Genomic DNA, 54811 nt, shown 5'->3' with positions numbered 1-54811 from the left:
TGGCGTCGCGGAACGCCGGGAAGGCTTCGCACAGATGGGTGACGCCGCCATGGACGAACCGCAGCGACGGATCGGGATCAAGAATGCGGACATGCTCGAAAGGACTAACCTCATCACTCTTCCAGCTGCGGGCCATTTTCACCTCGCGAACGAACTGACCGCCGATGCGAAGCGTCAGTTCGTTCCAGCTCTTGATGAGCGTCGGCGCATAGTCGCAGAACAATCGAAAACTGTCCGGCGTAATCGGGGCGACGTTCGCGTTGCGCTGGGCGACAGTGAACCCTCCATCCAGACGGCGGCGGAAAGCGAAGTTGCCTGCACCAACGGCAAAATCCGGAACGCCCTCGATCGAAGAAACGCGGGCGACGCTGCCGAGGATCTTCAGGACCGGAAGATCGATGCCCATGTTGCCGGCGAAGAGGCGCGACCAAGCCCCTCCCGCCAGCACGACGGACGAACAGCGGATCTCGCCGCGCTCGGTGACACAGCCGCTCACCCTGCCCGCCGATCGCTCGATGGAACGGACCGCGCAGTTGGTGAGGATATGCACCCCTTTCGCGGCCGCGCCGCGCGCGATTGCAGGGACGGCGATAAACGGCTCCGCCTTGCCGTCGCTCGGCGTATGCAGCGCGGCACGGAACGGTTTCGCCATACCCGGCATGAGCGTCTTCAGCGCCTCGCCCCTTACGAAGCGAGAGTCGAGATCGAAGGACGTGGCGTGTTTCAACCACTCGTCATACATCGCAACGTCGGCATCCGTGTCGCAGAGATAGGCGATGCCGGCCTGCCGAAAGCCGGTTTCGCCGCCGATACGCTCGTTCATGCCACGCCAGAGCCGAAGACTCTCGATCGCGAGCGGCAACTCGGCCGGATCGCGCCCCATTTGGCGTACCCAGCCCCAGTTTCGCGACGACTGCTCTGCTCCGATCAATCCCTTTTCGCACAGGGCAACGGAGACGCCACGCTCAACCAGCGAAAGCGCGGTCGACACGCCGATGATGCCGCCGCCGATCACGACGACGTCCACATGCGCAGGCAGCTCCTGCGGCGCGACGACAAGATCAGGAATAATCCTGGACACGTGGTCCTCCTTGAAACGGGTACGCGGAAGGCGAGCCGGGCCGGATGTGCCGCCCGGGCTCAGCGTCCCGGACGGTCGAGGAAATCGCGCAGGCGATACCAGCCGGCAAAGAGCGGCACGAACCAGGGCTTGCCCGAATAGAAGGGCACGGCCGTGAATGTCTCGCGATCGAAGGCCGATGGCATGTTCTGCTCGCCGAGAATCTTGCGTGCTGTCTGGTAGCCGAGAAAGGTCATCAGCGCGACACCGTTGCCATTGCAACCAGCCGCGAAATCCGCGCCGTCGCGAGCCCCGAGATGGGCTATCTTGTCGACGGTCATGGCCACGCGCCCGCTCCAGGCATGAGTGATCTTCACGCCCGCAAGCTGCGGCCAGATGGCCAACATGCGCGCATAAAGCCGCTTCGCGGCCAGCTTGTCGGGCATGTCGAAGATGCCCGGGCGTGAACCGAACAGAAGCCGTGTCCCGTCAGGCGACGGCCTGGCGTAGATCAAATCACGGCGTGTGTCGGACACCATGCGGGCCTGCGGAACGAGCTCGGCCAAGAGATCGGCCGGCAGCGGCGCGGTGGCAATCTGATAGCTCTTGACCGGCACGATACGGCTGGCGAGGCCAGGCGTCGCATCGGCGGCGGTGTAACCGTTTGTGGTTGCGACCACGTGGGCAGCCCGGATGGCACCTCGAGCGGTCGGCACGATCTTCTCTCCTTTCGTACCATCCTGCACCATACCCGCGCGCGCATGCGAGCGCAGCATGACGCCGGCGGCGCGCGCCCGGTCGCGCAGCGCCTTGTGATACTTGCCCGGATGCAGACCGCCATATTCGTCGATCACCATGCCGCCGTGATAATAGTCCGAACCGATCGCCGATCGCTGATGCGCGCGATCGAGGAAATGTGCGGTCACGCCGGTCTTTTCCGCCAGAAGCATGCCATGCCGCTTCAGAGTTTCGTAATCGCCCACGGCGTGGGCGCCGAAAAAGCGGCCGCTGAGCGCAAGCCCCGCATCCAGCTTCTCCGTCTCGACCAGCATCTTCAGATAATCGAAGCTCTCGTTGCTCTCGCCGATCAGGCGCGAGAAGAGCACGGGATCGATTCCCTTGATCGCACCACTAACCACCAGCTTCTGGCCACTCGACACCATCCCGCCCGAACGCGTCGAGGCTCCCTCCCCGATCCGGTCACCGTCGATGACGACGACGGAGCGCCCGGCGCGCGCCAGATGAGTCGCTGCATTCAACCCGGCATAGCCCGAGCCGATGACCACGACGTCGGCTCGCTCCGGCAGCGGATCGAGATCAGTCTCCGGTTCCGCGGCCTCCCACCAGTAAGGCGTCTCCTTGAAGTCCTTGGCGTAGATGTCATCAAAACGAGGCATGATGTATTGGGCCTTCCGGCTCACCTTTCATTTTCATTGCACGTGGGATGGCCGCACCACGCAGCGCGTCCGCCCCGGTGGTGCGATCAGAGAACCTGACCGAGGAATTCGCGCGTGCGCGGGTCTCGCGGATTGTCGAAGAGTTCCGCAGGAGGCGCACTTTCCACGATCAGACCACGATCGGTGAAACAAACGCGTTGCGAGACCTCCCGGGCGAACTTCATCTCGTGCGTCACGAGAATGCAGGTGAGGCCCTCCTCCACCAGTTCGCGGATCGCGAACAGCACGTCCTTTACCGTTTCGGGATCGAGCGCAGCCGTCACCTCGTCGAACAGGATCGCTTCCGGCTGCATCGCGAGTGCGCGGGCGATTGCCACGCGCTGCTGCTGGCCGCCGGACAGCTGCCCCGGATAGCTGTCCGCCTTCTCCGAGAGCCGCACCTTCTTCAGGAGCTTGCGGGCCCGCTCCTCGACTTCGGCGCGATCGTGTCCGAGAACCTGGATCGGCGCCATCATGATGTTTTCCAGTGCCGTACGATGCGGGAAAAGATTGTACTGCTGGAACACCATCGCGACCTGATGGCGCAGCACCCGCATCTGCTTTTCCGACCTCATTTCATGCACCCGGTGTGCGCCGACGCGGACAAAGCCTTCGTCCACGGGAATCAGGCCGTTGATGCAGCGCAGAATGGTGGACTTTCCCGACCCGGAAGGACCGATAATGCAGACTGCCTCGCCCTTTTGCACGAACATCGAAATGCCCTTGAGAACAGGGACGTCACCGAAGGACTTGCGGACGTTGTCGAGCTCGATCAGCGCGTCGATGCGGCTCACAGGCTTTCTCCCTTCACGGCGCGTTCCAACCGGCGCGCGACGACCGCGATCGGATAGCAATAGGCGATGAACAGGAAGAGGATGGTCAAATAGAAGTAGACGATCACGCGCTCGTTCTCCATGGCGAGCAAAGTATTCAGAATTGTCAGCACGTCCTGGATACCGGTCACCGTGGCGAGCGCTGTCGCGATCATCAGCAACGCGTAGGAATTCATCCAGCCCGGGATCATGCGCCGCAGCGCCTGTGGCATGATCACGTGGCGATAGATCTGGCCGGTGCCATAGCCGAGCGAACGTGCCGCTTCCCACTGACCGCTGTGAATGGACTGAACGGCGCCCCGGATCACCTCGGAGAAATTCGCCGCCGTCGGCAGCGCAAGGCCAATCACGGCCTTCACGAACGGCGGGAACGCAATGGTCGTGCCGAAGACATGCATCTCAAACGGCAGGAAATAGAGCGTTGCAAAAAGCAGAACGAGCCAGGGTGAATTGCGCAGGAAATTCATCAGCAGAAGAGACGGGACCCGGATCGGTCCGAACCTGGCGAGCGTCGCAAGACCCATGATCGTACCGAGCACCGTCGCCAGTGCCATGGAGGCGATCGAGAGAATGATATTGAGGGCAAAGCCGCCCGTGATCGGCCAGCCGGACGCCGAGCCGGTGAGAAGCAGAGGAAGCCGCGCCAGCACGCGGCTCCAGTGCGCCGCGCCGCCCGCCGCCGCATCGACCGCGATCCAGACCGCGACGCCAAGGGCGATCAGCAGCAGAACGGCGCGCTTCTTTCCCTCATAGGAGAGCATGGAGCCCGCGATCAATGCCCCCTCCCGTAACCCGGGAAGGCCATGAAGGCTTCGAGCCTCGCCATCGCAAATGTGAGGATGGACACCAGCACCACGTATATGAGGAGGACCAGAATCATGACCTCCAGCGTGCGAAACGTGTCATTGTAGATCTGTCCCGCGTAGTACATCAGTTCCGGCACGGTGATGACGGATGCCTGCGACGTCGTCTTGAAGAGGTTGGTCAGGATGTTCGTCAGTCCCGGCAGGCAGATGCGGGTGGCGATCGGCGCCTCGATGCGCCAGAAGCGGCCCCATCGGCCGTACCCCAGCGACCGTGCGGCATCGATGATCGACCGCGGCATGGTTTCGATGCCGGAGCGGAAGGCTTCGGTCGCCAGCGCCCCGCCGAAGAGACTGAGCGAAATCGCAGCACAGGCAAAGGCACTGAGAAGCGGAACTGATAATCCCGTCGACGGATCGGTCACCTTGAGGCCGAGGTTCGAGAAGGTGAAATAGGCAAACAACATCTGCAACAGCGGCGGCGTGTTGCGGAACACCTCTACGAACAGCTCGATCAGGGCATCGAGCCAGAAAATCCGCAGCGTGAGCCCGAGGGCCCCGAGCATCCCGATGAGGATGGCGGCCGCCGATGAGAGCGCCGCCAGCTTCAGCGTGTTGACAACACCGGTCAGCAGCCATTGCTGGTACGCAGGATCCGCGAGCCAGGAATAGTCGAGTCCGAACAAAGGCCGCTCCGTGTGCGTCAGTTCTTCTTCGCGACCGCAGCCTTCGCCCGCGCGGCGATGTAGTCGGAGTGCGGCATGCCGAACTCGGTCTCCCACGCAATCAGCTTGCCTTCGGCCTCGGCCTTCGCGATGGCCTTGTCGACGGCTTCGTGGAATTCCGTGTCTCCCTTGCGGAGGCCGCCGGCCATCGGCTGGAATTCATACGGCGCCACCGCGATCTTGTAGCTCGCCCAATCGGGCTCCTTGAGCTTCTGCTGAAGCGTCATGTCGTCAAAGACGAAGCCGATGCAACGATTGTCCTTCAGCGCACGATAGGCTTCCGGCTGGGTCTTGAAGGCCACGAGATTGATGCCGTACTCCTCGGTCATCTTCTTGTTGTAGTAGGAGCCCTGGATGCCGCAGACCGACTTGCCCTTCAGCTCTTCCCACTTGGAGACCGTCGCTTCCTTGGCCGCCAGCACGGACGGGCCGGCAGCGGAAACGTATTCCGTCGTGAAGTCGATGACCTTGGCGCGCTCGGCCGTGACGCCGAGCGTGGCGAAGATCGCATCGATGCGGCCGGCGGTCAGGAATTCGATGCGATTGGACGCGACGACAGGCACGAGCTCGATCTTATCCTCGGAGCCAAGGAGCTCCTTGGCAACGTACTTCGCAAGCGAGACCTCGAAGCCGACGATGTCGCCCTTGTCGTTCAGAAAGCCATAGGGCACGTAATCATTCTTCACGCCGACGACGAGCTTGCCGCGTGCCTTGACGTTCTCAAGCGTGCCCGCCACGGCGGCGCTACCAGCAAAAAAAGCAGCGAGCGCAACAGCGGAAACGCCCATCATCGTTTTGAAGCCTATCATCCTGTTCCTCTGGATAAATCACGGCCTTCCAGCGCTGTTGCCACAGCGCCGCGTCAGCCATCAGCTTTGCGAATGCAGAAATCAGGTCGCTCAAAAAATATGCATCAATCTCAAGCGACCTAATTTTCATCATTGGAGACGCATCTTTCTCAATGTACAAGTTGCCGAGGCCTCTTTTTTCATAATGTGAGATACTGTGCCGGTGATCGCCCAACCGCCCTCCGGTGGAGCCCAGCTGCTCGACCGGACCGTCATCCTGCTGGATCTCGTCGCCGATGGCGGCGTCGAGGGCCTATCGCTCAAGGACCTGGCGGCCCGCTCCGGGCTAAACACCGCCACCTGTCACCGCATCCTCAACACGCTGGTCGGTCACAAGCTGCTTGCCCGCGACGACAAAAAACGGCGCTACAGGTTGGGTGCACGCATGGCGATCTACGGCGTCCGCGCGGCTCGCGGCCCCGGCATCATCAGCCGCTGCGAGATCGCGCTGTCCCGGCTCAGGCGCCGCACCGGCGACACGACCCATCTGATGGCCCGCTTCAACCACGATTCCGTTTGTCTCGACCGGCGCGACGGCGAATGCATCGTGCCGACGCTGACGGGATCGATCGGCGGCTTCGTCCCCCTCGGCGTGGGCCCGGGCTCGATCGCAATGCTCGCATTCCTGGACGAGGACGAGCAGGACTACATCATCCGCGCCAACCTCGGGCGCTACGCGACCTATCGCAACCTCACCGAGAACAAGGTTCGACAGCTGATCGCCGACACCCGTCGCCGCGGTTACGCGGTGGATGTGGGCGAGCTCATTCCCGGCATTGCCGGAGTTGGATTGCCGATCATGACGCCGGGCGAAAAGCCGGGCGCGGCGCTCAGTTTCACGCTGCTCTGCGCCAAGCTGACGCCGGGCGTCCTCGAACATTACGGCGCCCTCCTGAAAGAGGAAATCGACGCCATCGTCGGTCAGTAGGAAGGATCAGGGTGGCGTGGCGACGGCCGGAAACAGGTTAGCGGATCTCGTTCACGTAGGGATGATGCGCAGTCGTGGCGCGGTACTCGCTCAGGATCACAAGCGCACGGGCTTGATCGTATCCCTAGCTTCCCAGCGCATTCTCGCCGGCTTCGCGACCGGGCACGCTGACATGCACCTCATGCCCCTGACGGATCGCCAGGGAGGCGGCAGCGACCGCGGACTCGAACGCGGCTTCCTTGGTCGCGTATTTGCTTTTGACGTCGCCGTCATGCAGCACGCCCCATTCGTCCTCGACCGGCACGATCGCGTATTGAGCAAGGCCCATGGTGCAACTCCTCGATATCCAGCGCTGCGTGACCTGCGGATGGGCCGCCGTCACCCGCCACACGGCGTTGCCGCTGTCGTCGGCGACCAGCAATGCGCCGGTCTTGTCGATGGCACCAGCATCGGATGAACCGCGATTTGCGCGGTGGAGCGCACGCGCACAGCTCCTTGCACGGTCGGCCTCGTGTGGCCTTTCGCCCTGCCCGACCGGCCAACTCTTGCTTGCGGTGAAGGTTCCTACTCTCGCGCCGCCACCGGCGCGCCGGCCCGATACCCCGCATAGGCGCACTTCAAGCCATCGTGAAGCGAGGTCGTGGCGCGCCGGCCGAGCTTGGCGAGACGGCTGACGTCGAGCAGTTTGCGCGGCCTTCCATCGGGACGCGAGCTATCGACACTGATATCGCCGACACGCATTTGTCGCGGTTTCGAGTTCGACGTCGGTATTGACGCAACACCTCACCACCGCAGTAGCCGCGGTCCGAGCGCGGCCCCCGCCAGAGTACACACCACGATCGTTCCACCGCGAAACAGTCGATCGCAAAGCGAGCATCAGGACGTGTCAAGCAGCCGATTTGTCAGACTGAAACCTGACCACTCTCGCAAAATCTTCGAAAAATTTGGAGCGGGTGAAGGGAATCGAACCCTCGTATTCAGCTTGGAAGGCTCGAAACACAGTAGCGTTTTCAAAAACCCTTTTGACATTTTCGGCTTTTTTAGCCCATTGAGATCGTTAGAGAATTTCCCGTTGTCAGAACAGCGACGAAGCGCCAGCCAATGCGAACGGATGACGGCCTCAGTACATTCTGTCGTTGTTCGCAGACTTCTTCGGACGAATCGACGGAGGTCGGCTCACGCTAAGGGAATCCTCCTCGGCTCCCATTCACGGGCGCCAGCCCATCGCGGATGCATCCGACCAACTATCCGAAATGCTCGATCAGCAGTTCCGTGAGGACTCGGACTTTTCGAGATGGGTGCTGCCCCGGCGGCCGGACAACAAACACTCCGGCTGTGGGGGGAGGATAGCGTGTCATCACCGGAGTAAGGGCGCCGGAAGCCAAATGATCCTCGACGAGGCAATGAGGAAGCCAGGCGATGCCGAGCCCTGCTACAGCGGCAACGACGAGAGCAGTGCCGTTGTCCGCCTTGAACCGCCCCTGCGGATGAATGGAGATTGTTTTGTCCCCGTCGATGAATTGCCAGGCTTCCGTACCCTGCATGAGCGCCTGATGCGTGAGTAGCTCGTCCGGCGTCTCGGGAGCTCCATGCTCCCTGATATAATCCGGGCTTGCGACGAGGGCACCATGGATTGGTCCGACGCGCCGCGCCATCAGGATTGAATCGCTGAGATAGCCAACGCGTACGGCACAGTCGAAGCCCTCGCCGACAAGGTCCACGAAGCGATCGCTGTAGCTCGCATGCACGTGGAGCAGCGGGTGGCGCCGCGCCAGCTCCGCAAAGACCGGCGCCAAAACCGTCGGGCCGAAGGTCAGCGGCGCTGCAACGCGTAGCCGGCCGCGCAGGTCCCCGGCGGGCAGGATCGTCTCCCGCGCGACATCGATTTCGGCGCAGACCCGAGCGGCGTGGTCACGGAACGTGACGCCGGCCTCCGTCAGCGCGGCGCCGCGAGTTGTCCGTGCAACAAGCTGGATGCCCAGTTCAGCCTCTAGCCGGAACAGCCGCCGGCTGACGACCGATTTCGAGACGCCGAGGCGGCGCGCGGCCGACGACACACCGCCGGCATCGGCCACTTCGACAAAAGTCCGCAGGTCTTCGATATCCATTCTCGGCGTTCCGCTTTCGGCGACACGGTTAGGCAGATCGCGAGGCTACCGCATCACGTTCAGGAACGACATCATAAAACCCGGTCAGAGCGGACCCCGGTCAGAGCGGACAACGCCGCGCGCATCCAAAGCACTCACCGCCTACTGAAACGGAGACCTCAAATGCCGAGCCCCTCTGAACACTCGCGTCGCTCCGCCGCAGTCACCGGCGCCGGCGGCGGCCTCGGCCGCGATATCGCGCTCGGACTGGCCGCCAAAAGCTACGTCGTTTTCGGCACGGCCATGTCCGCCGCGGAGGTCCAGGATATGAAGGACGCCTCCGGCGGGCGCGTCAGCCTGACCGTCTGCGACATGACCAGGGAGCAGGCTGTGAAAGCCTGGGCGGACGGCGTGTCCGACGCGCTCGGCGCTTCCGGCCTTGATCTCCTGATCAACAATGCGGGCATCCCGACCCCGGGCCCGATCGAGGTTCTGCCGCTCGACGCCATCCGGCGCGAGTTCGACGTCAACGTGTTCGGGGCTCTGTCGGTCATGAACGCTTTCCTGCCGGCGCTGAGGAAGGCGCGCGGCCGTATCGTCCAGGTCAGTACCTGGACGGCGAGCGTTCCGCTCCCCTTCAACGGACCATCAGGCGCGTCGAAGGCGGCCATGGAGGCATTTGCAGCCGTTTACCGCGCCGAGCTGAAGTCCTTTGGGGTCGACGTCGTCGTGGCGGCGGCGGCCAATATGAAAACCGGCGGTCCGGCGAAGACTGCGGCCGCCCTCAAGCGTGTTGCCGACGGGATGACGTCGGACCAACGCGCGTTATACGGACAGACCTTCGATTCATTCGCAGCCGCCCTCAACGGCATGCAGGACAGCGGGCTCGATTCCGTCCTGGCCGCGAAGCGGGTGATCGAGCTGGCAGAGCAAGTACCCGCCCCCAGCCGTGCGCCGGTCGGCGAAGACGCCGACAAGATGCTTCGGTTTGCTCGCGAGAAATCCGACGCCGAACTGGATGCACTCCGTCTCCAGATCGTCGGTCTGACCTGAATTCATCCAACAGCCACAAGCTTCACACCAAAGGAGTGAGCATGATCGTGCTCGTAGATCCCAACGACAGCCGCGCCGTTCGCAACAAGGACAACGTCCTCAGCTTCTATGATCTGGTGATTAACAAGAAGAAGTCGGAAGAGTTCGTGGAACGGTTCATGGCCCCCGGCTACGTCCAGCACAATCCGCTCATTGCCGATGGCGCGAAGGCGCTGGGGCAGTTCTTCGGCCAGATCAACAGGGAGCGCGCCAACGCGCGCGTCGTCGTCGACAAGATCATCGCCGTCGGCGACTATGTGTTTGCGCACGTGAATTTTCTGAATCTGTTCAACGACGATCCGAACGATACGGGGATCGCCGGCGTCGACATCTACAAGATGGACGCCGACGGAAAAGCCGTCGAGCATTGGGATACCTTGCAGCTCGTCGGCAATCCGAAAAACTCGGCTCCTTGGCTTGCGCCGGATGTCCCGCGTGCCAATCCACACGGCATGTTCTAAACAGGAGGGTCAGCCATGACCGACACCCTTGGTCCTCTGATGGAAAGAAACCTGCTCGAAGTATTCGGGCAGCCAGACTCCGCGCGCCGAGCGGTCGCGATCGCCGAAATCTACACTGCGAACTGCACGTTCTTTGAAGCGGGGGAACGGATCGTTGGCCACCAAGCTCTAAACGCGAGGATCGAGCGTATTCTCCTAGAAGCTCCCGGATTTGTATTTCGCGCGACAGGACCTGCCGAGGTGAACCACGATCTCGGCCGCTTGCAGTGGCACCTGGGACCGGCTGGGGCTCCTCCTGTCGTCACAGGCATGGACGTCGCGATCTTCGAGCACGGGAGAATTCGGGCGCTGTACACCTTTCTCGACAAGCCTGCGCGCGATTGAGCCGGGTTGCCGAAATGACTTCAACAGTTGTCGGAATGCGATCGAGCATTCGCCCCAAGCCACTGAAATGCTTGGAGCGGGTGAAGGGAATCGAACCCTCGTATTCAGCTTGGAAGGCTGCTGCTCTACCATTGAGCTACACCCGCATCACTGGCTCCCTAACACGACCGGGCGGCAGTCTCAACTGCTCCGGACCGGTCTTTCCCGTCTTGCGGACAGGCTAGTTCCCGCCCCCGGGCGCCCCTTAACGGCGGCGGGATTTCGTCCTATATTCAGAGTCCCGAAACCAAACGAAAGGAGGTGATCCAGTGTCTTATCTCAAGCGCTGTCACCTCGCTGGGATCGCCCGCTAGGCTTTGACGAAAGGCTTGGCATCGGGGCGCTCTCAGCCCTGGACCAGCGAGCAAGAAATCGGGCGCGACGGGGCCTCCCCGCCGCGCCTTTTTCATGGGTGGGCGCCTGCATGGATGGCTCCGCTCAGGCCGACGGCTCGCCTGCAAGCACCTCGCGGATCTTCTGCGAAAGCTCCGATTTCCGGTACGGCTTCCTGAGCAGCGCCAGGCCGGGATCGAGATGTCCTTCGTGGACGATGGTGTCGTCGGTGTAGCCGGAGGTGTAGAGCACATTCGCTCCCGGCCGGCGGAGCCGGACGGCTTCGGCCAATTCCCGTCCGTTCATGCCGCCGGGCATGATGATGTCCGTGAACAGGAGATCGAATTTGACGCCTTGGTCGACCAGCGCAAGCGCGGCTGCGCCGTCGCTGGCGGCGAGCGTGCGATAGCCGAGGGTGCCGAGCTGGGCGATGACATAGCCCTGCACCAGCGGATCGTCCTCGACCACGAGGATCGTCTCGTGCCCGCGTGCCGACGCGGGCGGCTGAACCGGCGCCGTCCTGGCCGGCGCCTCGCCCTTCGACCGCGGCAGGAACAGCCGCATCACCGTGCCGCGCCCCTCCTCGCTCTCGATGACGACGGTGCCGCCGGTCTGGCGGGCAAAGCCGTAGACCATGCTGAGCCCAAGCCCGGTGCCACGGCCGACGCCCTTGGTGGTGAAGAACGGCTCGAACACGCGCTCGCGGATGTCGGCCGGGATGCCGTGACCGGTGTCGGCCACCGCGATCATCACGAAGGCGCCGCGCATGACATCGCCGTCGCCGGCACCGCTGGTGCCGTCGAGGTCGCGGTTCGCGGTCTCCAGCGTGAGCCGGCCGCCGCCCGGCATCGCGTCACGCGCATTGACGGCGAGATTGACGATCGCGGACGAGAGCTGCGACGGATCTGCCATCGCGGACCAGGCGCCGTCCGCGAGCCGGGTCACGATCTCGATATGCTCGCCGAGGATCGGCTTGAGCAGCTTCGCCGTTTCGACCACGAGTGCGTTGACGTCGATGTCGCGGGGCTCCAGCGGCTGGCGGCGCGCGAAGGTCAGGAGCTGCGAGGTGATCTCGGCGCCGCGCGCCGCCGCATCGTCGATCAGCTGTGCGATCGCGGCGAACTCGGGCTTGTCGGCAAGCCCTTCCTGGATGATCTCGATGGTGCCGGTGATGACCGTGAGCACGTTGTTGAAGTCGTGAGCGACGCCGCCGGTGAGCTGACCGATCGCGTCCATCTTCTGGGATTGGCGCAGCCGCTCCTCGGCCTCGTGCTGCGCCGTGAGGTCGGTGGCCGACCCGCGATAACCTATGAAGCGTCCGTCCGCGGCGAAGATCGGCTGGCCGTTGACGTTGAAATGATGCATGCGGCCGGCCACGTCGCGCCCGCGATATTCGAACTTCCTGAACGGCTCGTGGCGGTCCAGCGTCGCCACGTGCGCGCGCCATTTCTCAGGCTCGGCGTCGCGGTCGGAGGCGGCATCTGTGCGGTGCTTGCCGACCAGCGCCTTGTTGTCCATGCCGAAGGCGCCGGCCCGGTCGGATACGTAGGTGAAGCGATGATCCGGTCCGGTCTCCCAGAACCAGTCGGACGCGGTCTCGGCATAGTCGCGGAAACGCTCTTCACTGGCACGCGCGTCCTCTTCGGCGCGCCGGCGGATATTCAGGTCGCGCTCGAGATTTGCGTTGGCCTCGCGCAGCTCGCCATAGGCGCGCCCGAGGTTCGCGCACATCGCGTTGAAGGCGTCGATCACCTTGTCCAGCTCGTCGGGATCGCGGGGCGGCCGGCGCTCGAGGTGCAAAGGCGGCGGTGGCCGCGACAGGCTGTATTGGCCGACGAACTCGGCGATGGCGACCAGATGCCGTGTCACCAGCAGATGGAACATGTAGATGATGAACAGCGAGACGACAAAGGTCTTCGCAGCCTGGCTTGCCAGGATGACCAGGGCCCGGTTCAGCAATTGCTGATAGACCTCGGCCAGCGTCGCCTCGACATGGAGCACGCCGATCGGGCGTGACGTCCCCTGGACGCTGTAGCTCAGCGGATAGTCGCGTGTCACGGCTGAGCGGGTGCTCGGCTCGCCGACCGCGACACGGATCGGATTGGGGCGATCGGCGACCTCGCGCACCTCGGCGGCGCGGATGTCGGGCAGCCGCATGATGCCGTCGAGCTGGAGCTTGAGCTGGTTCTGGTCGAGATTCCACAGGCTCTCGCCGAGGCTGCCGGTCGTGCTGCGGCCGATCTCGTCGAGCCGCGTCTCGATGACACCGACCTCGCGGTCGTAGTCGAGATAGAGCTGAAGCGCGGTCAGCATCAGCGTGACGATCGAGGAGAACAGCAGCACGGCGGCCAGCAGGCGCGGCCCGACGCCGCTGCGCGACCAGTTGAAGATCCGCGACAGCAGCGCTCCGATCATCCCTGGCGCAAATGCAGTGCCGATCCCGCTCAAATCCTGCTTCGCGGCCGCCGGGGGACCGGCGCGACTGCTGCGCTTGGAGTCCTCGTCGCCTGCGTTGCCCATGCACCACGTCCCCGGAATGGCGGCACCCTGCTCCGGACGGCGGGGCGCAGCCGCGAGCAATTCGACAGTTGAAATTCTCTCATCACGCGACCTGCGTGGCGATCCTGCCGGCCCATGGGCGGCTTGGCGGGGTCTTGTCTTGCGCCCAGCAGCAGGATTCTCGCGCAAACTATCACTTCGCGTACTAGAATGACATTGGCTAAAGTCCGCAGTCGCCTGCAAGACAAGCGAGCGGTGCGGCCGCCACACGGGTGCCACCCCAGGTGGATCGCGGCCATCCGAATCCAATGGTAGCTATGCAGGGCAAAGGAGACGCGTCATGTGGCGGATCATCGTCGCCTGCCTGTCATTGCTCGCCGCAGGTCCGTCGCACGCGCAGGAGCTGATCCGGCTGGCGCGGATCGCCGACATCCCGGATCAATATGTCGGCGGCGAGATGCTGCGGGCCGTCTACGCCAAGCTGAATATCAAGCTGGCGTTCGAGGACGTCCCCGGCAAGCGCGCGCTGGCGCTGTCGAGCGCCGGCGAGGTCGATGGCGAGATCCAGCGGATCGGAACGCTCTCCAGCGACTACCCGACGCTGATTCAGGTGACGCCGGCGATCAACTACATCGAGCCGACGGTCTTCGCGACGAAACTTCGTTTCGACGTGGCCGGCTGGAATTCGATCAGGGAGTACAGCATCGGAATCGTCCGCGGCGTCGGCTCCTCAGAGGCCGGGACACGCGGCATGGCCCGCGTCACCGCGACCACCAGCCTCGAGAACATGATCAGGATGCTCGACGCCGACCGTTTCGAGCTGATGGTCACCGACCTCTTCAGCGGGCTCGTGGCGGTGAGGAAACTCAATCTGCAGGCCAGGATTGTCCCGCTCTCGCCACCGCTGGAGCGCATCCACATCTACCATTATTTGCACGAACGCCATCGCGATCTGGTGCCGAAGGTCGGCAAGGTGATCGCGCAGATGGAAGCGAGCGGCGAGCTGGCAACGCTGCGCGAGGCGCTGGTCAAACAGGTCCTGAGTACGCCGTGACGGCGCCGGGTCAGCTCGCGCGAAGCCGCTCACGCAGGGCAACGGCGGCAATCGGCACGCCGACGCACCAGGCCATGACCGCCCGATAAGGCTCGGCGCCGAGCACCACGGTGATGATGCTCGTCAGCAGGCACGGCGCGATTGCCTTTCGCGTCCGGCTCATCAGCGCAAGCAGGAACGGCATCGCCGCGATCGATATTTGCAGGACGTCCATGTCGAAAGACGGTGTCGCCGAAGGCTTCAGAAGCCGCACACATTGAGCGCGCGCGGGCGTTTTCCGCGGCGGCTTTCGACGATCCGCTCGCCGCCGTTCTCGGCCGAGCTCCCGTAATAGCGGTGATGGCCGGACTGGTCGTGCAAATCCGCGGCTTCCGATTTTCCCGCCCGACGCGCGTCGCAGATGATCTTTATGGTCGACATGGCCGCCTCCGAAGTGTTCTTGGTGGCAATCAGTCGCCTCGGCTTTGGGCGGCGTTCACCTCCGAGGGCGGCAATCGGGTTTCAGGACGGTTTCGTCGCAACTTGCGCGACGCAATATGTTAGTCTCCGGGATTGTCGGTATCGACCGCGCTCATACATGCTTCGGACTGCGAGCTCAAAAACAAACGAGGTGACGATGCTTTACGCCATCCTGGCCTACCATGTGGAAGACGAGATCTTGTCCTGGGCGCCGGAGCAGGACGCCGCGGTCGTGGCCAAAGTGATCGAGGTTCAGGCGCCCTTGAGGGCAAGCGGACACCTTGGGCCGGCCGCCCGTCTGGATGACACCCGAAAGGCGCACACCTTGCGCGGCCCCGGCGCGGGCATGGTGCTGGACGGCCCGTTTGCCGAGACCAAGGAGCAGCTTCTCGGCTTCCATCTCGTCGACTACGATACCGATGAGGAAGCGATCGCGGCGGCGCGAAAGCTGCGCGAGGTCAACCCGTCGGCGGTCTACGAAATCCGCCCGGTCAAGCTTTACGTGCCGGCCGACGGGTTCGGCGCGACAAAAGGGTGAGCCGCCGCCTCACGCGCCTGGCCCGGTCGGCGCGGCATAGAAGCGCTGGATCAACAGCCCGCCAAAGGCGATGAACCACAGGAAGGGCGCGACGTGCGGCGCGAAGGCCGCAACGATCGTGCCCGGAATGAACACCAGCAGCGGAAACATCGAGGCCATGGTCTCGTGGCGCCAGCCGCCCAAAATCGTCCACCACAGCCAGGCATTGAGGCCGGCGATCGCGGTCAGATGCAGGCCGTAGAGCACGGCCACCGCGCTGCTCATGCTGTAATTGATGTAGAGGCCGTTGGTCACCGGCAGCAGCACGATCGACAGCAGGAAGAACAGGTTGAGGATCACCATGCCGCGGCTGCCCACGGGCTGGCGCGCGAGCCGGCGGTGGTGGCTGATCCAGAACACGCCGGCGATGATGAAGCTGAGCGCGAGACCGGCGAGCTTGCCGGAGTAGACATGGGCGAGATCGCTCCAGCTCGGGGCACTGGTGAACACCGCGGCCTTGGGCAGGTCGTAGGCGAGTAGCGTCATGGCGACACCAAAGATGGTGTTGCTGAGCGACTCCAGCCGCCGCATCTCGAACTGGTCGGGCTTGAGCTCGGTCATGCCGGGTTGCGCGCTTCTCGGGCTGGAACTTCGGGCCGTCTTGTCCCTAGGTCTTAACATTGGTTCCGTCCAGCCGCATTGCGATTCGCGCCGGGATCGCCGACTCTCACCCTTTCACCGGGGCGATTCGTGGCGACATATCTGGACACGCTCAATGCGGAGCAGCGCCGCGCCGTGGAGCATGGCGTCGCTGACGGCGCGACCGTGGGCGCGCCCCTGCTCGTCATCGCCGGCGCGGGCTCCGGCAAGACCAATACGCTCGCCCATCGCGTCGCGCACCTGATCGTCGCGGGCGCCGATCCACGACGCATCCTCCTGATGACGTTCTCCCGCCGCGCCGCGGCCGAGATGGCCGGCCGGGTCGAACGCATCGCACGAAAGGTGCTGGGCGAGAACAACGCCGCGATCATGCGCGACGCCCTCACCTGGGCCGGCACGTTCCACGGCATCGGCGCGCGCCTCCTGCGCGAATATGCCGAGCGGATCGGCGTCGATCCAGCCTTCACCATCCACGACCGCGAGGATTCCGCCGACCTGATGAATCTGGTCCGGCACGAGCGCGGCCTGTCGAAGACCGAGAGCCGCTTTCCCGCCAAGGGCACGTGCCTGTCGATCTACTCGCGCTGCGTCAATGCCGAGATGGAGATCGAAAAAGTGCTCGGCCAGCACTATCCCTGGTGCGCGGGCTGGGCCGCCGAGCTGAAGGGCCTGTTCGCGGCCTATGTCGAGGCCAAGCAGGCCCAGCACGTGCTCGATTACGACGACCTCCTGCTCTACTGGTCGCAGATGATGGGCGATACGCTGATCGCCGAAGAGATCGGCGGCCGCTTCGATCACGTGCTGGTCGACGAATATCAGGACACCAACCGCCTGCAATCCTCGATCCTGCTGGCGCTGAAGCCGGATGGACGCGGGCTAACCGTGGTCGGCGACGACGCGCAGTCGATCTATTCGTTCCGCGCCGCCACTGTCCGCAACATCCTGGATTTTCCGCAAAGCTTCTCCCCCCGCGCCGAGATGATCACGCTCGACCGTAACTATCGCTCGACCCAACCCGTGCTGGCGGCGGCTAACGGCGTCATCGGGCTTGCGCGCGAACGCTTCACCAAGAACCTGTGGACCGACCGCACCTCGTCGCAGAAGCCGCAGCTCGTCACCGTCCACGACGAGGCCGACCAGGCCCGCTACATCGTCGAGGAGGTGCTGGCCAACCGCGAGCAAGGCGCGCTGCTCAAGCACCAGGCGGTGCTGTTCCGGACGTCCTCGCATTCCGGTCCGCTGGAGATCGAGCTGACCCGCCGCAACATCCCCTTCGTCAAGTTCGGCGGACTGAAATTTCTCGATGCTGCGCACGTCAAGGACGTGCTGGCGCTGCTGCGCTTTGCCGAAAATCCGCGCGACCGCGTCGCCGGTTTCCGCATCCTGCACCTGTTGCCCGGCGTCGGCCCCGCCACCGCGCAGCGCGTGCTCGACCAGATGGCGGAGAGCATCGACCCGCTTGCCGCGCTCGGCCAGCTTGCGGTGCCGCCACGCACCGGCGCCGAGTGGACCGACTTCGTCCGCACGGTCGGAAATCTGCGTTACTCGGAATGGCCCGCCGATCTCGAGCGCGTACGGCTCTGGTATGAGCCGCATCTCGATCGCATCCACGAGGATTCCGAGACGCGCCGCGCCGATCTCATGCAGCTCGAGCAGATCGCGAGCGGCTATGCCTCGCGCGAAAAATTCCTAACCGAGCTCACGCTCGACCCGCCGGATGCGACCAGCGACAAATCAGGTCCTCCGCTTCGCGACGAGGACTATCTGATCCTCTCCACCATCCACTCCGCCAAGGGCCAGGAATGGAAGTCGGTGTTCGTGCTCAACGTCGTCGACGGCTGCATGCCGTCGGATCTCGGCGCCGGCACCTCGGCCGAGCTCGAGGAGGAGCGCCGCCTGCTCTATGTCGCGATGACGCGCGCCAAGGACGATCTCCACCTCGTCGTGCCGCAGCGCTTCTTCGTGCACGGACAGGCCGCCAAGGGCGACCGCCACGTCTACGCCTCGCGCACCCGCTTCATCCCGGAATCCCTCGTCTATCTGTTCGAGCGCACCGCCTGGCCGAAGGCGGCTTCGGCTGCGGCCCGCGCGGCGGCGCAGGGCCCGAAGATCGATATCGGGGCGCGGATGCGGGGGATGTGGCGGTAGCGCAGGCTTGTTTAGACGTGTTTTCCTAACGCGAACCGGTATCCTCTTCGCTCGAAAACGCTTTAGGCGTTCAGCCGGTCGAACTGGACCTTGCCTGCCTTCATCACCATCGGGATGTGCTCGCCCTGGCCGAGCAGGCAGGCCACATCGCGCAGCGGGTTGCCGTCGACCACGAGCAGGTCCGCAATAGCGTCGGGCGCGATCCGACCGAGCTTGCCCTCCATGCCGAGCACTTCGGCGCCGATCAAAGTCGCGCTGGCGATGACGGAGCGCGCTCCCAGAATTTCGGCGCGAATGCGGAATTCGTCGCTCTGGAGGCGTTGAGAAGCTCCAAGCAGATCACTGCCAAATCCCATCTTTACCCCGGCGTCGCGATAGATCGCGAGCGAACGCAGACCGGCGTCGCGGACATCGGCGATCTTGGCCACGCTCTCCGGCGGCAGGCCGTATTGGGCGCCCTCGTTGGCCAGCGCCTCGTAGGTGACGAGGGTCGGCACCACATAGGCACCCTTTTCGGCCATCAGGCGCGCGGTCGGAGCATCGACCAGATTGCCATGCTCGATGGTGCGCACGCCGCAGCGAACGGCGCGTTCGATGGCGGCAGCGGTGTAGGCGTGGGCGAGCACGTAGGTCTGGCGCCCGCGCGCCTCCTCGACGATGGCGCGGATCTCGTCCTCGGAGTAGCCGAAGGCGCCGACCGGATCGGTCGGTGAAGCGACGCCGCCGGACGCCATGATCTTGATCTGGTCGGCGCCCATCTGGAGCTCCTCGCGTGCCGCCCTGCGCACGCCATCGACGCCGTCGGCAACGCGCGCCAGCGCCCCGACACGCACGCAGCAGGGACACGGGGCGTCGCTCGCGAGGTAATCCGAGCGCGCCCGCATATCACCGTGGCCGCCGGTCTGGCTGAGCGCACGGCCGGAGACGAACAGCCGCGGCCCGTCGGTCAGGCCGGTCTCGATCGCCTGCTTCAGCGCATGGCCGGCGCCGCCGGCGTCGCGGACGGTGGTAAAGCCACGCCGCAGCATGCCGCGCAGCAGCAGCGTCGAGCGCAGCGTCACCAGCACGTTCGGCATGTGCACCTGCTGCGCCAGGTTGAGCTCAACGGCGATGGCGTGCACATGCAGGTCGATCAGGCCGGGCATCAGCGTCCTGCCCTTGAGATCGATGGTGCGATCGGCGGTGGCCTGGATCGGCCGGTCCGAGACCTCCTTGATCAGGCTGTCTTCGACCAGCACATCATGGCCTGCCAGCAATTCCGCCTGGAGCGGATCGAGTAGCGCGGCGTTCTTGAAGAGGATGCTGGACATCGCGGAATCCTGTCAGAAGTCGGCCGGCGCAAGCAGCGCCGGCAAGGTGAGCTGGGCAAAGGGAAGGCACGCGGCGATATCGTCCTCGCCATACCAGCCCGCCTCGTGAAGCAGATTGAGCGAGCCGAGCGTACGGCCGCGCCAGCGCACGGGCATGTTGAGCACGCTCGCGCAGCCGAGCGAGGCGATCAGCTCGTGGTCGGAGAACACCTTGCGCAGATCGTCCCGCGTTCGGCCGATATAGGCCTCGCCGCGGTCGAGCACGGCCTCGGTCCACGGGCCCGGCGCGAGGCGCTTGCGTCCGCCGGTCGGATACGGACCGGGAAGATTGGAATAGACCCGCGCGGCTTCGCCGCTGTCGCCGTCGTAGGTCAGGATCGTGAACAGCTTGTGCCCGATCGCCGACTTCACGGCTTCGTCGAGTGCCGCGAACAGTGCATCCGGCTGATCCGCCCTGCTCTGCGCCGCCGCGACGGCGCAGAGCCAGGGATCAGCGGTAACTTTCGTCCGCGTCATGCAACTTCACCCGCCGCGATCTCTTCCAGCGAGCGGCCGCGCGTCGGCACGCCCATCAGCACGACGGTGACTGCCCCGAGCAGCAGCACAGTGGTGGTGACCCCGAATACGCCGGCGAAGCCGAAATTCGGATAGAGATAGCCGACCAGGATCGGCGAGACGATCGCGCCGATGCGACCGATTGCGGAGGCGAGCCCGGCCCCCGTGGTCCTGACCGGCGTCGGGAATACTTCGGCGGTATAGGCATAGACGCCCGCATAGGTGCCGTTCATGAACAGGGACAGGAAGATCCCCGCCGCCATGATCTGCTGGTCGCTTTGCGCGAAGGCGAGCCCGAGCGCGCTGGCACCGCCGAGCACCATGTAGGTCGCGATCGTCGCCTGCCGCCCGATGCGCTCGTTGAAATACGCGGCGCTGAAATAACCGGGGATCTGCGCGCAATAGATCGCGATCGAATAGGCGAAGCTCTTGGTAATGCTCATCCCGTTCTGGACCAGCAGGCCGGGGATCCAGACGAAGAAGGAATAATAGCTGAAGGTGATCGCCAGCCACATGATCCAGGTCATGATGGTGATGCGCGCCTGGCGGCCGGCGAGCAGCGCCGCGAAATTGGCGAGCAGCGTTCCGGTAGCTCCGGCCGGCGCCGTCGCTTCGACGACCGGCTGCGGCAGGACATGGCCCGCGCGCGCAAAGCCTGCCTCGATCCCGTCGAGGACGGCTTCGGCTTCCTTCTCCCGTCCCCGGCTTTCGAGCCAGCGCGGCGATTCCGGCAGCGCCCGGCGCCACCACAGCAGCATGACGACCGGCACCGCTGTGATCACCAGCACGATGCGCCAGCCGTTCTCGTAGGCGGGAACGATGAAGTAGCCGAGCAAGGCTGCGGCGACGAAGCCGAAGGAGAAGAAGCCGGCGAGTGCGCCGGTAAAGCTGCCGCGATAACGCCGCGCGACGAACTCCGCGAGATAGGGCGCGATGATCGCGCTCTCCGCGCCGGTCCCCATGCCGGCGACAACGCGGGCAGCAAAGAAGGACGGCCAGGTATCGACCATCGCGCTCACGATCGATGCCGCGCAGTAAAGCGCCAGCGCCGACATCATCACCGCGCGGCGCCCGATCAGGTCACCGAGCGTACCGGCGAACAACGCGCCGAACAGGAAGCCGATATAGGTGCTGCTGCCGAGCACGCCGATCTGCACGCTCGACAGGTTCCAGGCAGTGCGCAGCACAGGCAGGATGAACGCCAGAACGGCTGCGTCCATCGCGTCGAATGCGTAGCCGAGCCCGCCCATCAACAGCAGATGCGTGTGGAAACGCGCGAATGGAAGGCGCTCGATGCGCGCCGAGATCATCGACATGAAAGTCCCCTCAGTCTTGGCGGCCCGGCGCTCCGCGTGTCCCTTGGGGAACCATAGACAAAGTGACATTATCGTCATAATTTATAATCATGATCTAATATATCACCATGGTGAATGTTTGTGTCGTTCCGCGCGCTCGACCTCAACCTCCTGAAAGTCTTCGAGGCGCTGATGACCGAAGGCAGCGTCACGCGCGCGGCGAGCGCGCTGACGATGACGCAGCCCGCGGTCAGCAACGCACTCGCACGCCTGCGCGACGCGCTCGGCGATCCCCTGTTCGTCCGATCAGGCACCGGGATTCGTCCGACCCAGCGCGCCGTGGTGCTGTGGGAACCGATCGGCGAGGCGCTGGAAAGCGTCCGTGGCGCGCTCGACGAGCAGGTGTTCGATCCCGCCCGCGCGCAGACCGAGTTCAGCCTGTCGATGTCGGACTACGTCGCCTCGCTAGTGATGCCGAACCTCCTCGGTCATCTCGGCAAGGTCGCGCCCAAGGCGCGCATCCACACCGTGCCCAACACCATTTTGGAGATCGCCGACCAGCTCGAGGACAACAGGGTCGATTGCGTGCTGAGCGTCTATGTCAATGAGGCGCAACAGCCGGCCGCCATTCGCTCGCGCTCGCTGTGGACCGTCGACTACGCCTGCTTCATGCGGCGCGGCCATCCGCTCGCGGCGATGAAGCGGCTGAGCACGCGCAGCTTCCTCAACGCGGGACACGTGGATGTGAGCCTCGCCGGCAAGACCTTGCCGTCCTACGATCTTTTCCTCGCCTCGCGCGGGCTGTCGCGCAATCTGGTCGCGACCGTCAATCATTACAGCGCCGCCTACGAGGTCGTGCGTCAGTCCGACCTGATCGCCGTGCTGCCGAGCGATCTGCGCTCGCAATCCCGGCACGCGCCGTTCCTGCACGCCATGCCGCTGCCACTCAAGGCACCGCCGCGCATCGTCAGCCTGTTCTGGCACCAGCGCAACGACACCGTACCGGCGCAGCGCTGGCTGCGCGAGACCCTGGTGGAGATGTTCGCCAGGTCCGATTGATCCCGCCGGCGCGGTGAAAAACTGGAAACCATGCCTTTCCCGGAGCAGCATTGTCGAAGCGGCCTCCACGCCCTAGCTGCACAGTAAACAATTTCCCACATGCGGGCGCCGCTCGCGCCCCCCTCAGAGACCTGATCGATGACCCCACCGCTTCAATTCGGACTGGATACCTTTGGCGACGTCACCAGGGACGCCACCGGCGCCATGCTTGCGCACGCGCAGGTGATCCGCAATGTCGTCGACGAAGCCGTGCTGGCCGACGAGCTCGGCCTCGACTTCATCGGCCTCGGCGAGCACCACCGTGCCGATTTCGCGATCTCCTCGCCCGAGACCGTGCTCGCCGCGATCGCGTCGCGCACCAGGCGCATCCATCTCGGCTCGGCCGTGACGGTGCTGAGCTCGGACGACCCCATTCGCGTGTTCCAGCGCTTTGCGACTCTGGATGCGCTCTCCAACGGACGTGCCGAGGTGATCCTCGGCCGCGGCTCCTTCACCGAGTCCTTTCCGCTGTTCGGCTTCGACCTGCGCGCTTACGAGGCGCTGTTCGAGGAGAAGCTCGACCTGTTCACGGCACTCTTGTCGCAGCAGCCGGTGACCTGGGAGGGCAAGCTGCGTCCGCCGCTGAAAGATCAACTGGTCTATCCGCCGGTCGAGAATGGCCGGCTTAAGACCTGGATCGGCGTCGGCGGCAGCCCGCAATCGGTGGTGCGCGCCGCGCATTACGACCTGCCCCTGATGCTCGCGATCATCGGCGGCGATCCCACGCGCTTTGCGCCTTACGTCGATCTCTATCACCGCGCCTTCAAGGAGTTCGGTCGCCCGGCACAGGCGATCGGCGTGCACTCGCCTGGCTACGTCGCCGAGACGGACGAACAGGCGCGCGAAGAGCTGTGGCCCGACTACAAGGCGATGCGCGACCGGATCGGCAAGGAGCGCGGCTGGCCGCCGATGGGCCGCGACGAGTTCGTCAATGAGGCCGAGCACGGCTCGCTCTATGTCGGCTCGCCGGAAACCGTCGCGCGCAAGATCGCCAAGACCGCAAAGGCGCTTGGCATTTCGCGCTTCCAGCTGAAATATTCGGCGGGGCCTTTGCCGCACGAGAAGCTGATGAAAAGCATCGAGCTTTACGGGCGGAAAGTGGTGCCGATCGTCAGGGAGATGATGGGGTGACTTACGCTCTGGGCCAGTCCGCCTGCGCCCTCCCGGCTACGGCGTGACAGCCTTCGCTAGCTTCGCGTGACGGTGATTTGGTCTGGCTTGCCCAGCCGTAGCTCGCGAAGCGAGCGAAGGCTGGTGGGGGAGGCAGGACTCGAACCTGCGAAGCCATGAGGCGGCTGATTTACAGTCAGCTCCCTTTGCCACTCGGGACACTCCCCCGCTCGACGGCAGCACAATCGGGCCGGACCTTGCCGGCGACCGAAGACGGCCATGGAACGTGAAGGCCGCGACAGCCCGGATGGGGGCGCGACCGGGCGCGTTTATGGGCGATGCGGTGGGGCAAAGTCAACCGAGGCGAACAGCTAAAATCGCCCCCGAAGCCACCCAAATTGCCATATTCCGGGACCCGTGACACAAGCGAGCCCATGAAGGATCGAAAATTCACCCCAAGGGGCCCCCGCGGCGGGGCTAAGCCCTTCAACAGGCCCGGAAAATCAGCCGGCCGGCCGGCCTGGCGCGACCGCGATTCGCAGTCCGACGGACCGGTCATCCTCTATGGCTGGCACACCGTGACCATGGCGCTGGCCAACCCTCAGCGGCAGATCCGCAAGCTGACGCTGACCGAGAACGCCGCAAAGCGGCTTGCGGACGAGAACATCGCGACCCGCGTCGCGCCCGAGATCGTCCGGCCCCAGGAGATCGACCGCCTGCTGTCGCCCGACGCCGTGCACCAGGGCCTGCTGGCCGAGGCCGACGCCCTGCCCTCGCCCGACATCGAGACCCTGGACCAGGAAGGCATGGTGCTGGTGCTCGACCAGATCACCGATCCGCACAATGTCGGCGCCATCCTGCGCTCCGCAGCGGCTTTCGCGGTGAAGGCGATCGTCACCACGGCACGGCACAGCCCCGAGGCAACCGGCGTGCTGGCCAAGGCCGCCTCCGGTGCTCTCGAGCTGGTGCCAATGGTGACCGTGCAGAACCTCGCCCGAGCGCTGACCGCGCTGAACGAGCGCGGCTTCCAGACCGTTGGGCTGGACAGCGAAGGCAGCGAGGACCTCTCGAACGTCACGCTGCGCGAGCCGCTCGCGCTGGTGCTTGGTGCCGAAGGCAAGGGCCTGCGGCAACTGACCCGCGAGACATGCAGCGTCGTGGCGCGGCTCGACATGCCCGGCGAGATCAAGAGCCTCAACGTCTCCAACGCCGCCGTGCTCTCGCTCTATGTCGGCGCGAGCCGTCTCGGGCTGATGAAGCGGTAGAGCGTTTTCGAGCGAATTGGATACCGCTTCGCGTCAAGAAAACGCGTCAAACTAAGAATCCAAACAACAAAACGCCCATCCGCATCGCGCGGACGGGCGCTTCGTCAACTCAACCAATCAAACGATCAGTAATAGCGGCGCAGCACGCGGTGGCCGCCGTAATACGGCGCGCGGTGGGCGTAGCCGTAGCGCGGACCGTAGCCGTAGTGCGTGCGCGGCAGATAGCCGTAGCGCGGGCCATAGCCGTAGCGATACGGACGGTAGTACGGGCGCTGATAGGGATAGGCGGCGGCGGCACGATAGCCATAGCCGTTGCCGTAGCCATAACCACGGCCGTAGCCGTAGTTGGCGGGCGCGACGACTGCGTCCTCACGATAGGTCGGGTACGGCGCGAATGCGCCCGGTCCGGTGTAGGTCGGCCCCTGGTTGACGTAGTAATACTGCGTGGCTGGCTCGGCGAGGTGCTCAAAGCCCCATCCGCCATAACCCGGGCCATAGCCCCAGCTACCGCAACCCGTGTTGCAGCCGCTATAGACCGGCGCAACCGGTGCGCACGTGCTGAAGCCGCAAGCCGCGGCGGGCGCGGTGGCGACGAACATCACGGCAGCCGCCGCAACCAGTCCCGAAATCATCTGACGCATTACTCTCTCCTGTTGATTTTCGTATCTTGGATTTTTTCTTGAATTTTTGACGTTTCTTAAGTTGGCGGCCTTCCGGGCGCCTGTGCATGCGGCCGCGGCCGAGGACGCCGCGGACGGTCGTTGATCTCAGGCGCAAAGATCACCGGCGGCGGATTGACGGGCACGTCCATCTGCGGCGGCAGCGGCGCCGATTGCACACCCCAGCTCTGGTGATAGCTCTCGGCGGGCCTGGGCAATTTGCGGTTGGCGGGCGGCTCGACCTCGAGCCGGCCGTAGCCCGGCCGCAAGCCCATGGTCGGATAATAATGGCCGACGTCCTCGGGCTGCCGCTCGGCGATGTAGCGCCCGCCATAGATGGTCGGCTGCACCTGGACGTTCTTGCCGAGGCCCCAGACCCCCTCGACCACGCTGTAGGACGCGTCGATGTTGTCGATGATGATGGGCACGCCCGGGCGGCCGGGAACGACGATATCGAAGCCGCCGCCGGCAAACGCCGTCGCGGGCAATCCGATCAGAAAGGCGGCGAGCGCGAGAGCGCGCATGGAAGGATCCCGGTTTATCCGACGCTCAACCTATCCGATCGCCACGCGGAGAAGGTTAAGGCCCGCTCACCAATTTCCGGTAAGCCTAACGTGCAAGGGTCGATAGCGGCTCAAATGCCGCAAGCTGCGCTAGCGAAGCGTTAACGGGACACAAACCCGCCGCACATGCTGGATCGCACGAGGTTGCGTGGCACAAACTGTACATCCTCGGCGGGCTCACGTCGATGTGACCCCACATGCGAGAAGCCGCGGAACGACTGCCGGATGGCGCGCTTAGCACAGGTCTCAACAACATGGAGCAAATGCCATGACGAGCCTGAAGCTTCTTGGCTTGGCCGCGATCGTCGCGTCCACGCTGGCAACACCGGCCTTCGCGCAAACGACAGTCGACAATTCGGGCCGCTGCACGGGGCTCTTCCAGGATCCCAATTGCCAGAATCTCACCCCCGGCAATCCCACCACCGATCGCGCCTATCGGCGCCGGCACATGGCCCGCGGCCAAGTGAATCCGGATGACGGAACTCGATCGGGCTTCTGGCCGGTCGACACCGCAGGCGCCGTTGCTGGCGCCGCCGTCGGCACCGCGGCAGCCGTTGCATCCGCGCCGTTCCGCGGCTGGGACAATTCCTACGCCTATGACAATTCCGGTGGATATGCCGGCGGCCGTAGCGAAATGGGCTGGTACGGCAATTGGGATACCTATGCGGCCCGCAACGGCATCGTTTGCCGGCCCGGGACCTGGTACAAGGGAGCGGACGGCCTCCAGCACATCTGCCAGTAACACCGCACAAGTCGGGTGAAGAGGATCAGGCGGCCCTACGGGCCGCCTGTTTCATGGCGGCGAAACGCACCTCTGGAAGCATGGAATGCCGAAAAGTTCACTTCGCGGATATGAGGTGACACATGAAACGACTACCCGGCACCGCCGGCATCGTCCTAGCCTCCGCAACACTGCTCGCCCTGACCGGCGCCGCGCACGCGGTCGATCACGGCAAGGCCGCCAGTGACTACGGTTTTGCGAACGCCTCCCTCGAACTCTATTGTAAGGGTATCCTGACCGTGGCCGATGCGAAGGAGAAAGCCAAGCTCGACCGGATGTACCGAAACAATTCACGCTGGAAAAAGGACTACGCCGAGGGTTACGACTACATCGCCAATCGTGAGCGGCGCGACATGTCCAGTCTCTGGTCGATCTGTGTCGATGCAGCCTCACGACAAAAGTGGTTAAGGATCGCCCCGGAGGTACGGGTCATCCTGCAAGACTACGCCGACGGAAAACTTAAAGAAAACGAAGCGCAGGAACAATTGAACCAGAAGAATGCGACCTTGTTGGCCGTTCCTGCGACCGAAGAAGCATCCGACGTGGAAAGCACCAAGATCAGTCTGGCAATCAGGATCGCGTTGTACGAATCGGTCTGCGAGATCAAGCTGTCCCCGGCTGTCGAGCAGGCCAAGGAGCTATTGCTGAAAAACGTCGGCAAGAAAATAGTGATGATAGGCAGCGCCGCTATCATCGGGTCGTGGAACGGCGACAAGGCTGCGATGGCCAAGTGGTGCGCTGGCGCTCCCAAGACGCTGCGCATGATCGAAGAGGGTATGAAGCCATGAAGTTTGCCCTCACCCTCCGTCACCATTCTCGCTCTGCCCTGCAATGCGCAGGCACAAAAAAGGTCGCTAGTGCTTTAGCGCGGCGCGTTCGCTATCATCTTAGCGACCCTTTCCCTTCATGATCTCGTCTATCATCATGAGCGTATCTTTATACGCTTGATCCATCACCGGGCGGCAAGTGCCCTCGAATTGATCACGCAACACTTTGATGTTGTCGCACTTGCGCGACATCTCGTTTGTCATCTTGTCGTTGGCGACCGTAGCCAAGGCTCCAACCGCTTCTTTGGAAACGCCAGCCTGCGCACCTATGCGAATGCTGCGACCGTGCAACACGCCTGCTGCAGTCTTGAGTTTGCCGAGCAAAGGGTCGCTTGGGTCTTTTTGCTCACGACAGACCGCATCAATAGTCGCGTAATTCGCGCAGTTGATTGCATCGTCAAGAGGCGCCGCGTGAGCGTCGGCGGCCGCGAGTGCAGCGGCGACGGCGAGAAAGCGTTTCATGTCTCGTCCTCACTCCAAAGGGACGTGTTTGGTTCCGAGACCGCGCAAGGCTTCGACAGCTTTGGAGCACCATTCGTTTTGTCAGCTTTAGTCTTCCAAGAATCGGTTGACGGTTGCGTCGACGATCATCCGTTCTTTTGGTCTGACATCCCTCGCCCGTACCTCCAACGGGGGCAGTCTGGTTTCCGGCTCTACACATTTTCTGCCAGGCGGCGGTGCGGAGAAGAGCGCAAGCCAGTCAGACTAGACCTACACCCCGACTGCGGCTATATCGACGCAAACGCTGCCCGACCGTGCACCCCAACGTGCCGACTGGACAAGTTTCTTCTCGTTAACTGCTTATAATTGTTTGGTTTTGCCGGCTTAGCTCAGCGGTAGAGCAGCGGTTTTGTAAACCGAAGGTCGGGGGTTCAATCCCCTCAGCCGGCACCACTGATTTAGCCGACAACGTGGCCTTGCCAATAGCGGTCAACTCGCCCCCCACAGATAAGGCCGCTTGAACGGCGTCAGGACGCCCAGCGGGCGCTCCTATCAATGCTGCGAGCCGTCCGCGCGTCTCCACCGTGTAGGGCTCACCGGCCTTCCTAGCCATGACAACGACGCTATCGACCAACTCTCGAAAGCTTGTGGCAACCTGAGGGTCTATTTGTCCTCTCGCCCCAGCTATGTGCTCCAGATTTTGTTTGAAGCGTTTGATTGCGGTCGGGTGAAGATCGACCGTCGCAACAAATTCGTCCGCCGACGCCAGCTCCTGTTGCAGCCGGCCCTTTTCTAAGCGCTGGGCCTGTAGCCGCGTGGCAACCTCCTCTGATCCAAGTGTGCCATTTTCGACGGCGGTAATCAGATTCTCAATTGCCCTCTGGCACGTCGCAATCTTGGCTGTGATTTTCACCTTGTCACGGCGGGCGTCGGCTGACAGTGCTCGCCGTTCAGCAAGATAAGCTTCGACGAACTGCCCCATGAGTGCCGGATTGTCGATTTGGACCTTGAGTCGATCGAGTACAAGCCGCTCAATCTTTTCGAGATAGTATCTCGCCGCGTTGTTGCACGAACCGCTTTCCCTGTTGCGGCTGCACCGCACCCGCGGCCCCAACCGATCTGAGCCAAGCACTGCCATTCCAGACCCGCAAGCACCACACCGAAGAAGACCAGACAGCAACCGGAAGGATTTTGGCTTTCGACGCGATGCAGGGGTACCAGCTTCCAACCGCCTAGCTCGCGCGGCCTCAAATAAGTTGTCATCCAGAATCCGCAGGCCGGGTACGTCTTGAGTGACCCACTCGCTTTCAGGATTTGTCCGAGTTATCCGCCTTCCCGTCTTGGGGTCTTTAACCGACCGTCGCTTGTTCCACACTACTCGCCCAACGAACCGTTCGTTCAGAAGTAGGCCCTGCCCTCGCGCGGTGTTGCCGTTAATCGTCGAGGCATTCCATTTGCCCCCTCGCGGCGCCGGAATGTTATCTGCGTTCAAGGCCGCAGCGATCACGCGCGGTGATGCACCGGCCACGTACTCTTCGAAGATGCGCTTTACGACCGCGGATGTCTCCGGATTGATATCAAGTAGGCCCGGCTCTCCCTTTCGCGGTGTGTATCCGTAAAGGTTCCCCCCGGGATTGCGGCCTTGGCGCACCACACCACCGAGCCCTCGCCTAACCTTTTGGGCCAACCCCTTCAGGAAAAGGGCAGCCATGGTGCCTTTAACACCAACGTGCATTTCATTGATTAAGCCATCGGCTAACGTATGAATCTCGACTTCCGCGAAATTCATATCCTCGTAAAGCTGCGCAATGTCCGATTGACTGCGCGAGAGTCTGTCCAAATCTTCCGACAGAATTATGTCAAAGGAGTTGGCATGCGCTTCGCTGACCATTCTGACAAACTGCGGCCGGCCGAAGATTGAGGCGCCAGAGGCGGCCCGATCGTGGAAATTGCCAGCGATCTTCCATCCTTGCCGGGCTGCGAATTTCTCACAAACGGCTATCTGATCTTCAATCGAGCGGTCGTTTTGGAGGTCAGATGAATAGCGCGAATAAATTGCAACTCGTTTAGTGCTTCGTGTTGTCATTTGCACCGATTGCCTCAAGGTGGTCGATACGCGCCTGATTGCGGGCCAAGGCAACGATGAAGCTATTTAATGCCGCGTCGGTGTCGACATCATCCGGAGCTAAGGCGACGTTCCTGGAAAACAGATTTCCTACTTCGAAGCGACTATTGGCAGATGCGGACAATGGACTTGCAGGCATAATTTCCCCATTATTGAATAGATGCATACCCGACATAATGTCGGATTTCAATATGCGACAAGAGAGATGATGACCGGCCGGGACTTATCGTTATTGGCTGCACAGATTAGAGCCGCCCGCGGTCTTTTGGGTTGGTCTCAAGCCTACCTTGCCGAAGGCTGCAATATTCACCGCGCTACGCTGGTAGACTTGGAATCCGGCAAGCGGGAGCCACAGGAAGCGACAGTTGCCGTTCTAATGAACGAACTCACCGCGGCAGGCATTGTCTTTACTGAGAAAGGCGTTGAATTTCGGAAGTGGCCGGCGAAGACGTACGTACTCACGCCCATCAAGCGAAAACGGTAAGTCGCCCCGAAAAACCGGGGTGGCTTATGATCAACCGGTTGGAGCTTACGCCTCTTCTGAGGAAGGAAGATTATCCAACACTCGGCACTGCATATCTGCGATCGTTGAAACGATAAACTCGATACCGTCTAGGAAAGCCTCGCGCTCATGGTTCGAAGCAGCGACGAGTCTTTCAGCTTCGGTAAGGGTGCCAATGAGTTCGATCCCTTGCAGAACTCTGAACGTCAATGCTTGGAGTTCACTGGCGTCCAATGGCGCTCCTGTATGCCTTGGGGCAACAAGACACAGCTTTTCGGCACCGGAAATGCCCGGTTCAACGTGCGTATTCATTTTGGTTTACCCCCAAGGACGACTGTAAGCGATGTTCTCAGGCCACGCGCCAGCGTTCTTGGGTAGCGAGATAGGCCCAGGGTAGCAGTTCGTCGATCTGGCTGTTCGGGTGGTCGTTGACGATGCGGGTGATGACGTCGGCGAGATAGGCGTGGGGTTCGACGCCGATGAGCTTGCAGGTTTCGATCAGTGAGGCGATGACGGCCCAGTGTTCGCCGCCGCCGTCCGAGCCAGCGAACAGGGCGTTCTTGCGGTTGAGCGCGATTGGGCGGATAGCGCGCTCGACGACGTTGGAATCGATCTCGACGCGGCCGTCGGCAATGAAGCGCGTCAGCCCGTCCCAACGCGACAGCGCATATCGGACGGCCTCCGCGAGTTTGGTCTTCTGGCTAATCAGACCAAGCTTGGCGCGCATCCAGGGTTCGAACTCGTCGGCGATCGGCCGGCTCTTCTCTTGGCGGACGGCGCGACGCTCGTCGGCGGTGCGGCCGCGGATCTCGGCTTCGATGACGTAGAGCCCGGCGATACGTTCGAGTGCCTCGCTGGCGATCGGTGCGGGACCGGCCGCGGCGAGTTCGTAGAAGCGCCGGCGCACATGGGACCAGCAGAACGCCAGTTCTACGTCACCGCGCTCGGCCATGACCCGATAGCCGGCATAGCCGTCGACCTGGAGGATGCCGGCAAAACCCGCGAGGTGGACGATCGGCCGTTCGGCCTTGCGATCGGGAGCGTAGACATAGGCGACGGCGGGCGGGTCCGTGCCGCCCCAGGGCCGGTCGTCGCGGGCATAGGCCCAGAGCTGGCCGGTCTTGGTGCGGCCGCGTCCGGGATCGAGCACCGGGGCGGTGGTCTCGTCGGCAAACAGTTTTGGCGACTGCTTCAGCCTCGCGAGCAGTCGCTCATGCACCGGCCGCAACAGGAAGGCTGCCCGCCCGACCCAATCGGCCAGGGTCGAGCGATCCAGCTCGAGGCCCTGGCGGGCGTAAATTTGAGCCTGCCGATACAGCGGCAGATGGTCGGCATATTTGGCGACGAGTACCTGCGCCACGGTGGCTTCGGTCGGTAGCCCGCCCTCGATCAGCCGCGCTGGCGCCGGTGCCTGTACCATGGTCTCGCAGGCCCGGCAGGCATACTTCGGCCGCCTTACGACTAGGACCCGGAACTGGGCCGGGACGATATCCAGTCGTTCGCTCACATCCTCGCCGATCCGGTGCAGCGCCTGCTGACAGCACGGGCAGGCGTGATCGTCGAGGTCGACCAGCATCTCGACCCGCGGCAGATGCGCCGGCAACGCTCCTCTGTTCCTGCGGCGCCGTGCGGCTCGGCTCGATCGCTCGGCAGCATTGGCTGCATCGGTCGCCGCATCACTGCTCGCCTCGACCTGCTCGACCTCCTCCAGGCCGAGCAGCAACTGGTCCTCCGGCAGCGTCTCGGCCCGGCGGCCGAAGCGATGACGCTGCAACTCCTTGATGATCTGCTCGAGCCGCGCGGCGCGCGCCCGTTCGGCCAGCAGCATCGCCTTGAGCGTGCCGGGATCGTCCGGAAGCGTGTCGGCCGTCGTCGCCATGATGCGATTACACCATGCGTCGCGGCATCCCGCGAGCGCGACATGCATACTGATTCACTGTGCCGCAGTTCAACTCGCTTGGATCGGCGACGGTGTCTCGCGCGCGGCGTGGACGCGCTTCCAGTCTAGTCCTTCGAGCAAGGCTGACAGCTGCGCCGCGGTCAGGCGAATGACGCCGTCCTGCACGTTGGGCCAGCAGAACGAACCGGTCTCAAGCCGCTTGGCGAACAGGCACACACCCGTGCCGTCCCAATAGATCAGCTTTACCCGGTCGGCGCGCTTGGCGCGGAACACATACACGGCGCCGGAGAACGGATCGGCCTGGATGCTCTCACGCACCAGGGCCGCGAGCCCTTCGGCACCCTTGCGGAAGTCGACCGGCCTGGTCGCCACCATCACCCGCACCGCGCCCGTCGGACCGATCACGTGCAGGTCTTCAGCGCATGGATCACGGCCGCAATCGTCGCGGCATCCGCGCCGCGGCCGACCCGGACCGCGACGCCGTTGATCTCGAGCTCGATGATGCTGCTGTTCTCGGCGCCCTCGAGCGCCTTCCGGAGGCGTCGGCGCTGCCGCGGTGAGCGCTCCGGCGGCGTGGACGATGGGGTAACGACAGCGGGCACGAACGTCTGCGGCTCGGGAGCCACAGGGATCGCAACCGGCTGTCGCATTTGCCGGCGCCACGTAAACAGCTGTTGCGGCGACAATCCGTGCCGCCGCGCGACCTCCGATACCACGGCTCCCGGGGCCAGCGTCTCCTCGACGAACCGCGCCTTGTCGTCGGCCGAGAACTGCCGGCGTCGGCCGCTCTCCGTGATGACCTCGACCAGACGAACCGAGGTCCTGGGCTCAAGCATATGTTCAAGCTTAGACACAAGCCGATCTCCAATCAGAGATCGATCATTCCTCGCTCGACGCCTTCAATGGAAGGTGGGACCGAAACAGCGCTTACGGACGACTCGCCGGAGCCGTCATTCAATAAGGGGACTGTAAGCACAAACGCGCGAGAATGCAAGGGCGTTACCACCATTTCTCAAGCGTTTTCAATTACTTAGGGCGCCTCGCCCTATAGGTCAATACTTCCTATTGAATCCATTGAAGAAAAGCCCGGCCGGCTGCATCGGAGCCGCCGCCAGCACTATGGCTTCGCGCTAACAGCCGCTTTGCACAGCGCGCCTATTCGAACTCCGGCTTGCCGGTAACGCTTCGCGCCGACAAACTCAGTTCTATGTCGCGGACCTGCTCCACTAGCCGCTCTGCGATCTGTTCGTAATCAGATGGTGCCAGCGTGTCGACGCCTCGCGCCGTCAACTCGTTCTGTAGAATCTCTGCCAAGAGTAGTTTAACACTCATTCGGAAATCCATTTGCGATGAAAATTGAAGCATCCGTTGAAACTACGACAAACCATAAATGCGGTCCGCATACGACCGGACATCCGCGGGCGTTCCGTCGACTAGGTCCTTCAAATACTGCAAAAACTCGTCGCCGGTCGCGAGAGAGAACATCTTGGCCTTCAGCCTCACTTCTGTTCGCAAGCGACCTTCCTTCAACAGCGCGGCACACTCCCTATCTACAAACATGGCGTCTACATAAGGTCCATAAGTCGAAATCGCATTGATGTCGTTTAGTATGCTTGAACGCAGTTCAGCACGTTGGCCCGAGGAAATTTTCCACGCGAGGGCCGCGAATAAATAGGCGGAGATTCGGTGTGTAGGTTGCTGATGATTTCCGGGCCAGTCCAAAAACCTCACAACCTCTGTTTTGGCAATGTCGGAAGGCACGCCGTGTTGCTCGAAGAGATACACCAACGCGTGGTAGCGGTCGATCCAGCCAGTCTTGAGATGCAACATCCCCTCGGGATCGTCTGACGCCAAAACTCGTTGAAACTCAGTGATTGCACTTGTGATAGCGCCACGAACCGACGCCCCGTAACTTTCCAGCTCGTACCTCAGTACAGAATCAAAACTAAGCTTCTCTCGCGCCCACCGTTTGGCAAGTCGATCCAGACTCAAATTCGCAGACTCTCTATCGCTCCGAATGCCTGACGCAAAGATTGACAGGTCCATCTTTACGTCGATATGAAATTTTGAAAGCCAAACATTCCGATCACCGTCAAGAATTTCATCGACGTCAAACACAATGCTTGGCGGCGGCTGGCCTGCCAAGAATGCTTCCGCAAAAATCTGCTCGTGTTCTGTAGCTACATCGTGGGTTGCTCTAAATGATACATCACCACTGAGCATTTCGTGGGCAAGTCGAAGCTCGCTTGGCGAATGAAATACGATCGTCTCGTCAGAATGAATATTTGAGGACGGAAACACTACCTGCTGCCGCAGATAGGCGCGGTTCGCAAGATCCCAACAATCCTTCCAAAACGCTTCCCGAGGCGCGCCGGCGCGCCGGGTTTTTGTTTTGGTTTTGAACAATTCGCTGATGGCAAACTGATCTAGGTACACAACCTTTTTGTTTAATGCTGGCAGCACTTCGGCTCGTGCGTATCTGCAATCCCTGCACCGTCGTTCAAGATTCTCCCCGCCGACACTGAGTATTCCGAGCCCATTGTTTTTACAGCGGGGGCATTGAATGAATGGCCCTGTCTCGAACAAACCAGCCTCCCTCAAACTTCCTATTTGCGGGCCGGTACGCGCTGGCTTAGCGCCTTGGCATCCTCGTAGTGACCAAAGATCGGCGCCATAACTCCCTCAACGACGTCAAGGGCCACAGCGAGTTCTCTTTCTTTCGGGACGAAGCCTCGATGCATTGCCGCATCCCCCACATCGAGTGTTGCTCTCATACTTTCGCGCTGGATCGACGAAATGAATCCAGCTTTTTCGAAAGCGTCAAGCTTCTGGTTGAAGGTTTGAAGATCACCGACCTTCAGAATCATCACTTGCTCCAAGGTGGCTCGAATTCCCATTGCGGCAAGTCGATATTGCTTCGCATCCACGGCCGCGTACACCTCGTGCATCAAATCACCAATACCCTCCTCTTCCGCGCTAGTGACCCCGAGGCGCATAAACGCCAACCAGGCCGGAATCTTACGAGAGACTGGCGACGGATAGTACGTCCTGGTCTCGTCGTCCCTACTCGGAGTCAACCAGTTTCGAACAACCATCATGGAGACGGTATCGCAGCCACCACAAGAGAGGGTCGAATAGTCGTATGAGAAGAACTCGTCTGATCGCCTCGCTTGGGAGAGGACGTTGTGCATTGTCCAACGGATGCACATCGAACATGGAGCTTTTATTCTCTCTCCCACCTCAGTCATTGGCATCCCTTCTTGAACTAATCCGGTAACAACCTACGATATAGTCAAGCCCATGAACACCGTCTGCGAGCCTTCTGCCAACGGAAAGTTGCAGCAAAAAGGGGCGCCCACATACCGGCCCGCCCCCCTCCTCGTTTCTACAGACGGCGCGTCTGCTTTGCTTTGGTAACGGTGTTGACGATGACGTTAGGCAAGCTCGCCCTCAGGTCCGCTAGCTGCGCCTGAACGCGCGCAAGGCCGGATTCATCGGCGCCGCGTGCGTCAATCGTCACGCTCACTGGCGCGCTTACAGAGCCGCCCGGAGCCACGCCGTTAGGCAGGATTTGCGCGCCCTTAGGCACGTTCATAAACTCCGGCCCGTTCTCACCGACGATCGACCAACCGCCCGGAGCATCGTCCGTGCCGTTGGCGTAACCGGGTGGAGCCGTTGGGCCGAACCCGCCTATGCCGTCCGTTGCGTTGCTTCCACCGCCAAGCCCTAACAACCCCATTAATCCGCCGCCGCCGCCCCCGCCTCCGGGGAATGCCTTCGACCAAAGATTGTCGACGGCCATAGACATGAGCTTGTCAGCGATCTTGTTCAGCGCGTTCGTTCCGGCCGCAGCGAACGAATCCCAAGACGATTTGCCTTGCGCTAGGGCGTGCTCGAAATCAAGCGCAAAGCCCCTCGCTGCGTCCTGCGACGTTGAAGAGAATTCCTTCACAGCGTTGTTCATCCGGATTTGCGCAGCCTCTGAACTGTTCAAGGCCGCAGTCACGTCCGGATAGATATTCTTAAGGGTCGACGCAATCTGTGCATCTTGAGGAGTCAGAAGGGCCGTTTGACGCGCAAAGCTAATTTGGTTTGCGACCTTCGCCTTCTCCAAGGCCAACGCCGCATCACCGGCCTGTTGTGCTAGCTCTTGAAATGCTTTCGCACGCTGGCCCGTAACAGAAACGCCTTCTTTTTCCGCGGCGGCTTCAAGCAAAGCCATAGCCTTGAGGCGCTCGATGTTGTCTGCCGTAGTACCGACCGATTCAGCAGCCGCAAGCGTGGTCTTGGAGTATTTGGTCAGGGACTCGGTGGCTCTATCGATGGCATTACTGCCGAGGTCCTTTGACGCCACCCTGGACGGTATCGGGGACTCATAATCCGACGCAGACAACCCCGGATATGGCTTGGCCCTAGAGCCGGGATCGGGTGGGTTTGCCTTGTCAAACGCCGCGTCCATTTCCGACGCTGTCGGATAACGCGGCTCGTTGACCAAGCCGGCCGCGACTCCACGAATCTTTTCGGACGCCTCTTGCTGGCTCATGTAGCCGAAGCCACTCCAAAGAGCCTTGCCGAACGTCGACCAAGTTTCCGTTGAAAAAATCGGAGAGTTATTGAATTCCTTACTAGCTCGCTCGAACGCTTCCGTATCGATAACGATTCCCTTTTGAGGATCGACGCCGGCAGCCTTGAGTGCTTCAGATGCGGCGCTTTCCACTACCGCGCGAGCTGGGTCGGACGCCCCCCCAAGCGCGATCTCTGGTTTCCTTAATGAAGGATGCCGCTTTATCAATGTACTTGTCGACCTCCGGCAGAAGCTCAGAAATCGCGGCCTTCATATATGTCGACCATTCAACGCTAGACTTGCGCCAACGTTCGTCGAAGTCCTTTGCCTTCTCAATCGTCTCGTCGCTGATGATGGCGCCCGCATCCGATGCGGCGTCCCGGATTCCATCAAAGCCATGTGAGGCTTGCTCAAGGAATGGAATCCATTCCTTGGTGTAGCCGAGCATTTGAGCAATAGCGATTTGATCTTGCGGAGTCTGCGCTCGCCGCACAAGGTCGCCCGCAGTCTGTAGTAGTTGCGTCTCGCTGATCAGTTGCCCGTTTGCACCCTTGATGCTCAGTCCGTTCGCTTCAAATTCCTTCGAAAGAGAGTTTGCGTTGCGCTGTGCGTCGTTCAGCAATTGCGCTGACTTCGACAGGCCCTCATTGACCTGATCCAGACTCAGGCCCTTTACCTGCCCGGCAAACGTGACAGACTGGAAATCACGTACTGACAACCCGGCCTGCTCTGCCGTTGTCGCCATATCGGCAAGTTCTTTGTTGGCTTGCTTGACGTAGTTTAGAAAACCAGCGGCGGCGCCAAATGCACCGAACCCAGCCAGTGCAGTCGTTAGCAAATCTGTTGATGAAGAAACGTTCCCGACAGCATCACCGAGCGACTCAACCGAACGTGTCGTGCTGTCTATGCCTTCGCCGGTCGCAGTGATTGTTACCCTGCGGACAATATCGCCGTCTGACATTCTATATCTTTCTAAGAATTAATTTCGAAATAGTTCGCCAATGCGTTGCTGGCCGCCCTGATGGTGCTAGAAGCACGGTGCAGAGCAAGGAGTTGCAATGGCCAAGAAAGTGAAAAAGATCGTCCGTCGCGAATACACGAGGGCGGACGTCAAAGAGCTTCGCGCACATTCAAAGGCCAAGACGCCCGTTGTTAAAATCGCGAAGCAGATGAAGCGCAGTGAAGGATCGTTGCGCCAAAAGGCCATCAAGCTCGGCATTCCGCTGGGGCACATGCGCTAACCGCTGCCGCGCGATGCGTGGCTCAGCTCGGGCGCGTGCTCATGATCCAACCAGCCGCGACGGAATACCATGCCCGCTCCTGCCCCTGGAGCGGACGGGGTCGGATCGCCATAGCGAGTCGGCTAAGGGCCGACAGGCGACAATGCGGGGCGCGCGAGAGCCGCGTTCGGAAATGCGTTCTCACCAGACAAGGACGTAGAGAACGTAAAGCGAATAGCCGATGACGAGAATGCCCATCATCACTGACAGCCATGTTAGGATTCTATCATGGTTCATTAGTCGTCTACTCGGGTTTCCATCAGTTGGTTTTTCGCTGTCGTTGGGCGTACTCGGCCCCCCATCCAAGTCCCAACGTAACCGAGATCAGCGAGCCGAACAGCACGCCGAGCTTCGCCGCATCAAGCAGCTTGTCGTCGCTAAAGGCGAGCATGGCAATGAAGATCGACATGGTGAAGCCTATGCCGGCGAGCAGCCCGACGAGACAAACGCCACTCCACGACACGTCCGGCGCGAGGCGGCACCAGCCCGTGTGCACCGCAAGCCACGTCGCCCCGATCACACCCAGCGGCTTTCCCGCACACAGCGCAAGTGCGACGCCGAGCGTCACGAACTGAGCGTCACCTGATAGCTCCATACCCTTGAAGCTGACACCCGCATTCGCCAACGCGAAGACCGGCATGATGGCGTAGGCGACCCAGGGATGCAGCGCCATCTCCACACGAATGACGGGCGGCACGATCCAGGGATGCCGCGACCGCGCCGGTGTGATCAGCCCAAGCACGACGCCTGCGAGCGTCGGATGAATGCCTGCCATGAGAAAGCCCGCCCAGACGATGAACGCCGGCACGACATAGGCATAGGCGGAGCCGATCCTGAGGCGCTGAAAGCCGAGCGCCATGACGACGCCGAGCGCCGCGACGGCGAAGCCGCTGGGATCGAGCCCGCTGGTGTAGAACAGCGCGATGATGAGAACCGCGATGATGTCGTCGATGATAGCGAGCGCCAGCAGAAAGACCCGAATGTTGCCTGGTATCGATTTGCCGAGCAGCGCGAGCACGCCGACGGCGAAAGCGATATCGGTGGCGGTCGGTATCGCCCAGCCATGGCCGCGCCCCGGAACGGCGTTGAAGCTCAGATAGATCAGCGCAGGAACGACGACCCCGCCGAATGCCGCCAGCACCGGCAAAATAGCTTGGTCGAACCTGCTCAGCGCGCCCTCGTGGATCTCGCGGCGAATCTCCATGCCGACGACGAGGAAGAACATCGTCATCAGCGCGTCGTTGATCCAGAAATGCAGCGGCCTTTCGAAAGCAAATGGGCCGAGGTGAAGTGGAATCGTCAGGTTCCAGACGTCATGATACGAATGGGCCAATGGCGAGTTGGCCCACAGCAATGCGGCCGCCGCGGCCGCGAGCAGCACAATCCCGCTGATCGCCTCGACATGCAGGAAGTGCTGGAGTGTCGCGAGCGCTCGCTCAGCGAGAGATTGGGACTTTGAAGGGTTCCTGTTGGGCAGATGATCGTTCATGGGCACACGCATCCTGCGTGGCGGCCCGACCATCGCTTAACCTGTCACTGCTTTACGCAGCGAGCACCCATGGTCCTTCTACACAACAGAGCCGAGAACGCAACTGTGATGTCTCCAACGGGTCAAAAGGCGAAATACCAGGAGTCGGCGCAAGTTTGCTTCCCCCATACTACCGGACATCTCATTCCGCATTCCCAATGCATCGTCTCTCTGTATTCACTCCAAAGCTTTTCCAGAGACGCTTGGGTTCCGACCCATGAAGAGCACGCTGCAGCTCTCGCGGGCGGGCGGAGCCATGCCGATTGGCAGCCTCACAGGAGATTCTAGGTCCCCTGCGCTACGCTGACAGTCGAACCCAGAGTGAACCAAGCGAAAACCGGATCGGTTGGCGCGTCGAGTTCGCCGTACCAGAGCGAACCTCCTTGGCCGCCTGACATGCTGGCGCCATCAAGGCTGATGCCATCAGTCGCGCTAGTAGGTGCGGCGCCAAATTTGATAGTCGCTGGATTTACGCCATTTACAACGATACAGAGATGCTTCCGATCATTGTTGGCACCTACCAATGGTGTCGGCGTAGCTGCGGAGACTGAAACGGAAGTTGTCTTGATGGAGATGCCCATTGAGGCGATAGTCCTTTGAATATGAGTTAGAAGTACTTGGCAGCCGCATCATCTTCGTTCGTCTCGTCAGGCATCCTGACTTTCGAAGCATCAGCCGGCGTGGCACCCATTGAGTTCAAAATCATCCGGAGCAAATTTAGCGCCTTAACTCCAACCTCATCGCCAGCCATCTGGCGGCCACGAATGTCGCTGGCGATACTTACCAGCGCTCGGTGCGATTTATTGAGCCAAGGCAATTCTTCTGAGAACGTGTTCCATGCCTCTTTTTGGCTTTGCGTCTTCAAGAATTTGGGTGGCGCGCCTAGCGGGCCAAGCCCGGTCCATTCCTTGCGGTCTTTGAAGCGGCTTGGATTCCGGAGCGTTCGCCCGGTCGTTTCCGCCTTAATGAGCGGGACGCGAGGTCGTGGCATTAAAATGCGATTCCTTTCTAATATTCGAAAGATGGGTATGGGGCCACGAAATGCAGCGATGCGCAGGATGGCCCATGTCGGTTCCTACTGCCCGGAGGGCCTAGACTTTTTGGGGTGCCCCCTTGGGGGTCTCCCGCCAAGGTGCTGCCTGTTACACGATCGACACCTTGGCGGGACGCGGCGGAGCGGTAGCCACGCCTACAGAAAGAGACCGTGGCGCCCCCGCGCAACAGCTTGCAGGCGCTCTATCTCTGCCGTCTGAAAGCTGTTCAACTGATCCAACGTCATCGATCGCCGAGGGCGTGGCAACGTGCCGGATGTGGAGATGGCCTGTGCTTTCAAGGACCGTACCTTGCGCGACAACTTGTGCAACATCTGGGCCGCCCGGAAAGTCGCTGAACGATGGCCAGCCACTGGCCTGGGCGTAGCTGTCTTGTCGACCACAAAGGCGAAGGCATTATCGCCCGCTGCCCCTTCCGCACAAATCGTCAGTTCGGTAAGCCGCGCCCGAGTGATGACCCGCACCGTTTCTCCGTCGATTTCCTCTTTGCGTTCAGCTAAGATGTCGCAACCAACCGACATGCTCGCTCGATTACCTGAGTTGCACATTCGAGCGACCATGGGGCCATCCTTGCACTGATCAAGGTCAAGCCGGAATTGCACACCTTCGTCGTCAATCATCACCGATAGAGCATCGTCGGTGCTTGCGACCTCAAACGACGCCTGATGATCGATCCAGAAGCCAACACGTCGATTGCTGATATCACCGAAGCACCCTGACCCAAGCGCGACTCGTTCGCCCTTGTGCGTGAATACTTCGTTGAATTTAAGAATCTGCCCATCAAGCGCCTGATCTTCGACCACATCAAAAATGACGTTCATGGCGCCGCCGCGCTCTACTCTGAAAGCGCGCGCCTCAGAGCGCTCCAGCGAACGGAGGTCCGCAGGGTCAATTACGATAGTCATTTAGCGAACGGCCTCTGGGATTGAAGACTTTCCGATCAGGTTCGCTTCGTGCAACTCTTCAAAGATGTAATGATAAGGACCGCTTCTATCGGAAATTCCGCCGAGTGCATTTGACCAGACACGCTTCAACGCACTGGTTGACGCGCCTGCGTCTTCGATGGCGTCAAACATCTTGGTGTAGGCCGAGTGCGCTGCATAAAGATCGATAAATGCCTTGGCGAAGTTCCTCCCTAGACGGGTCACTTCTTCCTTAACTTCCTCGCAGACCATGCGAGAGGCGACTGCACGTTCGCGCTGAATAGTGCCAGCTTCCCGTCCTCTTGCAGTCTTGAGGTCTTGGATTTTTCGCAAGATCGTTTCTAGCTCGGGTTGGCTTGGTACGCCGACGAGAGGTGGCAGACCGGTCAATGCGCGAATACGATTCTCTTCCGCCACATTTACGTGAGTAGCAGGCTGGTCCCGCTCTTCGGCGCGTAGAACCATTGCGCGTGCCATCAGTGGGGCAAGAGCAAGGGAATGGTCTGTATCCCTCTTGAGCGCCTCTCGAAGAGGGGGATGCAGTTCTTCTGGCCTTGGGATAGTCTTCACTTTGTTTCCAATTTCTCTGTAACCTTGGCGACGACGTACCCGCAGTCGCAGATGAACGCCGCGCGATCATTCGACAGCACGTCGCTGATGGACTTGTCGGGCGGCACATTGATTACCTTGCTCTTGCCGTCTGGCAGCCCAACAAGCAGCGTCTGGCCCAGAGGATAGAGTTCCCCCACAGGACGGCCGGTGCCTCCCTTGTCGCTGAACTCGAAAGCGGCCTTGGCGGCCCGTGATGGGCCAATCCCTAGCCGGGTTAGCTCAGTGGTTAGTGCGATCTGTAGGATGCGCCGCAATGAATAGCCGCGGTTCTCGCCGCAACCACGGGACGGTACGTCGCAGGGCTGCAGGGTGATGTGAGAGCGTTGCAGATACCGTTGCAACGTCGCCAGCGGCGTGCCGGTCGCCTTTCCAGCAACGCCGGTCGGGTACGTTTTCATGAAATCCTCGTTGTGAGTGTGCATCTCGCTATTCCAAGGGCGAAAAAAACAGCGCGACCGTATGAGCGGTGCGCTGTAAGTCTTTTGAGAATCGAAAGCGGGAAAGGCGCTCGAAACGCCAATCCATAATTTCAATATACCACGCTAGGTGGTGGGGGGTGTAGACACCCAAGGTTCAGCTAACTTCACGGGTCCGCAAGCTTGGTTCAAATACGACTTTCCATGCTGTGGATGAGGGACAGCCGGACGTGTGATCGTAAACGTCCCGACCATGGGCATAACAAATCGTGGAGACTCCCCGTCCCGTTCAATCCGGTCGAGCTTATCGTAAAATCGGGTGAGTTGGCGTAGCGCTGCCAGGATCATCGCTTGACCGGCCGCACTTGTCTGCCCGCGATCCTTGCGGCCTTGGTCGAAACCAAGCATTTGGGCGTTCCAGCAATCGACCATGACGCGCTTTAGCACCCTAAAACCGTCGCCCAAAAAGTCTTCAGCGAGAGCTACCACCTGACGAGCGTGCAAAAGTCGCTCCGTGGGACGCTTACTTGTCGGGTCATCTGCAAACGGGTCGTGCAGCGGCTCGCCCAGAGCAATCGCAAGATGAATCCGGAATAGCTCCGCGCTGGTCCAATTTCTCCGATTTTCAAATTCGTTGGCGCCTAGGTCCCCTCGATCGGCCATATCCTTCAGCGGATATGGCTGCGGTTTGTTTTCGTTTGCGACGGGCGGGAGTCGGCCGTTGTCGCAGACAGTTACTATCGTCTCGACAGGCAGCGGCTTGTCAGGGCGGAAATTGACGCGGGGGCTGGTTCGCTTGCCGTCCAATGAGACAACGTTTTCACTCCTCTGCCTTGGTGCTGGCGCTGCAACCAATTCGCCCGTGTCTTGATCGTGCTGCCTGATGGTTTTGGCCCGCTCGATGCGGACCACGTCTGAAATCGTCCTTGCCATATTACTTTCGCTTCAATGCTCAAAAACTATTCCCGCTGCCTTGCCAGCATGTCGGGTCGAAATGAATCAAAAATGGATCGTCGCCCGCCAAGGCGTGCGTTGTGTCTCTCCTTCAATGCGCGGCAAAGCGCTCACCCAAGCGAGGCGCTGTCCGACCGGTTAGATTGCTGGTGTTCACCGGGCCGCTAGTAGCGGCGAGCAATGTCGATACGTGTAGCCGAATTCCCGACAAATTTCCAGACCGTTCAAGGTCCGATCCTTGCGACCACGATTGTAGCTATAGCCGATTTCGCGACAAAAATCGACCCCGTTTCCACTTCCTAGATGAGGTAGCCGGGCCGATGTCCGCTTTGCATCGACGCGCGGACTACCGCGAGCTTTCGTGCACGGACCGCGAAGGGCCACAACCGGACATCCACTCGCGTATTGTGTTCAGGGCGGCGGGAGTGCTTCCGCCTTCTCAAGCTTGTCATCGGGCACGGCTTTGTTGGACCGTACGAATACAATGCGGGAGATTGCTGATATTTCCGCGTCAGGTCTGCCATCTTGACCAATGAGGATAAGCCCGGCCCCGCCATTAGCTACATTTAGGATAACTGGCTCGCCGCTCCACGTCTTGATTGGCTCCATTCCGATGATAAGAAATTCACCCATGGGCTGGTCTAAATACTGAAGCCTCAGTTGCGGACCGACCTCTGCAACCGCAAGTTCAAAGCCGAACTGCTGAGCGCGCCCATAAATTGCAGCCAGGGTCACAGCATCGGTTTTGAAGCCGAGCTCGCCCGCCGATACAGCAACAAGCTCCACATCTGTTTTCGTAGAATCGACGATAAAGGCCGGTCGAGCGAGAATTTCCGCAGCCAGCCCTCCGACGCCGCAACCTTTTTTGTCCAACGCGTTACGAAGGGCGAGCGAGTCCGCAAAAGTCCCCAGCGTAATTGTTTTCCACGTCGGCACATCGGCGGAGGATCTGACCAGCACTTGCGGCACACTGGTCGAGGGAGCTTTCTTGAGCTTCAACTGGCTCTGCAAGACATCTTGTGCGGTGCATTGAGCCCTAGCTTCACTCGCGAGTTGGAATATGCACACCGCGTAGAGCATCGCGACAATAAAACCGCGGCTACGATGCCCACCTGTCGAACAATCAGGTCGTACGCGGCAATCGACTCGAAACATTACCATAACAACCTCTCTTGTGCGAGGCGCGTATCGATGATCAGAAAATTGCTTCAGTATCAGTCCGCCAGGCAGCATCGGCCAACAAAGACTACCAAGTGTAGGACAGGCTTTCGTTCGAAAACGCCATGTCGGTCACATCATGGCTCCGGGGATGAAACAACGGATGTCGATCCGCAGCGCCTTGCCGACCGTCCAAGAGTAGAAGGGCCAGACCATCGTGCGACCGGCGCGGTTCGGTTTCTTGATCACGGCCTCGTCCGGCACGTCCCACCATTGGCTCTTGATGCGCACGCGGTAGTGGCCGTCCTTCACCTCCCAGTCGGCGTCGGATAGCGCGGTGCCGTCGGCGTTGGAACAGCATGGCCCCTTGTCACTCTTGAGGCTCTCGAACCAGCTATCGAGTTCGGGGCGGCTATGATCGTGCGCGTGCGCCGCGAAGTGCCAGACCACCAGAATGATCACCACCCTGATGGTGGCCATCAGAAATATCTTCGTCACTGCAATCTCCTTAAGCAAGCAAGAGATTTGCGCCGCGACTTCTATAATGAGTTTATTCAAACCGCCGGAGTCACTGTGTGAACCGCTTCACATGAAGCGCCAATTCCAGACTGGCTGGGTGGCTTCTAGAGTCCTCGGCTGTTCCTATGTCTGCGATGCGGGCACTAAGGTTCAACGACCGCGTCGAAAGCGACAGGTTTAGAGTCCTTTCGAAATCGGTCTGATCCTCGTGCGGCAGGATTGGAAGGCACGACAATGGCTGTCTCCGGGTCTCTGCCACCTACCGATTAGCCCTGGAAAGCCACATGCGGATACAATGTGAACGCGTTCACATGGCGCATCGGCCAGGGGCGCTAAATTGAGTATATGAGTGTAGGCGCCCCTTCCCGCGGAGTGCTCAATGAGCAACGAACGTTGGCCGTACTTCGCTGGCATCGCATCGATCATCTTAGCTATATTCGTTGCGTACTCCGTTGAGAGCAAATGCCAAAGAGAGCTTGCATTTCAGCGTTCGTTTCCATCCGATTTGTCCGAGCTAATCGTAGGAACTGAGCCGATCAAGTGTTGGTTCAGCAATTAAAGCATGCCGTGTGGGCGCCTACTTCCGCTCTGGGTCAAACTCGGACCTCACCGAGCCGTGCTGACACTTCCGGAACATCCTCCAAAGCGGACGCACTTAGCGATCAGGCGAGGCGGCCGTACCACCGGCCCGGCTTCCACCGGGCAGGCGGTGCTTACATAGGGACCGTAGGAGGGGTAATACCGGTTAGCTACAGCGACGCGTACTCCACGCGTCCCATTGGCTTGACGATGGCCCGTAGAGATTTGCCGCGGAAGTCGGAAGTATCTTCAGGCTCTAGAACTCCGGTGGCTTCCCGAACCTGCCGGTAAGTGGCCATACCTTGATCCTGCGCAGTTTCGTCTGCGGACATGAGTTTGAAGCTGTGTGAAAACTCTTTCTCGGTATGATCTCCATCTTCAATCTTAAGCGACAAGACAAATTCCCTTTCCTGATCCCAAGCACCGCCCGATATTTCGGCGTTCACAATTTTCACGCTGTGCGGGCCGAGGGGTGTTTTCGGTGATAGGCCCGACTTGCCGGCCTCTTTGGACTGATCGGCCTTTCGAGCGCCTTTCGTTTTTGCGCGGGCTATTGCCGCCTCCTTTGGGTTTTCGTAGGGCTCCGGCAGGTCTTCAAGATACCGCTCTTCCGCAAGCCACATGTGTAGTTGCTTCCACCATTTTTTTTCGGTGGCGGTTTGCTGGTAGTGGGAAGCCCAAGCAGCGGCCTGCGTCACGAGGGTGGCGTGGAGCACTGGCGATGGCGCAAGTGCTCTGTAGGCGGCCTGAGCCTTGGCCCGTTGGTGCTTCCGGGGGTAGGCAGCCCAAAGCTCTTCAAAACCTCCCGGGTCCCATGCCGTCCCCGCCGTGGTGGCCTCCGGGCCACCCACGGGCGGCGGCGAAGCCGCGGCATGGGTATCTTCATTCATATTTACCGTAGGCATGTCAGTAGACATGCCACGTAAGTATGTTTGGGTGCCTTCATGGGCACCGCTAGTGTCCGTAGAGGTGCCTTCAGGGGCACCACTTGAGGTGCCTTCCGGGGCACCGCTAGTAGAGGTGCCTTCAGGGGCACCGCTAGCCGGCTTCGATGCGAAATCGAAGTTTAGGCCGTACTCCGTTGGTCGGGTGCCGGCACCCTGCCGGATGATGCTGATTACGCCGTTCTCGACTATGCGACGCAGCGAAGGGATGATTTTGTTTCTCTCTGCGCCGGTCGCGACTTCTAGGTAGCGCAAACTGGCGCGAGAGTTTCCAAACCTCGCATAATATCTATCGATGATATGGCGCGTGATCTTGTGATCCAAACGAGTTGCCCACGGCGCGTCAATAACTGCGCCTAGCAATTTGTACTGCTTAAGGAGAACAGGTTCGGTGGCCGTCGAATTGGCGGCTGCTGATTGCTTCATCTGTTGGATGATCAACCGCGGGCCAGATTCGAATGCAAGTTCTTAAGCCAATCCGCGAAGTCGACGGGATAGGTTCGGAAACCAACATCTCGGTTTGTCTCGGAAATCGCCGCTAGGCACGATTGGTCGACCAGCAACGGCGCCAGCTTCGACCAATCTTCGTCTGAGACGGCGATCTGAGAGTCTAATTCGCGGAGGCGCTTAGCCGCGGCAGCGTTGCGATGATCTTGCTTGAAGCGGCTAGCGTTACTGTCGCGCCACCTAGCGGAAGTACGGATTTGGTTGGAGAGTGCGGCGCTAAAATTCAATTTGTTGTGGAACATAGTTGCTTTCATTGGTGTGGTGGCTCCCGCCGCTAACGCGGCGGGGCGCGTGCTGCGCAATTATTCGGACGACAGTGGGTAAAACTTCGACGGGGTCGTCGCCAACGCAGCTACGAGCATCGCGATGTAGGCATCGAAGTTAGCGACGTTCTGGCCCGCTATGATGTTTGCATTTAATTGACCAACCGCGCGAAACAGCTCAGGGGCAATCGGCCACGGCCCCTCGTAAACTGGCGCAATTCTCGCCCAATATCCCGAGGATATATTCTCGGCGGTGTTTACGACCCGGTCTAGCCGGCCCGCCGCTGCTAAATCGGGCGCTTGCGCCGATTGCAATTTTCTCGAAGCCGCAGCGAGAGTAGATTTTAGGTAGGTAATGAAATCGATTTTGTTGGACATAGTTTCCTTATAGGTTGCGCGCACAAAAAAACCGGCGTGCGCTGCCGGTGTCAGAGAGATACGGTTATTGGTGGCCTTTCCAGTTGTTCATCGAAAACTAACTTCCTGCTCACCTCTCGTTCATGTGCATCTTCCTACGGTGTCATACGTTCTAGCGCTCCACAGGAGGACACCCATGAAACTCAAGTTCGCACTCGTTGGACTAATCGCGCTCAGCGGCGCCGCGTTCACCGCCAGTGCGGCATCAGCTATGCCGCTCGCCCCTCTCGGACAAACCTCAAACGTTGAGAGCGTCGCATTGGTTTGTGGCCCGAATGGCTGTGTTCGCACAGCACCGGCCTATCGAAGGTATGGCTACGGCGTAGGTCGCTATGGCTATGGCGTACGTCGGGGTTACGGATATCACCGTGCGTATGGCTATCATGGCGGCTATCGTCGATACTGACCCCGTTTACGGAGAGGCCGCCTCAAAAGGGCGGCCTTACTTCATGGACAGGGCGACGATCATCAGCGCTACTGGGAGCGTTCCAAATACGATCACCGCAATACGAAACCTGAGGTCGGAGCCCATGGCGCGGTCCCTCCTGTTGTCAGGCGGGAGCGCAATACTCTCAGTCACCGGTAGTTGCCGAGGGCGGGGCGGTGATGGCCGACACAAATTGCATACCCGCATCGTGGGGTCTGAGCAAGATTGCTCACTCTCTCGAAATCTCGTGCTCGCGTTCGCACCATGTTCAGGGCGGACCAAATACCTTGATTTATCTCAAGGTCAGTACAAAACGAAAACTGAGGCGGCCTTACTTCATCAGGGTGTTCTCCTGGCGGAACGCCCCGGCCTTTATTCGTTACACCCATAACGAGTTAATCCTAAACGCGCATGAACAGGTTGTGGCCAGTCTAGAACAAATTAGGACACTTCCGAATTCAGCTTAGGACACTAGGGGTTAGATACGGACAGCACCCCAGTCGCCATGAGAACAGATGCGAACCGGAACGCGTCAAAAACGGCCCGGAGTCGGGCGCCGCCGTCGCGGACGAACCGGCCGGTCGGGGCGCTCCTCCCCCGTCCAGACTCCAAAGCTGATAATCCCCGGGGATTCCTGTCGGCTATACTGACCAATCCCCTCAGCCGGCACCAGCGCTTAGCTTGTTTTATTTCGATGTCCCTCAACCGGGCGCGGCGTTGTATCCTTAGTTGTTTTCATTCCCGGGGCTGGCTTTGCTCTAACCTAATTTTTTTGACCGGCGTCGACAGACTTTGGACAGGGCCGCCCCACAAAGGCGGCCCTTTCTTCTGCGGGCTTCACACCCCATCTGCAGCCTATGCGTACCGCGTTCGAATTCTGCCTGACGACCTAGGATACCTAGGGTGAAACAGCATCTCATATCGACGCAACGTTGATGACATCCAACGTCCCGCGAAAGATCATGTCACCCGCCACATAAAGGATGACGGCGAGACCGACGTAAGCAATCCATCGATAAGTTTGCAGAAGGCGCGCAATGAAAGAAGCGGCCACGCCCATCATCGCGATGGAAAGCCCCAGGCCGAAAATCAAGATCATCGGATGCTCGCGTGCTGCCCCTGCCACGGCCAGAACGTTGTCGAGAGACATGGAAACGTCGGCCACGACAATCTGCCAACTCGCTTGAGCGAGTGTTTTGCGAGCTTTGCTGCCTGCAATTGCTCCAGCGGCGTCCATCGCACCTGTTGGCTCTGTGGAGGATGTGCGCAACTCTCGCCACATTTTCCAGCATACCCACAACAACAGGATCCCGCCGGCGAGCAAGAGGCCGACGATCTGGAGGATTTGCGTCGCCAACCCGGCGAGTAAGACGCGCAGTATCGTCGCGGCAACAATACCGATCAAAATCGCCTTGCCTCGTTGCGCCTCAGGAAGTCCGGCTGAAGCAAGACCGATGACGATGGCGTTATCGCCAGCAAGCACCAGGTCGATCAGAACGATCTGCAAGAATACGCTAAGGACATCTGTATCGAAATAATCAGGCACGGGTCATGTCCCCGCCGCGGGGGAATGGGCAGCTGCAAGCGAGATCGCATACGTCTATCGGATCGGTTGACCGATACCTGCCACCAAGAAACGGGGGTCCTAACGCCGCCGGTTATCAGGGGCTAGCGCTATCGCCTAGAGCCGCGTCCGAATGTAGTCTGACCGGTTGCTCGAAAAGAAGTGCCACTTGATCTGGTTCGCCAAGAATCGCGGCGGCACAACCCAACATGGTCAATGCCCCGGCAACATCCCATAGCGTTACATTTTCTAATGTCGCATTTCCCGACTTTGCCCAAGCCAAGACCGCAGTGATCATCGCGTCTGAGAAAAATAGAATACTGAGCGCTGGCAAGACGAGCTGGGAATCCAGCAGGAGTATCATCAAGAATGCAGGAGCTGCGACCAGTATGCTCAACACCGCGCATGTGCAAAATGCTTGCCGCCAAGAAGCATTCCTGTTTGTCCAACTTGCACGAGAAAGGATCATTTGATCCTCCTGCATAGGAGCATTTTTTAGCGCCACTCACCTGCTGAACTACTCTGGTCTAGCTGATCGTTTTCCGACGTCTCCCCATCAATGTTTTGTCCTATGCCGCTGACTCTCAATTAACGTAAGAATGCCAGCGGTCACCACGGCAATAACGACGACGGCTGCCAGCGCCTCGACAGAGGCCAAGGTCCCGTACCACTTGTTCCAAAGCTCAATCACGTGCTGGCTTCTCGCGAGAGTGCACCCACGATCGACAAGATCTGCTCTCCAAGAAGAACGAACTGGGCGATCAAAAAAGCAATGCTACTCATCGTCGCGCGGTTTTTCACCGCGCGGCAAGGTGACTTATGTGGCAAGTCTAAGCTGACCTTCATTGCTGAACCGGAACTAAGAACCTAGCGTTCCCACAGCGAACGGGAACGCGCACCACATGCCCAGCGCTGTGGTCAAGCTTCGTAGATCCCCTTGAAGGTCGGGGGTTCAATCCCCTCAGCCGGCAACAGCGCTTGAGGCGGAAACCTCAGCTTGCATTCTTCGGCGCACTGCTTTGCTGAAAGTGCTCCGCACCGTTGATTTCGACCCAGCCATGTTTCGACTGCTCGAAAACCGATCTTAGCGGAGCCGGGAAATTCGGGTCCGCCATCGCGCCGACGGCGACGCCGATCATCCCTGGCAGATTGTCCGCCTTCCAATAGACCGTCGAACCGCAATGGGTGCAAAAATAGCTGCGGACCTTGCCGCCGCTCGCGGCCTTGCGAACGTATTCGCTTGGGGTCCCCGAGCTCGTGACGGCCTCAGCCGCGTAGAAGGCACCGACGCCGAAGGGCGCACCGGTTCGGCGCTGGCAGTCCATGCAGTGACAAGCAACGACCGCGCGGGATGGCCCCGCGAGCGACAATGCAACGGCGCCACAACTGCATCGGGCATCGATCATCGCGCCTCCGAACGTCGCGCTCACTCCGTCCCCACCTCGAACGCCAGCAGCACGTTGCCGGCGACGCCGCTCCATTGGCCGTAGCCGGAATTGGTGTAGAGCATGCCGCCGGCGATGACCGGTCCGGGACCGTCGATCGCGCCGCCATGGGCGGGGACGCCGTTGACGGCCTTGTAATCCTGCGCGGTATCGAACTCCCAGAGCAGCTTGCCGTCGCTGGCATAGGCCCGCAGGAAGCCGCTGACGCCGCCGGAGAACACGACGCCGGGGATCAGGCTCACCGCCGCCGAAAGCGCGGGGCTGCATTGGAGACGATCGCCACAGGCGACAGGAGGCACCTCCATCACGACTGTCCCGCTGGCGAGATCGAGGCCGAACAGGCCGCCGCCTTGCGTGGAGTCGAGACGTCTGGTGCCGTCACGCAGGAAACGCACGTCGGAGTTAGCGACATAGATGCGATCCTGATCGGCGGCCGAGCCCCATTCGCTGCCGCCAAGCGCACCGCCCTTCCCGATCCGCGTCTGCCACAGGATCTTGCCGCCGTCGTCGGGATCGAGCCCGTGCACGACGCCGGATTTCTGTGCGATGGCAAGAACGCGCCTGCCGTCGCGCAGGGTTACCAGGATCGGCGACTGGCCGAAATCGTGGTCGGGTCCGTGATCCTCGGGACAATTGGTCTTGTCCACGCCGTAGCATGCCACGACATAAGCGTCCTTCGGCGTGGCCTGCTGGCTCCAGAGCAGCTTTCCCGTCGCAAGATCGAAGGCGAGAATCGCGTCACTCGTCGCGGATGGCGGATTCGAATAGGAATTGCTGGTCGCGACATAGATCGCGCCGCGCTTCACATCGATCGTCGGCGCCGACCAGATCGCGGCACCGGACGGGCCGAACAGCTGCACGCCCTTCGCGTTCTTGTCGGTCGGATGCGGCACTTCGGGGATCGTATAGGCTTGCCAGACCGGCTTGCCGGTCGCGGCCTCCAGCGCCACCACGCTGCCGCGGAAGGTGCAGCATTCGTAAGAGGCTTGCGAGCCGGCGGCCTCCTCAAGCGAGGACACCGGCACGTAGAGAACGCCGGAATGCAGCACCGGCGCGCCGGTAATGCGCGCGGCCGGATGCTCCTCGACCTTCGTCTTCCAGATCAGCGCCCCCGTCAGCGCGTTCACGGCATAGGCGTTGGCACGCAAATCGCCGAAGAAGATCGCGAACTGATCGGAGCCGGGAAGCGGCGCGACCGTGATCGCGGCGCGCACCGCCGCATCGATCGCGAACGTCCACAGCGTGCAGCCGGTTCGCGCGTCGAGCGCATGTACCTTGCGGTCGGTGCCGCCGATGAACAGCAGGCCGCCCATGATCGTCGGCGGCGCAAAGGACACCGAGGCGCCGGGAAACGCGTAGGCCCATTTCAGCCGCAGGCGCGGCACCTGCGCCGCGGTCAGCCCCGCCATGTCGGCCGGCTGGAAGCGGCTGTTGTTGAGATCGACGCCCCACCCGTTCCAGCGTGGACCGTCGAGCGGTTGCGGAAAGCCGCTGATCTGCTGCGTGCAGCGGCCCTGCGCGTCGGATGCGCTGTTGATTGCGGCCTTGCCGGTGACGAAAGCAGCAATCGCGCGACGCTCGTCGTCGCTACGCTCCTTCGCCATCGCGGCCATGCTGCCGGAGGTCAGCGTCCCCAGCACGTGATCGAACGACATCGCCTGCATGGCGCCGCGCGCGGGCGCGCGGTTCTGGGCATCGCCGGCATCGTGACATTGCGCGCAGTGGGTGGCGTAGAGCGCGGCGCCGTCCTGCTGCGCCAGTGCCGGCGTGGAGCACCAGATCAACAGAGCCGCTACGGCAAAACTCGGCCTCATGGCGTTCTCCGGCATCGTCGACACGCGACCCAAAGATCGCGTCACACAACCTGAAGTGTATCGCCAGTGCGGTCACGGACGCAATGGAGTTCCGCCTGCGTCCGTCACATCGCTGTGGCCGTGCGGATACGATCGGGCAGTTCATCCAGACGCCATAGGGCAAGGCTCTTGTCGCGCCAGCCGCCGCCGCCCTCCTCGCAACGCTCGTTGATCAGCGCGCGCGGCGCGGGCCAGTTGAATGGTGCCTTCTCCATGTTCAGCGCGCGCCAATCGCCATCCGCGCAATCGCGATTTGCATCCCATTCGGGAAATGTCGTGACCAGCAGGAAGCCCGCGCCGCTCTGGGCAAAGCGGGCAACGGCGCGGGCGATGTTGTCGAAGCTCAAATGAACCAGGCAGTCCCGGCACAGGATGACATCCGCGCGCGGCAGCGCGTCGCGCGTGACGTCGGCAACGAGAAACCGGCCAGACCAATCGCCGCCGGCCACACGCCGGCGATTGGTCTCGATCAGCGACGGCACGATGTCGATGCCGGTGTAGTCGAGGTCGAGCTTGATGCGGCCGATCCAGCCGGCATCGCCGCAGGGCGCATCGAGCAGCGAGCTCGCGCCGAGCCGTTGCAGCAGGGGAGGAAGCTCCTCCCGGATCGCAGCGGTCGCCGGGTCCTCCGAGCCGAGGCCCGAGACGGATGTGGCCGCGCCCCACAGGTTGGTCTGCTCGATCCGCTCGAACCGCGCGGCGAGATCGAGGCCGTCAAAGTTCTCGCGGTCCGCAACGAAGCGCTCATGGGCGAGCACGGGTGGACGATTGGTGATCATCGGGCGGGACTCGCGTCAAGATTCCGTCGCAAGCACACTATACAGCCGACGCGTCGCCTCCGAAATCTCCCTGGCGCGAGTTCGCTGATGATTACCCGACGAACGGCCATGACCGGCATCGCCGCGCTGCTGACGTCTATCCCTGCACACGGTGCACCAGGCGAACAGTTCAGCGTCACCTCCGGCAATGACAGCCTGCCCGTATCGCGTTACGCGGCGACGGTGGCCGG

59 protein-coding genes, 3 tRNA genes and 2 pseudogenes (2 of these 64 running past the window's edge) are annotated in these 54811 nt (G+C 61.4%); 18 read left to right on the top strand and 46 right to left on the bottom strand.

The genetic code is table 11. From position 1 onward, the window contains the following. From AB7290_RS16625 to AB7290_RS16600, 6 genes are all read right to left on the bottom strand, one after another. Positions 1-1081: the 5' portion of an NAD(P)/FAD-dependent oxidoreductase gene (locus AB7290_RS16625; protein ID WP_085405395.1), read on the bottom strand. Its footprint begins 236 nt before the window's first position; only the first 1081 of its 1317 coding nucleotides appear in the window; the start codon lies at positions 1079-1081; its stop codon lies beyond the left edge, outside the window. 59 nt (positions 1082-1140) lie between these two features. Continuing rightward, positions 1141-2457, bottom strand: a complete 1317-nt coding sequence (locus tag AB7290_RS16620) for an NAD(P)/FAD-dependent oxidoreductase (RefSeq protein ID WP_085405394.1) — start codon at positions 2455-2457, stop codon at positions 1141-1143. Between the two features lie 86 nt (positions 2458-2543). Then, a complete protein-coding gene (locus tag AB7290_RS16615; RefSeq protein ID WP_085405393.1) occupies positions 2544-3290 on the bottom strand; it encodes an amino acid ABC transporter ATP-binding protein in 747 nt (248 codons plus the stop codon). Then, positions 3287-4105 (bottom strand): amino acid ABC transporter permease, encoded by an 819-nt coding sequence (locus AB7290_RS16610; protein WP_245344279.1) that lies wholly within the window; start codon positions 4103-4105, stop codon positions 3287-3289. The genes AB7290_RS16615 and AB7290_RS16610 overlap by 4 nt, the downstream gene beginning before the upstream one ends. Next, positions 4102-4818, bottom strand: a complete 717-nt coding sequence (locus AB7290_RS16605; RefSeq protein WP_085405391.1) for an amino acid ABC transporter permease — start codon at positions 4816-4818, stop codon at positions 4102-4104. The genes AB7290_RS16610 and AB7290_RS16605 overlap by 4 nt, the downstream gene beginning before the upstream one ends. Before the next feature lie 17 nt (positions 4819-4835). Next, entirely contained in the window at positions 4836-5594 is a 759-nt protein-coding gene (locus tag AB7290_RS16600; protein WP_245344278.1) for a transporter substrate-binding domain-containing protein, read from the bottom strand. On the opposite strand from AB7290_RS16600, the gene AB7290_RS16595 reads away from it, so the two are divergent. Both AB7290_RS16595 and AB7290_RS16590 read left to right on the top strand, forming a co-directional pair. Further along, the gene (locus tag AB7290_RS16595) at positions 5584-5856 is read left to right on the top strand and encodes a hypothetical protein (RefSeq protein ID WP_201266277.1); all 273 of its coding nucleotides are present in this window, start codon (positions 5584-5586) and stop codon (positions 5854-5856) included. The two genes, AB7290_RS16600 and AB7290_RS16595, sit on opposite strands and share 11 nt — an antisense overlap. Before the next feature lie 12 nt (positions 5857-5868). Continuing rightward, entirely contained in the window at positions 5869-6633 is a 765-nt protein-coding gene (locus AB7290_RS16590) for an IclR family transcriptional regulator (RefSeq protein WP_245344277.1), read from the top strand. Positions 6634-6757: 124 nt separating this feature from the next. Here the strand turns inward: AB7290_RS16590 and AB7290_RS16585 are convergent, their stop codons facing one another. From AB7290_RS16585 to AB7290_RS16575, 3 genes and pseudogenes are all read right to left on the bottom strand, one after another. Beyond that, a complete protein-coding gene (locus AB7290_RS16585) occupies positions 6758-6961 on the bottom strand; it encodes a hypothetical protein (RefSeq protein ID WP_063986285.1) in 204 nt (67 codons plus the stop codon). A gap of 236 nt (positions 6962-7197) precedes the next feature. Next, positions 7198-7365 (bottom strand): annotated as a pseudogene (locus AB7290_RS16580) (GDP-L-fucose synthase); the annotation flags it as partial. A gap of 512 nt (positions 7366-7877) precedes the next feature. After that, positions 7878-8741, bottom strand: a complete 864-nt coding sequence (locus AB7290_RS16575; RefSeq protein ID WP_085405388.1) for a LysR family transcriptional regulator — start codon at positions 8739-8741, stop codon at positions 7878-7880. A gap of 162 nt (positions 8742-8903) precedes the next feature. Between AB7290_RS16575 and AB7290_RS16570 the strand changes: the two genes are divergently transcribed. The 3 genes from AB7290_RS16570 to AB7290_RS16560 are packed head-to-tail and all read left to right on the top strand — an operon-like array spanning position 8904 to position 10657. Beyond that, positions 8904-9773, top strand: coding sequence for an SDR family NAD(P)-dependent oxidoreductase (locus tag AB7290_RS16570; protein WP_441253480.1), 870 nt, complete (start codon positions 8904-8906; stop codon positions 9771-9773). Positions 9774-9814: 41 nt separating this feature from the next. After that, positions 9815-10273: a nuclear transport factor 2 family protein gene (locus AB7290_RS16565; RefSeq protein WP_085405571.1), complete on the top strand. Its 459-nt coding sequence runs from the start codon at positions 9815-9817 to the stop codon at positions 10271-10273. Positions 10274-10288: 15 nt separating this feature from the next. Continuing rightward, entirely contained in the window at positions 10289-10657 is a 369-nt protein-coding gene (locus AB7290_RS16560) for a nuclear transport factor 2 family protein (protein WP_201266271.1), read from the top strand. Positions 10658-10729: 72 nt separating this feature from the next. Here the strand turns inward: AB7290_RS16560 and AB7290_RS16555 are convergent. Next, positions 10730-10803 (bottom strand) — tRNA-Gly (locus AB7290_RS16555). Positions 10804-11134: 331 nt separating this feature from the next. Beyond that, positions 11135-13549: an ATP-binding protein gene (locus AB7290_RS16550; RefSeq protein ID WP_085405386.1), complete on the bottom strand. Its 2415-nt coding sequence runs from the start codon at positions 13547-13549 to the stop codon at positions 11135-11137. A gap of 319 nt (positions 13550-13868) precedes the next feature. On the opposite strand from AB7290_RS16550, the gene AB7290_RS16545 reads away from it, so the two are divergent. After that, positions 13869-14582: a substrate-binding periplasmic protein gene (locus tag AB7290_RS16545; RefSeq protein ID WP_085405385.1), complete on the top strand. Its 714-nt coding sequence runs from the start codon at positions 13869-13871 to the stop codon at positions 14580-14582. Positions 14583-14592: 10 nt separating this feature from the next. Here the strand turns inward: AB7290_RS16545 and AB7290_RS16540 are convergent, their stop codons facing one another. Both AB7290_RS16540 and AB7290_RS16535 read right to left on the bottom strand, forming a co-directional pair. Further along, complete coding sequence (locus AB7290_RS16540) at positions 14593-14796, bottom strand: hypothetical protein (RefSeq protein WP_085405384.1); 204 nt, start codon at positions 14794-14796, stop codon at positions 14593-14595. Between the two features lie 26 nt (positions 14797-14822). Next, positions 14823-15002, bottom strand: coding sequence for a hypothetical protein (locus tag AB7290_RS16535; protein ID WP_028149875.1), 180 nt, complete (start codon positions 15000-15002; stop codon positions 14823-14825). Between the two features lie 196 nt (positions 15003-15198). Here AB7290_RS16535 and AB7290_RS16530 point away from each other — a divergent pair, with 196 nt between their 5' ends. Further along, complete coding sequence (locus tag AB7290_RS16530) at positions 15199-15579, top strand: YciI family protein (RefSeq protein ID WP_071917383.1); 381 nt, start codon at positions 15199-15201, stop codon at positions 15577-15579. Positions 15580-15588: 9 nt separating this feature from the next. Here the strand turns inward: AB7290_RS16530 and AB7290_RS16525 are convergent, their stop codons facing one another. Further along, on the bottom strand, positions 15589-16179 hold the full coding sequence (locus tag AB7290_RS16525; protein ID WP_085405383.1) for a TMEM175 family protein: 591 nt from the start codon (positions 16177-16179) through the stop codon (positions 15589-15591). Between the two features lie 129 nt (positions 16180-16308). Between AB7290_RS16525 and AB7290_RS16520 the strand changes: the two genes are divergently transcribed. Further along, positions 16309-18366 carry an ATP-dependent helicase gene (locus tag AB7290_RS16520; protein WP_085405382.1) on the top strand — a complete coding sequence of 686 codons (2058 nt, stop codon included), beginning with the start codon at positions 16309-16311 and terminating at the stop codon, positions 18364-18366. Between the two features lie 62 nt (positions 18367-18428). On the opposite strand, the gene AB7290_RS16515 is transcribed toward AB7290_RS16520, so the two are convergent. From AB7290_RS16515 to AB7290_RS16505, 3 genes are read right to left on the bottom strand one after another with little or no spacing between them, the layout of a single operon-like run. Continuing rightward, positions 18429-19676: a metal-dependent hydrolase family protein gene (locus AB7290_RS16515; RefSeq protein WP_071912731.1), complete on the bottom strand. Its 1248-nt coding sequence runs from the start codon at positions 19674-19676 to the stop codon at positions 18429-18431. A gap of 12 nt (positions 19677-19688) precedes the next feature. Further along, complete coding sequence (locus AB7290_RS16510) at positions 19689-20192, bottom strand: GAF domain-containing protein (protein WP_071912729.1); 504 nt, start codon at positions 20190-20192, stop codon at positions 19689-19691. After that, entirely contained in the window at positions 20189-21547 is a 1359-nt protein-coding gene (locus tag AB7290_RS16505; RefSeq protein ID WP_085405381.1) for an MFS transporter, read from the bottom strand. The genes AB7290_RS16510 and AB7290_RS16505 overlap by 4 nt, the downstream gene beginning before the upstream one ends. Before the next feature lie 114 nt (positions 21548-21661). Between AB7290_RS16505 and AB7290_RS16500 the strand changes: the two genes are divergently transcribed. Beyond that, the gene (locus AB7290_RS16500) at positions 21662-22585 is read left to right on the top strand and encodes a LysR family transcriptional regulator (RefSeq protein WP_041958437.1); all 924 of its coding nucleotides are present in this window, start codon (positions 21662-21664) and stop codon (positions 22583-22585) included. A gap of 138 nt (positions 22586-22723) precedes the next feature. After that, a complete protein-coding gene (locus tag AB7290_RS16495; protein WP_085405380.1) occupies positions 22724-23755 on the top strand; it encodes an LLM class flavin-dependent oxidoreductase in 1032 nt (343 codons plus the stop codon). A gap of 121 nt (positions 23756-23876) precedes the next feature. Here the strand turns inward: AB7290_RS16495 and AB7290_RS16490 are convergent. Continuing rightward, positions 23877-23962 (bottom strand) — tRNA-Tyr (locus AB7290_RS16490). 206 nt (positions 23963-24168) lie between these two features. On the opposite strand from AB7290_RS16490, the gene rlmB reads away from it, so the two are divergent. Then, positions 24169-24999 carry a 23S rRNA (guanosine(2251)-2'-O)-methyltransferase RlmB gene (rlmB, locus tag AB7290_RS16485; protein ID WP_085405379.1) on the top strand — a complete coding sequence of 277 codons (831 nt, stop codon included), beginning with the start codon at positions 24169-24171 and terminating at the stop codon, positions 24997-24999. A gap of 125 nt (positions 25000-25124) precedes the next feature. On the opposite strand, the gene AB7290_RS16480 is transcribed toward rlmB, so the two are convergent. Together AB7290_RS16480 and AB7290_RS16475 are read right to left on the bottom strand one after the other, a co-directional pair. Beyond that, complete coding sequence (locus AB7290_RS16480) at positions 25125-25640, bottom strand: hypothetical protein (RefSeq protein ID WP_063982537.1); 516 nt, start codon at positions 25638-25640, stop codon at positions 25125-25127. 56 nt (positions 25641-25696) lie between these two features. Beyond that, entirely contained in the window at positions 25697-26182 is a 486-nt protein-coding gene (locus AB7290_RS16475) for a hypothetical protein (protein WP_071912719.1), read from the bottom strand. A 307-nt stretch (positions 26183-26489) separates the two neighbouring features. Between AB7290_RS16475 and AB7290_RS16470 the strand changes: the two genes are divergently transcribed. Both AB7290_RS16470 and AB7290_RS16465 read left to right on the top strand, forming a co-directional pair. After that, entirely contained in the window at positions 26490-26963 is a 474-nt protein-coding gene (locus AB7290_RS16470) for a hypothetical protein (RefSeq protein WP_085405378.1), read from the top strand. Positions 26964-27085: 122 nt separating this feature from the next. Next, positions 27086-27790 (top strand): hypothetical protein, encoded by a 705-nt coding sequence (locus tag AB7290_RS16465; RefSeq protein ID WP_085405377.1) that lies wholly within the window; start codon positions 27086-27088, stop codon positions 27788-27790. Between the two features lie 99 nt (positions 27791-27889). On the opposite strand, the gene AB7290_RS16460 is transcribed toward AB7290_RS16465, so the two are convergent. Beyond that, positions 27890-28291: a hypothetical protein gene (locus AB7290_RS16460; protein ID WP_085405376.1), complete on the bottom strand. Its 402-nt coding sequence runs from the start codon at positions 28289-28291 to the stop codon at positions 27890-27892. Positions 28292-28648: 357 nt separating this feature from the next. Between AB7290_RS16460 and AB7290_RS16455 the strand changes: the two genes are divergently transcribed. Next, positions 28649-28723 (top strand) — tRNA-Thr (locus AB7290_RS16455). A 565-nt stretch (positions 28724-29288) separates the two neighbouring features. On the opposite strand, the pseudogene AB7290_RS16450 reads toward AB7290_RS16455, so the two are convergent. Further along, a pseudogene (locus tag AB7290_RS16450) lies at positions 29289-30356 on the bottom strand (recombinase family protein); the annotation flags it as partial. 199 nt (positions 30357-30555) lie between these two features. On the opposite strand from AB7290_RS16450, the gene AB7290_RS16445 reads away from it, so the two are divergent. After that, positions 30556-30879: a helix-turn-helix domain-containing protein gene (locus AB7290_RS16445; RefSeq protein ID WP_441253479.1), complete on the top strand. Its 324-nt coding sequence runs from the start codon at positions 30556-30558 to the stop codon at positions 30877-30879. 45 nt (positions 30880-30924) lie between these two features. Here AB7290_RS16445 and AB7290_RS16440 read toward each other — a convergent pair whose 3' ends face one another. The 9 genes from AB7290_RS16440 to AB7290_RS16400 form a co-directional block, all read right to left on the bottom strand. Then, positions 30925-31209 (bottom strand): hypothetical protein, encoded by a 285-nt coding sequence (locus tag AB7290_RS16440; RefSeq protein ID WP_144030866.1) that lies wholly within the window; start codon positions 31207-31209, stop codon positions 30925-30927. Positions 31210-31246: 37 nt separating this feature from the next. Beyond that, positions 31247-32776, bottom strand: a complete 1530-nt coding sequence (tnpC, locus tag AB7290_RS16435) for an IS66 family transposase (protein ID WP_354132706.1) — start codon at positions 32774-32776, stop codon at positions 31247-31249. A 69-nt stretch (positions 32777-32845) separates the two neighbouring features. Continuing rightward, positions 32846-33202: an IS66 family insertion sequence element accessory protein TnpB gene (tnpB, locus tag AB7290_RS16430; protein ID WP_007606730.1), complete on the bottom strand. Its 357-nt coding sequence runs from the start codon at positions 33200-33202 to the stop codon at positions 32846-32848. Beyond that, positions 33199-33651, bottom strand: a complete 453-nt coding sequence (gene tnpA / locus AB7290_RS16425; RefSeq protein WP_144030647.1) for an IS66-like element accessory protein TnpA — start codon at positions 33649-33651, stop codon at positions 33199-33201. Before tnpA ends, tnpB begins: the two co-directional genes overlap by 4 nt. Before the next feature lie 301 nt (positions 33652-33952). Then, the gene (locus AB7290_RS16420; protein ID WP_201266270.1) at positions 33953-34129 is read right to left on the bottom strand and encodes a hypothetical protein; all 177 of its coding nucleotides are present in this window, start codon (positions 34127-34129) and stop codon (positions 33953-33955) included. 42 nt (positions 34130-34171) lie between these two features. Beyond that, entirely contained in the window at positions 34172-35260 is a 1089-nt protein-coding gene (locus AB7290_RS16415) for a hypothetical protein (protein WP_085405374.1), read from the bottom strand. 143 nt (positions 35261-35403) lie between these two features. Continuing rightward, complete coding sequence (locus AB7290_RS16410) at positions 35404-35745, bottom strand: DUF4145 domain-containing protein (RefSeq protein ID WP_161495939.1); 342 nt, start codon at positions 35743-35745, stop codon at positions 35404-35406. A gap of 437 nt (positions 35746-36182) precedes the next feature. Further along, complete coding sequence (locus AB7290_RS16405) at positions 36183-37514, bottom strand: hypothetical protein (protein WP_085405372.1); 1332 nt, start codon at positions 37512-37514, stop codon at positions 36183-36185. Beyond that, positions 37495-38322, bottom strand: a complete 828-nt coding sequence (locus tag AB7290_RS16400) for a hypothetical protein (RefSeq protein ID WP_085405371.1) — start codon at positions 38320-38322, stop codon at positions 37495-37497. The genes AB7290_RS16405 and AB7290_RS16400 overlap by 20 nt, the downstream gene beginning before the upstream one ends. A gap of 97 nt (positions 38323-38419) precedes the next feature. Here AB7290_RS16400 and AB7290_RS16395 point away from each other — a divergent pair, with 97 nt between their 5' ends. Further along, positions 38420-38602, top strand: coding sequence for a hypothetical protein (locus AB7290_RS16395; protein WP_085405370.1), 183 nt, complete (start codon positions 38420-38422; stop codon positions 38600-38602). 298 nt (positions 38603-38900) lie between these two features. Here the strand turns inward: AB7290_RS16395 and nhaA are convergent, their stop codons facing one another. From nhaA to AB7290_RS16345, 10 genes are all read right to left on the bottom strand, one after another. Then, positions 38901-40130, bottom strand: a complete 1230-nt coding sequence (gene nhaA, locus AB7290_RS16390; protein WP_085405369.1) for a Na+/H+ antiporter NhaA — start codon at positions 40128-40130, stop codon at positions 38901-38903. 646 nt (positions 40131-40776) lie between these two features. Then, positions 40777-41160, bottom strand: coding sequence for a hypothetical protein (locus AB7290_RS16385; protein ID WP_085405368.1), 384 nt, complete (start codon positions 41158-41160; stop codon positions 40777-40779). A gap of 198 nt (positions 41161-41358) precedes the next feature. Then, entirely contained in the window at positions 41359-42126 is a 768-nt protein-coding gene (locus tag AB7290_RS16380) for an HK97 family phage prohead protease (RefSeq protein ID WP_085405367.1), read from the bottom strand. Next, complete coding sequence (locus AB7290_RS16375) at positions 42127-42714, bottom strand: hypothetical protein (RefSeq protein ID WP_144030865.1); 588 nt, start codon at positions 42712-42714, stop codon at positions 42127-42129. Next, the gene (locus tag AB7290_RS16370; protein ID WP_085405365.1) at positions 42711-43178 is read right to left on the bottom strand and encodes a hypothetical protein; all 468 of its coding nucleotides are present in this window, start codon (positions 43176-43178) and stop codon (positions 42711-42713) included. The genes AB7290_RS16375 and AB7290_RS16370 overlap by 4 nt, the downstream gene beginning before the upstream one ends. A gap of 120 nt (positions 43179-43298) precedes the next feature. Then, on the bottom strand, positions 43299-44105 hold the full coding sequence (locus AB7290_RS16365) for a hypothetical protein (protein WP_085405364.1): 807 nt from the start codon (positions 44103-44105) through the stop codon (positions 43299-43301). A gap of 432 nt (positions 44106-44537) precedes the next feature. Then, complete coding sequence (locus tag AB7290_RS16360; protein WP_349642926.1) at positions 44538-45125, bottom strand: hypothetical protein; 588 nt, start codon at positions 45123-45125, stop codon at positions 44538-44540. A gap of 291 nt (positions 45126-45416) precedes the next feature. Next, complete coding sequence (locus AB7290_RS16355; RefSeq protein WP_201266268.1) at positions 45417-45782, bottom strand: hypothetical protein; 366 nt, start codon at positions 45780-45782, stop codon at positions 45417-45419. Positions 45783-46552: 770 nt separating this feature from the next. Beyond that, the gene (locus tag AB7290_RS16350) at positions 46553-47752 is read right to left on the bottom strand and encodes a hypothetical protein (protein WP_144030864.1); all 1200 of its coding nucleotides are present in this window, start codon (positions 47750-47752) and stop codon (positions 46553-46555) included. A gap of 383 nt (positions 47753-48135) precedes the next feature. After that, entirely contained in the window at positions 48136-48474 is a 339-nt protein-coding gene (locus AB7290_RS16345) for a hypothetical protein (RefSeq protein ID WP_085405360.1), read from the bottom strand. Positions 48475-48649: 175 nt separating this feature from the next. On the opposite strand from AB7290_RS16345, the gene AB7290_RS16340 reads away from it, so the two are divergent. Further along, entirely contained in the window at positions 48650-48919 is a 270-nt protein-coding gene (locus AB7290_RS16340) for a hypothetical protein (RefSeq protein ID WP_144030862.1), read from the top strand. Between the two features lie 937 nt (positions 48920-49856). On the opposite strand, the gene AB7290_RS16335 is transcribed toward AB7290_RS16340, so the two are convergent. The 5 genes from AB7290_RS16335 to AB7290_RS16315 all read right to left on the bottom strand — a co-directional run bounded on the left by AB7290_RS16335 (position 49857) and on the right by AB7290_RS16315 (position 54581). Continuing rightward, positions 49857-50486, bottom strand: coding sequence for a TerC family protein (locus AB7290_RS16335; RefSeq protein WP_085405359.1), 630 nt, complete (start codon positions 50484-50486; stop codon positions 49857-49859). Between the two features lie 115 nt (positions 50487-50601). After that, complete coding sequence (locus AB7290_RS16330) at positions 50602-50973, bottom strand: hypothetical protein (protein ID WP_081369447.1); 372 nt, start codon at positions 50971-50973, stop codon at positions 50602-50604. A gap of 523 nt (positions 50974-51496) precedes the next feature. Beyond that, complete coding sequence (locus AB7290_RS16325) at positions 51497-51910, bottom strand: GFA family protein (protein ID WP_085405567.1); 414 nt, start codon at positions 51908-51910, stop codon at positions 51497-51499. Positions 51911-51930: 20 nt separating this feature from the next. After that, complete coding sequence (locus AB7290_RS16320; protein ID WP_085405566.1) at positions 51931-53763, bottom strand: outer membrane protein assembly factor BamB family protein; 1833 nt, start codon at positions 53761-53763, stop codon at positions 51931-51933. 104 nt (positions 53764-53867) lie between these two features. After that, entirely contained in the window at positions 53868-54581 is a 714-nt protein-coding gene (locus AB7290_RS16315; protein WP_085405358.1) for a class I SAM-dependent methyltransferase, read from the bottom strand. An 87-nt stretch (positions 54582-54668) separates the two neighbouring features. Between AB7290_RS16315 and AB7290_RS16310 the strand changes: the two genes are divergently transcribed. Further along, positions 54669-54811: the 5' end (the start) of a dienelactone hydrolase family protein gene (locus tag AB7290_RS16310; RefSeq protein WP_245344275.1), read on the top strand. Its footprint extends 619 nt past the window's final position; 143 of the gene's 762 nt are visible here — the first part of the coding sequence; the start codon lies at positions 54669-54671; its stop codon lies beyond the right edge, outside the window.

Origin of the sequence: Bradyrhizobium sp. 613_E4_N2_2 (genome assembly GCF_052075995.1) — a bacterium.
GTDB classification, from domain to species: domain Bacteria; phylum Pseudomonadota; class Alphaproteobacteria; order Rhizobiales; family Xanthobacteraceae; genus Bradyrhizobium; species Bradyrhizobium barranii.
Note: the sequence above shows the minus strand (reverse complement) of the source record. Positions and strands in the feature narration are given on the sequence as shown.

What these genes read in the sequence shown, in the direction of transcription:
- AB7290_RS16320 (WP_085405566.1), bottom strand. Translation starts at nt 53,763, where the DNA reads ATGAGGCCGAGTTTTGCCGTAGCGGCTCTGTTGATCTGGTGCTCCACG.
- AB7290_RS16500 (WP_041958437.1), top strand. Translation starts at nt 21,662, where the DNA reads ATGTTTGTGTCGTTCCGCGCGCTCGACCTCAACCTCCTGAAAGTCTTC.
- AB7290_RS16620 (WP_085405394.1), bottom strand. Translation starts at nt 2,457, where the DNA reads ATGCCTCGTTTTGATGACATCTACGCCAAGGACTTCAAGGAGACGCCT.
- AB7290_RS16340 (WP_144030862.1), top strand. Translation starts at nt 48,650, where the DNA reads ATGAAACTCAAGTTCGCACTCGTTGGACTAATCGCGCTCAGCGGCGCC.
- rlmB (WP_085405379.1), top strand. Translation starts at nt 24,169, where the DNA reads ATGAAGGATCGAAAATTCACCCCAAGGGGCCCCCGCGGCGGGGCTAAG.
- AB7290_RS16350 (WP_144030864.1), bottom strand. Translation starts at nt 47,752, where the DNA reads ATGAAGCAATCAGCAGCCGCCAATTCGACGGCCACCGAACCTGTTCTC.
- AB7290_RS16410 (WP_161495939.1), bottom strand. Translation starts at nt 35,745, where the DNA reads ATGCACGAGGTGTACGCGGCCGTGGATGCGAAGCAATATCGACTTGCC.
- AB7290_RS16395 (WP_085405370.1), top strand. Translation starts at nt 38,420, where the DNA reads ATGGCCAAGAAAGTGAAAAAGATCGTCCGTCGCGAATACACGAGGGCG.
- AB7290_RS16370 (WP_085405365.1), bottom strand. Translation starts at nt 43,178, where the DNA reads ATGCACACTCACAACGAGGATTTCATGAAAACGTACCCGACCGGCGTT.
- nhaA (WP_085405369.1), bottom strand. Translation starts at nt 40,130, where the DNA reads ATGAACGATCATCTGCCCAACAGGAACCCTTCAAAGTCCCAATCTCTC.
- AB7290_RS16460 (WP_085405376.1), bottom strand. Translation starts at nt 28,291, where the DNA reads ATGAAACGCTTTCTCGCCGTCGCCGCTGCACTCGCGGCCGCCGACGCT.
- AB7290_RS16530 (WP_071917383.1), top strand. Translation starts at nt 15,199, where the DNA reads ATGCTTTACGCCATCCTGGCCTACCATGTGGAAGACGAGATCTTGTCC.
- AB7290_RS16585 (WP_063986285.1), bottom strand. Translation starts at nt 6,961, where the DNA reads ATGGGCCTTGCTCAATACGCGATCGTGCCGGTCGAGGACGAATGGGGC.
- AB7290_RS16330 (WP_081369447.1), bottom strand. Translation starts at nt 50,973, where the DNA reads ATGATCCTTTCTCGTGCAAGTTGGACAAACAGGAATGCTTCTTGGCGG.
- AB7290_RS16445 (WP_441253479.1), top strand. Translation starts at nt 30,556, where the DNA reads ATGCATACCCGACATAATGTCGGATTTCAATATGCGACAAGAGAGATG.
- AB7290_RS16470 (WP_085405378.1), top strand. Translation starts at nt 26,490, where the DNA reads ATGACGAGCCTGAAGCTTCTTGGCTTGGCCGCGATCGTCGCGTCCACG.
- AB7290_RS16315 (WP_085405358.1), bottom strand. Translation starts at nt 54,581, where the DNA reads ATGATCACCAATCGTCCACCCGTGCTCGCCCATGAGCGCTTCGTTGCG.
- AB7290_RS16475 (WP_071912719.1), bottom strand. Translation starts at nt 26,182, where the DNA reads ATGCGCGCTCTCGCGCTCGCCGCCTTTCTGATCGGATTGCCCGCGACG.
- AB7290_RS16525 (WP_085405383.1), bottom strand. Translation starts at nt 16,179, where the DNA reads ATGACCGAGCTCAAGCCCGACCAGTTCGAGATGCGGCGGCTGGAGTCG.
- AB7290_RS16570 (WP_441253480.1), top strand. Translation starts at nt 8,904, where the DNA reads ATGCCGAGCCCCTCTGAACACTCGCGTCGCTCCGCCGCAGTCACCGGC.
- AB7290_RS16325 (WP_085405567.1), bottom strand. Translation starts at nt 51,910, where the DNA reads ATGATCGATGCCCGATGCAGTTGTGGCGCCGTTGCATTGTCGCTCGCG.
- AB7290_RS16505 (WP_085405381.1), bottom strand. Translation starts at nt 21,547, where the DNA reads ATGTCGATGATCTCGGCGCGCATCGAGCGCCTTCCATTCGCGCGTTTC.
- AB7290_RS16560 (WP_201266271.1), top strand. Translation starts at nt 10,289, where the DNA reads ATGACCGACACCCTTGGTCCTCTGATGGAAAGAAACCTGCTCGAAGTA.
- AB7290_RS16495 (WP_085405380.1), top strand. Translation starts at nt 22,724, where the DNA reads ATGACCCCACCGCTTCAATTCGGACTGGATACCTTTGGCGACGTCACC.
- AB7290_RS16365 (WP_085405364.1), bottom strand. Translation starts at nt 44,105, where the DNA reads ATGGCAAGGACGATTTCAGACGTGGTCCGCATCGAGCGGGCCAAAACC.
- AB7290_RS16550 (WP_085405386.1), bottom strand. Translation starts at nt 13,549, where the DNA reads ATGGGCAACGCAGGCGACGAGGACTCCAAGCGCAGCAGTCGCGCCGGT.
- AB7290_RS16465 (WP_085405377.1), top strand. Translation starts at nt 27,086, where the DNA reads ATGAAACGACTACCCGGCACCGCCGGCATCGTCCTAGCCTCCGCAACA.
- AB7290_RS16575 (WP_085405388.1), bottom strand. Translation starts at nt 8,741, where the DNA reads ATGGATATCGAAGACCTGCGGACTTTTGTCGAAGTGGCCGATGCCGGC.
- AB7290_RS16565 (WP_085405571.1), top strand. Translation starts at nt 9,815, where the DNA reads ATGATCGTGCTCGTAGATCCCAACGACAGCCGCGCCGTTCGCAACAAG.
- AB7290_RS16385 (WP_085405368.1), bottom strand. Translation starts at nt 41,160, where the DNA reads ATGCCACGACCTCGCGTCCCGCTCATTAAGGCGGAAACGACCGGGCGA.
- AB7290_RS16440 (WP_144030866.1), bottom strand. Translation starts at nt 31,209, where the DNA reads ATGAATACGCACGTTGAACCGGGCATTTCCGGTGCCGAAAAGCTGTGT.
- AB7290_RS16545 (WP_085405385.1), top strand. Translation starts at nt 13,869, where the DNA reads ATGTGGCGGATCATCGTCGCCTGCCTGTCATTGCTCGCCGCAGGTCCG.
- AB7290_RS16535 (WP_028149875.1), bottom strand. Translation starts at nt 15,002, where the DNA reads ATGTCGACCATAAAGATCATCTGCGACGCGCGTCGGGCGGGAAAATCG.
- AB7290_RS16540 (WP_085405384.1), bottom strand. Translation starts at nt 14,796, where the DNA reads ATGGACGTCCTGCAAATATCGATCGCGGCGATGCCGTTCCTGCTTGCG.
- AB7290_RS16510 (WP_071912729.1), bottom strand. Translation starts at nt 20,192, where the DNA reads ATGACGCGGACGAAAGTTACCGCTGATCCCTGGCTCTGCGCCGTCGCG.
- tnpC (WP_354132706.1), bottom strand. Translation starts at nt 32,776, where the DNA reads ATGGCGACGACGGCCGACACGCTTCCGGACGATCCCGGCACGCTCAAG.
- AB7290_RS16380 (WP_085405367.1), bottom strand. Translation starts at nt 42,126, where the DNA reads ATGACTATCGTAATTGACCCTGCGGACCTCCGTTCGCTGGAGCGCTCT.
- AB7290_RS16400 (WP_085405371.1), bottom strand. Translation starts at nt 38,322, where the DNA reads ATGTCAGACGGCGATATTGTCCGCAGGGTAACAATCACTGCGACCGGC.
- AB7290_RS16515 (WP_071912731.1), bottom strand. Translation starts at nt 19,676, where the DNA reads ATGTCCAGCATCCTCTTCAAGAACGCCGCGCTACTCGATCCGCTCCAG.
- AB7290_RS16345 (WP_085405360.1), bottom strand. Translation starts at nt 48,474, where the DNA reads ATGTCCAACAAAATCGATTTCATTACCTACCTAAAATCTACTCTCGCT.
- AB7290_RS16480 (WP_063982537.1), bottom strand. Translation starts at nt 25,640, where the DNA reads ATGCGTCAGATGATTTCGGGACTGGTTGCGGCGGCTGCCGTGATGTTC.
- AB7290_RS16420 (WP_201266270.1), bottom strand. Translation starts at nt 34,129, where the DNA reads ATGAGTGTTAAACTACTCTTGGCAGAGATTCTACAGAACGAGTTGACG.